This window comes from Paenibacillus sp. GYB003, assembly GCF_036577625.1.
Taxonomy (GTDB): domain Bacteria; phylum Bacillota; class Bacilli; order Paenibacillales; family NBRC-103111; genus Paenibacillus_AB.
In genome coordinates, this window is record NZ_JARBDC010000038.1 from 1 (window position 1) to 57,671 (window position 57,671).

General features: G+C 44.7%; 60 protein-coding genes and 1 pseudogene (1 of these 61 running past the window's edge). 11 read left to right on the forward strand and 50 right to left on the reverse strand.

The window, feature by feature from the left end; translation table 11 throughout:
* Positions 1 to 269 precede the first annotated feature (269 nt).
* The 3 genes from PV407_RS13325 (at position 270) to PV407_RS13335 (ending at position 6,273) form a co-directional block, all read left to right on the forward strand.
* Positions 270 to 2,030: a SulP family inorganic anion transporter gene (locus PV407_RS13325; RefSeq protein ID WP_332090423.1), complete on the forward strand. Its 1,761-nt coding sequence runs from the start codon at positions 270 to 272 to the stop codon at positions 2,028 to 2,030.
* 42 nt (positions 2,031 to 2,072) lie between these two features.
* Entirely contained in the window at positions 2,073 to 2,408 is a 336-nt protein-coding gene (locus tag PV407_RS13330) for an ArsR/SmtB family transcription factor (protein WP_332090424.1), read from the forward strand.
* A gap of 895 nt (positions 2,409 to 3,303) precedes the next feature.
* Complete coding sequence (locus PV407_RS13335; protein ID WP_332090425.1) at positions 3,304 to 6,273, forward strand: Tn3 family transposase; 2,970 nt, start codon at positions 3,304 to 3,306, stop codon at positions 6,271 to 6,273.
* A 243-nt stretch (positions 6,274 to 6,516) separates the two neighbouring features.
* Here PV407_RS13335 and PV407_RS13340 read toward each other — a convergent pair whose 3' ends face one another.
* The 5 genes from PV407_RS13340 to PV407_RS13360 form a co-directional block, all read right to left on the reverse strand.
* Positions 6,517 to 7,281 (reverse strand): hypothetical protein, encoded by a 765-nt coding sequence (locus PV407_RS13340; RefSeq protein ID WP_332090567.1) that lies wholly within the window; start codon positions 7,279 to 7,281, stop codon positions 6,517 to 6,519.
* 30 nt (positions 7,282 to 7,311) lie between these two features.
* Positions 7,312 to 8,247 carry a hypothetical protein gene (locus PV407_RS13345; protein ID WP_332090426.1) on the reverse strand — a complete coding sequence of 312 codons (936 nt, stop codon included), beginning with the start codon at positions 8,245 to 8,247 and terminating at the stop codon, positions 7,312 to 7,314.
* A gap of 21 nt (positions 8,248 to 8,268) precedes the next feature.
* Complete coding sequence (locus PV407_RS13350; RefSeq protein WP_332090427.1) at positions 8,269 to 8,670, reverse strand: hypothetical protein; 402 nt, start codon at positions 8,668 to 8,670, stop codon at positions 8,269 to 8,271.
* 11 nt (positions 8,671 to 8,681) lie between these two features.
* Positions 8,682 to 9,578 carry a hypothetical protein gene (locus PV407_RS13355; RefSeq protein WP_332090428.1) on the reverse strand — a complete coding sequence of 299 codons (897 nt, stop codon included), beginning with the start codon at positions 9,576 to 9,578 and terminating at the stop codon, positions 8,682 to 8,684.
* A 327-nt stretch (positions 9,579 to 9,905) separates the two neighbouring features.
* Entirely contained in the window at positions 9,906 to 10,202 is a 297-nt protein-coding gene (locus PV407_RS13360; RefSeq protein WP_332090429.1) for a type II toxin-antitoxin system RelE family toxin, read from the reverse strand.
* A gap of 201 nt (positions 10,203 to 10,403) precedes the next feature.
* Between PV407_RS13360 and PV407_RS13365 the strand changes: the two genes are divergently transcribed.
* Complete coding sequence (locus PV407_RS13365) at positions 10,404 to 11,453, forward strand: tyrosine-type recombinase/integrase (protein ID WP_332090430.1); 1,050 nt, start codon at positions 10,404 to 10,406, stop codon at positions 11,451 to 11,453.
* 620 nt (positions 11,454 to 12,073) lie between these two features.
* Here the strand turns inward: PV407_RS13365 and PV407_RS13370 are convergent.
* From PV407_RS13370 to PV407_RS13385, 4 genes are all read right to left on the reverse strand, one after another.
* Positions 12,074 to 12,916, reverse strand: a complete 843-nt coding sequence (locus PV407_RS13370; protein WP_332090431.1) for a hypothetical protein — start codon at positions 12,914 to 12,916, stop codon at positions 12,074 to 12,076.
* Between the two features lie 249 nt (positions 12,917 to 13,165).
* Positions 13,166 to 13,660 (reverse strand): hypothetical protein, encoded by a 495-nt coding sequence (locus tag PV407_RS13375; RefSeq protein WP_332090432.1) that lies wholly within the window; start codon positions 13,658 to 13,660, stop codon positions 13,166 to 13,168.
* Positions 13,661 to 13,678: 18 nt separating this feature from the next.
* The gene (locus PV407_RS13380) at positions 13,679 to 14,239 is read right to left on the reverse strand and encodes a hypothetical protein (RefSeq protein ID WP_332090433.1); all 561 of its coding nucleotides are present in this window, start codon (positions 14,237 to 14,239) and stop codon (positions 13,679 to 13,681) included.
* A 350-nt stretch (positions 14,240 to 14,589) separates the two neighbouring features.
* Positions 14,590 to 14,925 carry a hypothetical protein gene (locus PV407_RS13385; protein ID WP_332090434.1) on the reverse strand — a complete coding sequence of 112 codons (336 nt, stop codon included), beginning with the start codon at positions 14,923 to 14,925 and terminating at the stop codon, positions 14,590 to 14,592.
* 195 nt (positions 14,926 to 15,120) lie between these two features.
* Between PV407_RS13385 and PV407_RS13390 the strand changes: the two genes are divergently transcribed.
* The 3 genes from PV407_RS13390 (at position 15,121) to PV407_RS13400 (ending at position 18,220) form a co-directional block, all read left to right on the forward strand.
* A complete protein-coding gene (locus tag PV407_RS13390; protein WP_332090435.1) occupies positions 15,121 to 15,441 on the forward strand; it encodes a helix-turn-helix domain-containing protein in 321 nt (106 codons plus the stop codon).
* A gap of 214 nt (positions 15,442 to 15,655) precedes the next feature.
* A complete protein-coding gene (locus PV407_RS13395; RefSeq protein ID WP_332090436.1) occupies positions 15,656 to 17,446 on the forward strand; it encodes a sensor histidine kinase in 1,791 nt (596 codons plus the stop codon).
* 9 nt (positions 17,447 to 17,455) lie between these two features.
* Positions 17,456 to 18,220, forward strand: a complete 765-nt coding sequence (locus PV407_RS13400) for a LytR/AlgR family response regulator transcription factor (RefSeq protein WP_332090437.1) — start codon at positions 17,456 to 17,458, stop codon at positions 18,218 to 18,220.
* A gap of 4 nt (positions 18,221 to 18,224) precedes the next feature.
* Here PV407_RS13400 and PV407_RS13405 read toward each other — a convergent pair whose 3' ends face one another.
* The 4 genes and pseudogenes from PV407_RS13405 to PV407_RS13415 form a co-directional block, all read right to left on the reverse strand.
* A complete protein-coding gene (locus tag PV407_RS13405; protein WP_332090438.1) occupies positions 18,225 to 18,935 on the reverse strand; it encodes a response regulator transcription factor in 711 nt (236 codons plus the stop codon).
* 319 nt (positions 18,936 to 19,254) lie between these two features.
* The gene (locus PV407_RS13410; protein ID WP_332090439.1) at positions 19,255 to 19,698 is read right to left on the reverse strand and encodes an ATP-binding cassette domain-containing protein; all 444 of its coding nucleotides are present in this window, start codon (positions 19,696 to 19,698) and stop codon (positions 19,255 to 19,257) included.
* Positions 19,695 to 19,907: pseudogene (locus tag PV407_RS29540) on the reverse strand (ATP-binding cassette domain-containing protein); the annotation flags it as partial. The pseudogene PV407_RS29540 and the gene PV407_RS13410, both read right to left, overlap by 4 nt.
* Positions 19,908 to 20,227: 320 nt before the next feature.
* Positions 20,228 to 20,506, reverse strand: coding sequence for a hypothetical protein (locus PV407_RS13415; RefSeq protein WP_332090440.1), 279 nt, complete (start codon positions 20,504 to 20,506; stop codon positions 20,228 to 20,230).
* A 690-nt stretch (positions 20,507 to 21,196) separates the two neighbouring features.
* On the opposite strand from PV407_RS13415, the gene PV407_RS13420 reads away from it, so the two are divergent.
* Positions 21,197 to 23,590 carry an HAD family hydrolase gene (locus PV407_RS13420; protein WP_332090441.1) on the forward strand — a complete coding sequence of 798 codons (2,394 nt, stop codon included), beginning with the start codon at positions 21,197 to 21,199 and terminating at the stop codon, positions 23,588 to 23,590.
* A 36-nt stretch (positions 23,591 to 23,626) separates the two neighbouring features.
* On the opposite strand, the gene PV407_RS13425 is transcribed toward PV407_RS13420, so the two are convergent.
* The 31 genes from PV407_RS13425 to PV407_RS13575 form a co-directional block, all read right to left on the reverse strand.
* Positions 23,627 to 24,667, reverse strand: a complete 1,041-nt coding sequence (locus PV407_RS13425) for a hypothetical protein (protein WP_332090442.1) — start codon at positions 24,665 to 24,667, stop codon at positions 23,627 to 23,629.
* 215 nt (positions 24,668 to 24,882) lie between these two features.
* Positions 24,883 to 26,025, reverse strand: a complete 1,143-nt coding sequence (locus PV407_RS13430; RefSeq protein ID WP_332090443.1) for a hypothetical protein — start codon at positions 26,023 to 26,025, stop codon at positions 24,883 to 24,885.
* An 18-nt stretch (positions 26,026 to 26,043) separates the two neighbouring features.
* Complete coding sequence (locus PV407_RS13435; protein WP_332090444.1) at positions 26,044 to 26,823, reverse strand: hypothetical protein; 780 nt, start codon at positions 26,821 to 26,823, stop codon at positions 26,044 to 26,046.
* Positions 26,824 to 26,879: 56 nt separating this feature from the next.
* Positions 26,880 to 27,125 carry a hypothetical protein gene (locus tag PV407_RS13440; RefSeq protein WP_332090445.1) on the reverse strand — a complete coding sequence of 82 codons (246 nt, stop codon included), beginning with the start codon at positions 27,123 to 27,125 and terminating at the stop codon, positions 26,880 to 26,882.
* Positions 27,126 to 27,145: 20 nt separating this feature from the next.
* A complete protein-coding gene (locus tag PV407_RS13445; protein WP_332090446.1) occupies positions 27,146 to 27,484 on the reverse strand; it encodes a hypothetical protein in 339 nt (112 codons plus the stop codon).
* 28 nt (positions 27,485 to 27,512) lie between these two features.
* Complete coding sequence (locus tag PV407_RS13450) at positions 27,513 to 27,842, reverse strand: hypothetical protein (protein ID WP_332090447.1); 330 nt, start codon at positions 27,840 to 27,842, stop codon at positions 27,513 to 27,515.
* 30 nt (positions 27,843 to 27,872) lie between these two features.
* A complete protein-coding gene (locus PV407_RS13455; protein ID WP_332090448.1) occupies positions 27,873 to 28,403 on the reverse strand; it encodes a hypothetical protein in 531 nt (176 codons plus the stop codon).
* Positions 28,404 to 28,426: 23 nt separating this feature from the next.
* Positions 28,427 to 29,257 carry a DNA adenine methylase gene (locus PV407_RS13460; RefSeq protein WP_332090449.1) on the reverse strand — a complete coding sequence of 277 codons (831 nt, stop codon included), beginning with the start codon at positions 29,255 to 29,257 and terminating at the stop codon, positions 28,427 to 28,429.
* Between the two features lie 249 nt (positions 29,258 to 29,506).
* Positions 29,507 to 30,394, reverse strand: coding sequence for a hypothetical protein (locus PV407_RS13465; protein WP_332090450.1), 888 nt, complete (start codon positions 30,392 to 30,394; stop codon positions 29,507 to 29,509).
* A gap of 15 nt (positions 30,395 to 30,409) precedes the next feature.
* Positions 30,410 to 31,345 carry a ThiF family adenylyltransferase gene (locus PV407_RS13470; protein ID WP_332090451.1) on the reverse strand — a complete coding sequence of 312 codons (936 nt, stop codon included), beginning with the start codon at positions 31,343 to 31,345 and terminating at the stop codon, positions 30,410 to 30,412.
* A gap of 67 nt (positions 31,346 to 31,412) precedes the next feature.
* Positions 31,413 to 32,072 (reverse strand): hypothetical protein, encoded by a 660-nt coding sequence (locus tag PV407_RS13475; protein ID WP_332090452.1) that lies wholly within the window; start codon positions 32,070 to 32,072, stop codon positions 31,413 to 31,415.
* 5 nt (positions 32,073 to 32,077) lie between these two features.
* Positions 32,078 to 32,452 (reverse strand): hypothetical protein, encoded by a 375-nt coding sequence (locus PV407_RS13480; RefSeq protein WP_332090453.1) that lies wholly within the window; start codon positions 32,450 to 32,452, stop codon positions 32,078 to 32,080.
* A 17-nt stretch (positions 32,453 to 32,469) separates the two neighbouring features.
* Positions 32,470 to 33,723, reverse strand: a complete 1,254-nt coding sequence (locus tag PV407_RS13485; protein WP_332090454.1) for a hypothetical protein — start codon at positions 33,721 to 33,723, stop codon at positions 32,470 to 32,472.
* Positions 33,668 to 34,192: a hypothetical protein gene (locus PV407_RS13490; protein ID WP_332090455.1), complete on the reverse strand. Its 525-nt coding sequence runs from the start codon at positions 34,190 to 34,192 to the stop codon at positions 33,668 to 33,670. Before PV407_RS13490 ends, PV407_RS13485 begins: the two co-directional genes overlap by 56 nt.
* On the reverse strand, positions 34,192 to 34,545 hold the full coding sequence (locus tag PV407_RS13495; RefSeq protein WP_332090456.1) for a hypothetical protein: 354 nt from the start codon (positions 34,543 to 34,545) through the stop codon (positions 34,192 to 34,194). Before PV407_RS13495 ends, PV407_RS13490 begins: the two co-directional genes overlap by 1 nt.
* Positions 34,546 to 34,783: 238 nt before the next feature.
* On the reverse strand, positions 34,784 to 35,596 hold the full coding sequence (locus PV407_RS13500) for a hypothetical protein (protein WP_332090457.1): 813 nt from the start codon (positions 35,594 to 35,596) through the stop codon (positions 34,784 to 34,786).
* Positions 35,597 to 35,641: 45 nt separating this feature from the next.
* A complete protein-coding gene (locus PV407_RS13505; RefSeq protein WP_332090458.1) occupies positions 35,642 to 35,890 on the reverse strand; it encodes a hypothetical protein in 249 nt (82 codons plus the stop codon).
* A gap of 231 nt (positions 35,891 to 36,121) precedes the next feature.
* Positions 36,122 to 36,829, reverse strand: coding sequence for an N-6 DNA methylase (locus PV407_RS13510; RefSeq protein WP_332090568.1), 708 nt, complete (start codon positions 36,827 to 36,829; stop codon positions 36,122 to 36,124).
* Positions 36,830 to 36,847: 18 nt separating this feature from the next.
* A complete protein-coding gene (locus tag PV407_RS13515) occupies positions 36,848 to 37,000 on the reverse strand; it encodes a hypothetical protein (protein ID WP_332090459.1) in 153 nt (50 codons plus the stop codon).
* Positions 37,001 to 37,368: 368 nt separating this feature from the next.
* Positions 37,369 to 38,094 (reverse strand): hypothetical protein, encoded by a 726-nt coding sequence (locus PV407_RS13520; RefSeq protein WP_332090460.1) that lies wholly within the window; start codon positions 38,092 to 38,094, stop codon positions 37,369 to 37,371.
* A gap of 120 nt (positions 38,095 to 38,214) precedes the next feature.
* Positions 38,215 to 39,042, reverse strand: a complete 828-nt coding sequence (locus PV407_RS13525; protein ID WP_332090461.1) for a PAPS reductase/FAD synthetase — start codon at positions 39,040 to 39,042, stop codon at positions 38,215 to 38,217.
* Positions 39,027 to 39,398, reverse strand: coding sequence for a hypothetical protein (locus tag PV407_RS13530; RefSeq protein WP_332090462.1), 372 nt, complete (start codon positions 39,396 to 39,398; stop codon positions 39,027 to 39,029). Before PV407_RS13530 ends, PV407_RS13525 begins: the two co-directional genes overlap by 16 nt.
* A 72-nt stretch (positions 39,399 to 39,470) precedes the next feature.
* Entirely contained in the window at positions 39,471 to 42,569 is a 3,099-nt protein-coding gene (locus tag PV407_RS13535) for a helicase-related protein (RefSeq protein WP_332090569.1), read from the reverse strand.
* 100 nt (positions 42,570 to 42,669) lie between these two features.
* Positions 42,670 to 43,698 carry a DUF6094 domain-containing protein gene (locus PV407_RS13540; protein WP_332090463.1) on the reverse strand — a complete coding sequence of 343 codons (1,029 nt, stop codon included), beginning with the start codon at positions 43,696 to 43,698 and terminating at the stop codon, positions 42,670 to 42,672.
* Between the two features lie 106 nt (positions 43,699 to 43,804).
* Positions 43,805 to 44,035 (reverse strand): hypothetical protein, encoded by a 231-nt coding sequence (locus PV407_RS13545; RefSeq protein WP_332090464.1) that lies wholly within the window; start codon positions 44,033 to 44,035, stop codon positions 43,805 to 43,807.
* Between the two features lie 245 nt (positions 44,036 to 44,280).
* Positions 44,281 to 44,526 carry a hypothetical protein gene (locus PV407_RS13550; RefSeq protein WP_332090465.1) on the reverse strand — a complete coding sequence of 82 codons (246 nt, stop codon included), beginning with the start codon at positions 44,524 to 44,526 and terminating at the stop codon, positions 44,281 to 44,283.
* Positions 44,527 to 44,529: 3 nt separating this feature from the next.
* Positions 44,530 to 44,850, reverse strand: a complete 321-nt coding sequence (locus tag PV407_RS13555; RefSeq protein WP_332090466.1) for a hypothetical protein — start codon at positions 44,848 to 44,850, stop codon at positions 44,530 to 44,532.
* 94 nt (positions 44,851 to 44,944) lie between these two features.
* Positions 44,945 to 45,283: an AbrB/MazE/SpoVT family DNA-binding domain-containing protein gene (locus PV407_RS13560; protein WP_332090467.1), complete on the reverse strand. Its 339-nt coding sequence runs from the start codon at positions 45,281 to 45,283 to the stop codon at positions 44,945 to 44,947.
* Between the two features lie 88 nt (positions 45,284 to 45,371).
* A complete protein-coding gene (locus PV407_RS13565) occupies positions 45,372 to 45,542 on the reverse strand; it encodes a hypothetical protein (protein WP_332090468.1) in 171 nt (56 codons plus the stop codon).
* 71 nt (positions 45,543 to 45,613) lie between these two features.
* Positions 45,614 to 45,949, reverse strand: a complete 336-nt coding sequence (locus PV407_RS13570) for a YolD-like family protein (protein ID WP_332090469.1) — start codon at positions 45,947 to 45,949, stop codon at positions 45,614 to 45,616.
* A gap of 88 nt (positions 45,950 to 46,037) precedes the next feature.
* Positions 46,038 to 46,400, reverse strand: coding sequence for a hypothetical protein (locus PV407_RS13575; protein ID WP_332090470.1), 363 nt, complete (start codon positions 46,398 to 46,400; stop codon positions 46,038 to 46,040).
* A gap of 464 nt (positions 46,401 to 46,864) precedes the next feature.
* Between PV407_RS13575 and PV407_RS13580 the strand changes: the two genes are divergently transcribed.
* On the forward strand, positions 46,865 to 47,797 hold the full coding sequence (locus PV407_RS13580) for a hypothetical protein (RefSeq protein WP_332090471.1): 933 nt from the start codon (positions 46,865 to 46,867) through the stop codon (positions 47,795 to 47,797).
* Positions 47,798 to 48,290: 493 nt separating this feature from the next.
* Here the strand turns inward: PV407_RS13580 and PV407_RS13585 are convergent, their stop codons facing one another.
* From PV407_RS13585 to PV407_RS13600, 4 genes are all read right to left on the reverse strand, one after another.
* A complete protein-coding gene (locus tag PV407_RS13585) occupies positions 48,291 to 49,484 on the reverse strand; it encodes a GAF domain-containing protein (RefSeq protein WP_332090472.1) in 1,194 nt (397 codons plus the stop codon).
* Between the two features lie 373 nt (positions 49,485 to 49,857).
* Positions 49,858 to 51,471 (reverse strand): DNA cytosine methyltransferase, encoded by a 1,614-nt coding sequence (locus tag PV407_RS13590; protein WP_332090473.1) that lies wholly within the window; start codon positions 51,469 to 51,471, stop codon positions 49,858 to 49,860.
* Between the two features lie 379 nt (positions 51,472 to 51,850).
* A complete protein-coding gene (locus PV407_RS13595; protein ID WP_332090474.1) occupies positions 51,851 to 52,249 on the reverse strand; it encodes a hypothetical protein in 399 nt (132 codons plus the stop codon).
* A gap of 88 nt (positions 52,250 to 52,337) precedes the next feature.
* Positions 52,338 to 53,765: a hypothetical protein gene (locus tag PV407_RS13600; protein WP_332090475.1), complete on the reverse strand. Its 1,428-nt coding sequence runs from the start codon at positions 53,763 to 53,765 to the stop codon at positions 52,338 to 52,340.
* 569 nt (positions 53,766 to 54,334) lie between these two features.
* Between PV407_RS13600 and PV407_RS13605 the strand changes: the two genes are divergently transcribed.
* Complete coding sequence (locus tag PV407_RS13605) at positions 54,335 to 55,378, forward strand: IS1595 family transposase (RefSeq protein WP_332090476.1); 1,044 nt, start codon at positions 54,335 to 54,337, stop codon at positions 55,376 to 55,378.
* Positions 55,379 to 55,441: 63 nt separating this feature from the next.
* Positions 55,442 to 55,990 carry an AAA family ATPase gene (locus PV407_RS13610; RefSeq protein ID WP_332090477.1) on the forward strand — a complete coding sequence of 183 codons (549 nt, stop codon included), beginning with the start codon at positions 55,442 to 55,444 and terminating at the stop codon, positions 55,988 to 55,990.
* Between the two features lie 201 nt (positions 55,991 to 56,191).
* On the opposite strand, the gene PV407_RS13615 is transcribed toward PV407_RS13610, so the two are convergent.
* Both PV407_RS13615 and PV407_RS13620 read right to left on the reverse strand, forming a co-directional pair.
* The gene (locus PV407_RS13615) at positions 56,192 to 57,313 is read right to left on the reverse strand and encodes a hypothetical protein (RefSeq protein ID WP_332090478.1); all 1,122 of its coding nucleotides are present in this window, start codon (positions 57,311 to 57,313) and stop codon (positions 56,192 to 56,194) included.
* A gap of 130 nt (positions 57,314 to 57,443) precedes the next feature.
* A protein-coding gene (locus PV407_RS13620) for a hypothetical protein (protein ID WP_332090479.1) crosses the window boundary here: on the reverse strand, positions 57,444 to 57,671 show its 3' portion. It continues 114 nt past the right edge of the window; 228 of the gene's 342 nt are visible here — the last part of the coding sequence; the start codon falls outside the window, past its right edge; its stop codon occupies positions 57,444 to 57,446.

A 57,671-nucleotide genomic window follows, 5' to 3' on the forward strand; every position in this document is an offset into this window, starting at 1 on the left:
CTTCATCATAACGATTAAACTTTTGCCCCTTCTTGGGTGGCATAAAAAAATCCCCTCCGGTCAACAGTGCTGAATCCATGATATCATGAACTCTTTTTTCACTGTCTACCGTAAGGGGATAATATCAAGGGATCACCTTGTTTTTTTGTTTTGCAATCGGGAACATGCTGAGTGATGCGGGATTAGTAATTGACATTATTCGATGACAGGAGTAACATTTTGCATATATTCAAATAATCAAATATATGAAGAAGAGAAGGGTAAATCAGATGAAATGGATGGGAAGATTTGAAGGATACCATGCAGCCGCATTTCGTAAGGACCTCATTTCAGGCCTCATTGTAGGCATTATCGCCATTCCATTAGGGATGGCGTTTGCTATTGCTGCTGGTGTAAAACCGGAATATGGCATTTATACAACCATCGTTGCCGGGATTTGTATTTCCTTGTTCGGAGGCTCTAAATTTCAAATTGGCGGTCCGACCGGCGCCTTTATTCCGATCCTCTTCGCAATCGTTATTCAATATGGGTATGAAAATTTATTGATTGCGGGATTTATGGCGGGAATTATCCTTGTTCTCATGGGGTTATTTAAACTCGGTGCGTTGATTAAGTTTATCCCTCGCCCAGTAACCATCGGATTTACCGCTGGAATTGCCGTGATTATCTTCAGCGGACAGATTGCCAACTTTTTAGGTTTGAGCGGTATCGAGAACCATGAGAATTTTTTGCCCAACATGAAGGAAATTGTGATGCATCTAACCACTACGAATCTCTACAGCGTGATTACAGCGATGGTCTGTTTGGTTGTCATCCTTTTAACACCGAAATTTCTACCGAAGGTCCCAGGTTCCTTAATAGGGCTTGTTGTATCCACTGTAGTGGCAACCGTATTCTTCAAGGGAGAGGTAGCAACGATTGGATCGTCATTTGGAGCTATTCCAAGCACAATACCCCATTTTCATTTTCCTGATCTTACCTGGGATCGAATTGAAAACCTAATCCGCCCCGCCTTTGTCATTGCCATGTTAGGCGGCATCGAATCCTTATTATCGGCGGTTGTTGCCGATGGCATGACCGGCAGCCGTCATAACAGCAATCGTGAACTGATTGGGCAAGGCGTCGCCAATATAATAACTCCTCTTTTTGGGGGTATTCCAGCGACAGGAGCCATTGCACGGACAGCAACCAATATCAAAAACGGTGCGACCTCCCCCCTGTCAGGTGTCATACATGGCATTGTTGTATTATTAATTCTCATTTTGTTTGCACCTTACGCATCAGAGATTCCACTAGCTAGTATGGCACCTATTCTGATGCTGGTTGCTTGGAATATGAGCGAACGAAAAGAATTCGCTCATGTCCTGAAAACCAAAACGAGCGATTCCGTTGTCCTCCTCATCACCTTTTTGCTAACGGTTTTTACGAATTTAACAACCGCTGTTGAAGTGGGATTAATTTTGGCTGTTCTTCTGTTTGTGAAACGAATGAGTGACGGCTTGTTGGTTTCCAAAGTATTGCCTGACCCCACCGCCAAACATGAAAAAGTGAAAGCCCATATGGTAACCGAAGGCCACGATTGTCCGCAAATCGGGATCTATACCATCGAAGGCCCTCTCTTTTTCGGCGCGGCGAATATGTTTGAAAAGTCTATTATGGATACGATCCATCTGCGGCCAAAAGTGTTACTTCTTCGCATGGGAAAAGTCCCCTTTATGGACACGACAGGTGAATCGAATCTGGCCAGTGTGGTGAAACATTTCGAGAAATTTGGCGGGATAATCCTTGTGAGCGGAATTCAACCTCAGCCTTTGGAAGTATTGAAGAGAACAGGGTTGTATACGCTGATTGGGGCTGAACATTTTTTTGGGCATACGGGAGAGGCGCTTAATTACGCGCTATTGCAGCTCGATTTGAATAAATGTCTAGGTTGTAAACATTTCGCTTTCCGTGAATGCGCGGCGTTATCAAACAAGGAGTCTCAAAAAGAAGTGATCACCAGTTTAAAGCCAGATCCAGCAAGGACATAGCCTATTCTCACTCGGAATCGCTCCAAAGACGAAATGAGGTAAATGGGTATGCAACTGGCACTTCAGCAATACAGAATAAATGTTTTTAAGGTCATGGCTCATCCGTTGCGATTGCAGATTATGGAGTTACTTTGTGAAGGACCGAAAGGTGTCAATGAGCTTCAATCGCGTCTACAAAGTCAAGGTTCGATGGTTTCCCAACATTTGGGTGTTTTAAAGGCGAAGCATCTCGTAATAGGAATGAAGGTTGGAACTCGCGTCGTCTATTCGGTGCAAGATCCTCTTTTATGTGATCTGCTTTTCATGACCAAAAACATGTTTAACAACCAATTAATGAACGTGATTGACATACTGGATACCAGAACCCATGAACAGTAATAGTCAGTTCGGAAGTGTAAGAAATGAATCAAAGTTATAATAAAAAAAGGTTTAGCGAGAATAAGCAAAACTACAGCATTGAAAGAGCATAAGTCTACTCCCTTGTTCATCATTTTTATGCAAATGTAGATAAAACGCAGATGTTCCTTTCCCATGGAAGCCGATTTTGTTACGCAATTTAGGCTCAGACTCTGTATGTACATGAGAGGAGAAAAGATGAACGATCTAAAATATAAAGTTTTTTGTTTATCATGTCAGAAAATCACATGTATTTCAAACGCTATTCATATTCTCCAGGCAAGAACGGTTTCAGGACAGTACTTAAAGTCAAAAGGTTGCACTGACTGTCGAACCGGTAATAAAAGTTCGAGCCAACAACCATATCCTTCATTAAAGCGAACAAGGTTGTGATATCCTTTTGAGTTTCAAGATTATCTTTACCATTATCGCACTAGGAGTAACGGTGTATGTATTTATCAAGTCGCAGTCAAACCGGCTGTAATAATCATCTTCCATGGGGGTGTCCTTATGTTTTTCATTTATGTCGCGATTTTTGGAGTAGCCGCATTTATTATATGGATCACGATTTGGGTAACAAATAAAGCGTATTCTAAAAAGTGGGATCGCTCTGATGAATAATTAGCCAAGATGGGGAAGTTGAAATCGTAACACGGCTTAAGTAATAAGGCGCTGCCGGCTTGCTGGCAGCGCCTTACGCGTAGCTTCGCCTCGCGGTGTTATACCCCATTTTATTTCGTATTCCGATTAAAGGAAATGATGCGAAGCGTTGGTTGACCTAAGCGGCGAGAGCAGCGCACTTGAAGGGTTGAGTGCCCACGATCTACGGCACCGGATCAGCTATTGAAGGTGCCTTGTCAATAAGGGGAGGAGAAGAATGTACGCGAGAGTAAGGGAACTGCTAACTACGGAAGAACGGCTCCAGCATTTGCAAATACCGCCTGATCTCGGCGAATGGGAATTGGGCACCTATTTCACATTTACCCAGCATGACCTTGAAATCATCCAGCAGCGGCGAAGAGATTATAATCGACTCGGCTTTGCCGTGCAGCTGTGCGTACTTCGCTATCTCGGCTGGACGCTTTCTGACGTAAAAGAAGTGCCGGTTCAAGTTCTTCGGTATATTGCAAAGCAAATCAATGCCGACGAGGAGTCTTTTGCATCTTACGGCGAACGAGAGGCCACGAAATACGAGCATCTGGAGGAAATCCGGAAGGAGTATGGATACCAGACATTTACTATGAGCGAGTATCGTTTTTTGTGCAAGCATCTTTTTGGCCATGCAATGGCGAACGGCAATCCCTTGCACCTGATTCAGCGCGCACTTGAAGATTTACGTAAGCGTAAAATCATTCTTCCCTCAATGGCCACGATTGAAAGAGCAGTTTGGGAAACTCGCAAACGAACAGAGGAAAAAATATTCAAGCTGCTCAGCAGTTCACTGACAGAATTACAAATTGCTAAGCTGGATCGCGTCTTGACCACCATGCCGGATAGCAGCAAAACCTACTTGGCATGGTTAAGGGAAGTTACCGGTACCAGTTCTCCGGATTCTTTTTTGAAGGTTATTGAAAAGCTCGAATACATACGGGATTTGCAGCTGCAAGTCGATACGAAAGGCATCCATCCGAACCGGCTACGGCAGCTTTCTAAAATCGGTTCGCGTTACGAACCTCATTCCTTCCGCCGCTTTAATGATCCGAAAAAGTACGCGATTTTGGTAGCGTACCTATTGGAGCTGATTCAGGATTTGACAGACCTGGCTTTCGAGATTCACGACCGGCAGATCATGATCCTGCTTTCCAAAGGGAGAAAAGCCCAAGAGGAACTTCAAAAACAAAACGGTAAATCGATCAACGAAAAGGTTGTTCACTTTGCCGATCTTGGAGCCGCTCTTATTAAGGCCCGAAGCGAAGGCACTGATCCGTTTGTTGCGCTTGATGCCGTCATGCCGTGGGATCAGATCGTCGCATCCGTGGAGGAAGCTAAACGGCTGGCACGGCCCGTCGATTACGACTATTTAGACTTGCTGGAAAAGAAATTCTATGCGCTCCGGAAATACACGCCAACGCTGTTAAAATCGTTAGAATTTCGGTCAACCAAGTCGGCAGCGCCACTTATGAAGGCGGTCGATATCATCCGGGATATGAATGAATCCGGAAAGCGAAAAGTTCCGGAAGGCGCACCCCTGAACTTCGTTTCAAACCGCTGGCAAAAGCACGTTTATGATGATGACGGAACGATCAACCGGCATTACTACGAAATGGCTGTGCTGACCGAGCTGCGGAATTACGTTCGTTCCGGGGACGTATCCATTGTCGGAAGCCGTCAACATAAGGATTTCGAGGAGTACCTTGTACCGAAAGCTGATTGGAATGGCATCAATCCTAAGGCTGCAAAACTTGCCGTCAGCTTGTCCGCAAAGGAATATCTTGAAGAACGGACTGAATCACTTCTTCAAAGATTAAAGTGGGTTTCGGATCATATCGACGAGCTGGACGGTGTTAATTTGGAGAACGGGAAATTGCACATTGAGCGATTGGAGAAGGATGTTCCCGATGAATCCCGGAATTTCAGCCTTTCCCTCTACGAGCTGCTACCACGAATCAAGCTAACTGATCTGCTCATGGAAGTAGCGAACTGGACGAAATTTCATGAACAGTTTATTCACGCTTCCAGTAACCGCGCTCCGAACGAGGAAGAAACGACAATCCTTATGGCAACCCTTATGGCAATGGGGACGAATATTGGACTTACAAAAATGGCCGAAGCCACGCCAAGCATTTCATACCGGCAGATGGCCAATGCAGCGCAATGGCGACTGTACGAAGACGCTATGAATAAAGCGCAGGCTATTCTTGTTAATTTTCATCATAAGCTGGTGCTTCCCTCGTATTGGGGAAAGGGAACTACCTCATCGTCGGATGGAATGCGCGTCCAGATCGGTGTTTCGGCGCTTCATGCAGACGCTAACCCCCATTACGGGACCGGAAAAGGAGCTACGATTTACCGGTTCGTGAGCGACCAATTTTCTACGTTCTATACGAAAGTCATCAATACGAACGCTCGGGATGCCGTACACGTCATCGACGGTTTGCTCCATCATGAAACGGATTTGGCCATCGAAGAGCATTACACGGATACAGCCGGTTACACCGATCAAGTCTTTGGTTTAACGCATTTGCTTGGATTTCGCTTTGCGCCGCGCTTACGCGACTTAGCTGATTCCAAGCTGTACGTTATCGGGAAGTCTTCCGATTTCCCTAAATTGGAGAAGGTGCTGCGCGGACAAATTAATACAAAGATCATCAAGGAGAACTACGACGATGTTCTCCGGTTGGCTCACTCCATCCGGGAAGGAACCGTTTCAGCATCACTCATTATGAGTAAAATCGGTTCCTATGCAAGACAAAACAGTTTGGCTACCGCGCTCCGGGAAATGGGGCGTATCGAGAAGACGATCTTCATTCTGGATTACCTTTCGAGCGAAGCGTTACGGCGAAAAATCCATCGGGGGTTGAACAAAGGGGAAGCCATGAACGCATTGGCCAGAGCGATTTTCTTTGGCAAACATGGCGAGCTGCGAGAACGTGCGCTACAAGACCAGCTCCAACGGGCAAGTGCATTGAACATTATCATCAACGCGATTAGCGTTTGGAACACTGTGTATCTCCAGCAAGCAACTGAACACCGTAAAAAGCAAGGTAAGCTTCAAGAAGAACTATTAAACCATATATCACCCCTTGGATGGGAGCATATCAATTTCTTAGGCGAATACAAATTCAATTTCAGGCAGAATACGTCTCTCGATTCATTACGACCGCTGAAAGAACAGGAAGTTGAATGACCGGTGGTCCGGGTGGTATAACCCGGACTATAGGGCTTAGAGTAAGAAAAAACGCTAAGCCGGTCACAGCCGAAGGCTTAGCGTATATTTTAGTTAAAATGTTGGCGGGACCCCATACAGGAAACATTCAGTGGAGACCGGCGGCGCCTACTTAGAACAACTGCAGCTCTTCCTTATATAAAGACTGCCCAGCTCGAACATGCCCAGCACCTCAGCTGGCATACGGTTGTAAAGCAGATGGCATTAGTTCATTTTTTTCAACCTGTTGATATTTTCCGTCATCTCACGAATCTGATCTTCAATTTCGATAATTTGCAAAGTGATCTCTATATGCTGGCGCTTCTTTCCAAGCAAGCTCGTTGTACTTTTCTTATGAGCACTACCGCCTATTATGACTCCGTTTGCAAGAACAGATTCTCCATCTAAGGAGAACACTCCAAAACGATATTGACTTTTGGCTGCAATATGAGTTGCGTCCTCCAGTGTTCGAACTATGATTATATCTCCCATCAGACTCGAGATAACGTTTCGGTATTTGGGGTCGAAATTTATAAGATCGATGCCCCTTCCGATTACTCCTGGCATTTCTCCAACGGGATCCGCTTCGTGTATCTTTGGAGTTTCTCCATTCAATGTAGCAAGAGGTACTAATGCAGCTCGCCCGAGTTGCCGAGTTTTTAAATATTGTACAGCTTTAATTCCGTGTTCTTCAGTCTCCACGACGACATATTGTAATCTATCGCCCAACGCCGTTTCGATTGCATTTTCCAATTGTTCAGGTACATCAATGAGTTCCGAGATTGAGCCGCAAATGCCGTTCAATTCCTTTCGCCTGCTGGCCAAAAGAATATGCCTTACTCCTGGGAGGAACCCTTCGAAATCTTCATTCATTTCTTGAATCGTGTCCCGGCGTGAAATAAGGGCTTCGTGTTTTTGCTTCAATTTATGTAGATCGGCTTGCATACCCTGAAGCATCTCCACTTTATTTGAATCACCCATAAATACCACATCCAATCGATTTGATCCTCGATGATTTCCTTACGTAAGATCGTCACTGATCTTTCTCGAGATAATAATCATATTGAGCGCCTCATCAAAACCCATATTAGAATCATCTGCCGCTCTTTTAACTATTTCGAATGCCGCTTTAGTGAAACTTACATATCGTACAACTGCATCTGGTCTAAGTAGGATGGTATCCCGAGATTTCTCAAGTATACCGTTCACTACATTTTTCTGAAGCAGATCAAATGTTACATCAGAAAACCGAAGAGAACCGCTCCGGCAGCGAACAAAATAATCGCCCTGCTTGGTCTCAAATATTTGGATATTTTTTGATCCCAAGTTTTCTAGTAGAGCTCGCAGTAAGTCGTAAACAGGATGGACGATTGCTCTTGGTATGGGAAAACGAAAATCGACAAATCCTTTTTGAACCTGATACTTTCTTTCTGGCCACGGTGACATCTCGCCTGCGCAGGTAATCTTATAAGAACGCCCGTCTTCGCCGGTGATAATTAACGGCCTTGTGTTGGATATTAAACCTTTCTTCCCCTCGTGTTCGATATATTCGAATATACGCCATCCATTCGAGAAAGGGGTCAATTTCGCCCCGAATTTGGACGTCTTTTTATTTATATCGGTATGGAGTTGATCTCGTAACACAAAACAATCTTCTTTTTTATAAAATCGCCGTTCCCGCTTTCCGACTTTCCGAAGTTCGCTTGGAATATGACCGGATAAGGCAAGTTCGTTCAAGTATTGAGGCGTGACGCCAACAATTTCAGCAGCCTCCTTTGCTCCAAGTCCTCCAAATAATTTTGATAGTCGCTCTGCTTCATCAGCTGAAAAAGTATACCCGCCATCGCGTCGATAAGTATCGAGGTTTATAGGCCGAGCGACGCCTGAAGCAACCCAATGTTGGATTGTTCTTACGCTTTTACCTAGACTTTCAGCCAGTTGTGAAATGGAAACCAATGCCCCGCTCCTTTCGTCCGCTTATTTAAATACATGCGAGTTAGGTTCAGACTGTAGTGTCGCATAGATACGCTTCAATTGTTCCAATGCTTGGTTAACGGTAAAAGGTACTTCGATCAGCTGCCTATCAAGTCTGCGGATCCGCAGTTCTTCAATAAATCCTAACGGAGTAAACTCGTCTGGGGAGTCTTCGTAGTCCGTCGATAATTCCATTATTGACCACAACAAAGGAAAGACAACGCGGCCATTGACAGCTTCAACAGAAACTACATTTTCACCTTTTACAGTAATTTTAATAATTGCGTACTTTTTTTTATTATCCATTATAAAATTCCATATTGCCTTTTCATCCGATAATTCAACACCAGGATGATAGTAATATTCAAATTCAGTTTGAACGATACGATATCCGACATAACACATGCCCTTATCTCCTAACCCAGTTTTCGAACAACCCATCCCTTAACGAGGTAATGTCTTTCCCCGCTGAAATTCCAAAGCCATTCGGCTTCATAATCAACTTGTAACTCGTCTATTTCATCAAGCATAAAGCGGGATATTCTACCTCTAATAAATCCTCCTATTTGTTCCAGTGAATCCTGCACATGCACGTCCAGTAATTGCTCGGGAGAAGTAATAAAGCTTTGAGTTGGATTACCAACATTCCCCCATTCATATTGTTCAGAAACGATGACAGCGCGGCCGCCGGCAAGCAATGATTTGGCGATCTGCTTTAAATGGTTTCTAGCCATTATATCAGCCAAAATTGAAAGTTCATTTGTAAATAGAAATGGGTTTGCTTCATACGCCATTAATTGGAATGGAATAATTAACTGCGTTGAGATATTGGCCGAAATGAGAAAACTGTGGCTCCCAGGGATGACGCGCTCCGGACAAATCCGATATTTATGCTGCACCCAGTTCCGTAATATTTCGTTTGCAGCCAATAATTCTTGCTTCATTAAATGATTAAAGTAATCGAGTAATTTTCTATCATAAAACAGTCCTGTCAAATCTTTAACTACGGGACGGACCAACTTCTGCACTTGGGGATCTAACCGTTGGATTGATCTTTTTACCGATTTTTCATCGATGTCCAATAAACTCGTTTTAGATGTGAAGTGAAATACGATTTGTGATAGGTTTATATCGTTACAGTTTCCTGCACCGAGAATAATCGCGCTTTTTTTAATGGGATCCCCATTGATCCCAATCGAAACCAGGTCCGAAATATAGTTCCGATGATGGTCCCATTGAACCTCTACGACTTGTTTATTAAGCTGGTAAAAAGCGGTACCTGCCATTTCTAATGTAGATGTAGGCTTTTTCAACAAGAACTCCCCCGTCGTTTTAAAGTGATTGAAATCCCATATAAAAGAATAATGCCGCCAGGATCCAGCCGAACGTTTGGACCGAAATGAAAACCAATCTACGCATTGTCATTCCAATTACTCCTTTCATTTTCAATGCTATCAAAACCACGTCATGCTCGCTACTCTTATCGCAGTGCCGTCCGATCCAGGTCAAAATAAGAAAAAACATAATACCGGAACATAACGTTGGCTTCCCTTGATTTCTCCTGTTGCTCTCTTTCATCAATTACTTCGTTAATAAGTCTCTTTAATTCCTCTCGATCCAAGATCGAACAACCTCCCATTTCAAGCTGAAAACCATTCTGCCGGGTCCGTCGAGTACAGGGTGGAATCTCGATTAATCACTTTCCCAATGATAATCCTTCGCTGATCCTCGTCGATTTTATAAAAAATGCGAAGCCGTTTGCTCTTAATCCGTTTGATCTCAGTGTTTCGATTGACATGACCATAATCATATTCAATAGGTTTTGGATTAACCCGCAGAACATTCAACACCGCATCGATTTTTTGTTGTTCCTCTGGAGTGAATTTCCGGATTTCCTTCGTAACGCGTTTTGATGAAAACTGAATCAGAAATGACATGCCCTCACCTCCCGATTTTTTCCTAATTCTAGCATGGATCAAATTGATGCGCAATATCGTAATATTATGTTATTAAATTTTAAATTATAATATTGCGTTAAACAATTGCTAATTGTTAATTTTTCTTGATATAATACAGTTATGTAAGATAATATTGTTGATGAACATTCTTTCTTTGCACCACTTAAGGTAAGGTGATATATGGAGATTCAATCTTATAACTCTTCCCTGCCAACCTTGCAAAATAGTAGCTCGATGCTTGACAACGAGTTATTTTTAACCCTTTCAGTGGAAGGTTTTAAAAATACGAATTGGCAGGCCGTTCCAGGACCCATGTTGGTTTATCTGTTTCTTCACGACGAACCAACCATAGGCAAGCGGCGCTCCATGAAAACCAAGACAGAATACCTTCGCGACATCGAACAATTCCTTCATTATATTAATGAAGAAATCCGAACCATAGTTCCCGAAGATGCACTTGCCTATCAAACTTGGTTAGAACGCCAAAAATACGAAGCACCAACATTAAGAAGAAAAAGTACTGTAACAAAACAATTTCTACAGTACCTATATAAAAACGGTGTATTAAGTTTTGACGCCTCTATTAAAATGAAGCGAGTCGCGCAGCCCCTTGATAAACAAGTGAATCGTGACTTATACGAACATGAAGTAGAGCAGCTGCTGGAATATTTTAAAGAAAATGATTGGTTCGCATATACTCTTCTCCTCCTTCTAACGAGTACAGGGCTTCGAATTGAGGAATTAGCTTCTGCTAATTGGGCTAACCTTTTTATTTTCAGAACCAACAAGAATCAGCATCATTTTTTAAAGGTTGTTGGGAAGGGAGGCAAACCAAGGGATGTAAGAATCTATGAAGATGTGCTGCTTGCAATTTTCGAATTCCGGAAGCGTCGCCGCCTTCCTACAGAACTTAATCCTGGAGACTCAACTGCATTCTTCGCTAAACCAAGCGGTGGCCATTACTCTTCAACCTATTTGAGTACCGAGTTTTCAAAACTAATCGAACGAAGCGGGTTCCCGTTCGTAATCCATAGAACTGATCGAATCACCCCCCATACCTGCCGTCATTATACTGCTTCATTTTTAAGCAGCAGGGGAGCAGATATAAGAGCCATCCAGGATGCTCTCGGCCACGCATCGATCGTGACTACCGAGCGATATTTATGGCGTCATCGAAGACTTGAAAACCACGCCAGCACACGTATTGGCCAGAACTTTTTTAATCGTTAGAATCTGCCCCCAGATTCTAACTTTTTTTTGTCGAATATTTATAGTAGTATAGAAGCTAATTGGTCATATATGGAAACACCTTTTTATAAAGTACAATGTGCTCATTTATGCAACATTTTTTTGCCCTTTTGTAATGTAGTTTTTGTGAAACCTTAAGATATGTTAGAATTAAATATCATGTGCGAAATGGGTGGATTTTATGGCTCAAATTTTCGATATAACCGAACAGGCGACGTACAAAATGGCTTTGCGGCAGTATAGGGAAGGAGGACCGGTTTTCCTATTTAAGATATCGAAAATGACAGGTGATATCCTCTCTACCGAACGGCTTGAAGAAATCCCGAGCAATTGGCCAAATGAATACGTTAACTCGCTTATGGAAAATGGGAAGATTCTAAAGTCTGTCGTATTTAATGAATCACATTAGAATTCCTCCACGATCTTTTCCAGGCTCTCTGCTAACCTAAAGGTTTCGTTAGCTATTTGCCGAATCAAATCTTCGTTTTCATACGCCCGACAACACGCAATCTCACTTTTGAAGTTATAGAGTACTGTTTGCAGTGCGATCAAAAGTACTGATTGCTTCCATCTCGTCTTATCATCTTGTCCATCCATCATGATCAAAGCTTGCGAATCTTTTCAATATATTTATTGGACTTAATGAGGAATTCCGTGCTGTTCTTTCCTTTGTGTTCATTTTTTTTCAGCATGCCATATACAAGAACATCAAATCCGACTAAGTCCTTGTCCTTTAACGTGAAATACTTGAAATACTTCTCAAAAACGACCAACGTAAATCCAATGTCGTCTATTTTTTCAAAATCGATATATATGACCTTTTCTAATCTGGTAACTTTCGAAATAGTCCCATAAACAAAATATCCCGTATTTATCGCGCTTTCTGACCACAGCATTTTATGAGCGGTTACATGATCGACGATTAGAGAAGATAAGGGAACTTTCCTCCCCCCGCCTATGCTTAGTAATATGGAAGCCAACAGGTCAGGCTCGTAGGAGGTAAGTAATTTCGCAACCGTTTTTACTGAGGTTATGGTTCCAGGCTGCTTATTCTCGTTTTTCGGCTTTATTTCCACTCTATCTTCTTCAGTATCTTCCTTCGGATTTCGTTCAATCCCCTTCGGTTCATAGTCAGGGTCAAGTTTATTCAGGTTTACCCGGATAACTGTTTCCTTGACTCCTTTCTTCAGTAAATCCTCTTGGTACTCCGCGACTTTCTTTATTGCCTGCAGCACACCGAGCGGTTCATAAAATCCGCAACCCGATACATGCTTAGAGTCCGCTTTACCTGTGGTCTTAAAGTGTGCCTCCCGCTCCCCTCTTGCAACGAAAATTAACGGAACCTTACAATTTTTATCGATGCAGAATAGTCTGTGCCCGTGCTTTTCAGGCTTATACTCTTCTGCACTCACAATTTGGCCATTAAACAATAATGCCGTATTCATATACACCCTCCCAATGAACATTTGTATAAATTGAGCGAAGCCATTCAAATTTAATATCTGCAGCCTAGAGCCGTGCGATCGGCGACTACCAGCAGACAACAGAGCGGCAATAAAACGCCCAGTAAATCCTATCGATTATGTACCACGGCCGGCTTTAAACAACTTCCCCCTCATTGCTAGATAGGAATTCAGTTTGCAAAAAAGGACGCAGAGACCTATTAAGTCTCTGCGTCCTTCGCCGACAGACTTTCAAATGTATCCGTGCATCTTATTATGGTCAAGCCAATCCGATGGTCGGGGAATCGGAATCCATAATTCTTGATTATTTTTAACAACAGCATACTGTCCATATCCTTCGCGATCAACATACCAAACGATCCTTTCACGAAGTTCCGCGGATGTTATATGAATTGGTTCGTGCGGCGGAGCGGAAGAAAACCTAACGAATGGACTCCATCCGAATAAAATAACTCCAAATTCAGATAGATCATACGGTGATTCGTTAATCACCCAGACTCCAAAATTCTTACGTTCATTCATATACCAAATCATATCGTCCCTGAGAGGTTCGCACGGTGCCTTGAATGGATATCCTTCATAGAGTGTCTTCCCCATCTCTACTTGGCGCCATTTTTCGCCAAGCTCTAAATAGTGCATATAGTGGCGATATTCTTGATCCGAAAACAAATCACGAATAGATCCCGGTCGCCGATTACGAGAGGGAAATTGATAAATTTTTGCCAACGTCATCACCGCCCTAGGTCACGCGTTTCCTAAATAACTGAAAATCAATTGCGGGAGGAAAAATAAAACTCCCCCTAAAATCGCAGCACCATATGCATAAAATGAATATTTGCGTTGTAGCATTAAGTTATTTCGTATTTTTGCTGTACCAGCAAATATGGAAGCGATCATTATGATGTAAAGACATACAATGATTTCCCAGGCCTTGATGTACGATAAAAAAATAGAAATTGTACTGCGCGAGTTCTCATCTGTTGGAGATTTCGGTAAATCTCCAGATTCAACTTGATACAAGACGTAATAGGGTAAGAACGCAAGCGCAACCGCTATTATACCAAATCCATAAGCGAAGAACTTAAAGCTTCTTAGCAAACTGGGGTTTTTGTTAAATTTTGCTATCAGAGCAAGTAGGATCATACAAGAGAATAAAATGAGCGCTACAATAACGCCCCATTTTTGAAGATATGCAAGAAAGTTTATTAAATCATCGTTCGTTGGTAACGGTAATAATCCATCACCACTATTATCGCGGAGACTCGGAATATCCTGCGAAAAATAAAAACTATTCGCAATCTTCATAGATAAGACGTCCAGTAGCAAGAATATTTAAAATGATTCCATCCTCGAACGTGAATTGGAGCTTTCCGGATAATATTTTTCTGTCGGGATGAATGTACTGGAACAACGTATATTCAATTACTTCCAACGCCATTTCGAGGTTATCCGGATCACATTCCCTCGAAAAAAAAGACGACATTTTCATCTGACCCTCATTATATCTAACGGACAACTCTCTCTCCCAGCTCACGCGCGGCGTGCTCTGCGGTCTAAAGTGTACCGCCAATTGGCCCCTGGTTTGCTGCCGAGTCAGAAACGGGCACTCTGTCTTCAAACTTTGACGTACCGTTGTCATTGCTTTTTTTACCATTTCATTGACTGAAGACCTCAATGCGATCCCTCCCAAATGTCAATTGAACCCTCCCACTGACTCGCGGGGTTTCCATCAGTTCAGTTAATGATGTTTCAACATGTGACAAAGCTCTTTCCAGGACCTTCTTATAGTCGGTAAGACTCTCGTCGACAGGATAATCGTCTACTCCTCGGTTTAGAATTTGCCGCCTTTCCCATGTGATTTCCGGCTTACCAGTAGTACTTACGTCAATCGTTATACTATTTTCGACGCGTGATTCGGAAAGAAAATGGACATTCGCAACTATAAAACGGTTAAGAATATCGACAACTTCCTTAACGGGTCGTTGCTTCATCAATGCCCTCCTCCCTACTATGCAATCACGCATTGTTAAAAAACACCACTACTATTTTTCTACAATTCTACCCGAAAACAATAACAAAAACAACGAATTTTATCGGAAAACGGAAGGTTCGTCTTTCCACGATAAAGCTGATATATAATAAATTTCATTGGAATAAAACTATAGAGAGAAAGGTACACAAAATCCATGTTAACGATCGGTAAACGATTAAAGAAGTATCGAGAAGCACTAGGACTTTCGACAACCGAACTGGCCTCTCTTTCAGATGTCGGTCAATCTACTATAAGTTCGATCGAAAACGACAACCAATCACCTCGAGTCGAAACCCTCGAAAGGCTTTGCGTTCCGCTTAATATCAGTATTGTTGATCTTTTAATCGATACCGAATATGGCGATCTCCCTCCCAAAATATTGAGAATGTTGCATTCTATTAAGCAACTCACATCTGAAGAGCAGGAATACCTGTCACATTTTTTGGAGCTTGTCCTTGAACGTACAAAAAAATAGGACGGCTTTTTTTTCATTTCCCTCAAGCCTAATGACCTAGAACCATCGTTCCTATCAGCTATTATAAATGATTCTTTAGAATTATATCGAACTATGTCTCTTCGGTTTATTTCCTTGCTTTATCGGCAAAAAAAATGTCGAATAAAAAATACACAAACCATACATATCGCTTAAAGTATAATATGATTGAATCATTTGGAAAGGAAGTCATGTGATGGTTCAATCAGCGAAGATTTCTCTGATCCTTCTCGGAATTATAATGATTCTTACAGTGAACATCCTGCTTTTCTATAATTTAACTAAGGACACTCTCTACTCCAATAATGAGCGTGAGTTGCAGAATATAGCAACGCATATTCAGTCAGCCATCGAACAATCTAGGCTTGGGTCTAAGCTATATGAAGACATGATTGGAGAAAAACTCCGAGCTGCCGCGGTTGCCGCCGAATATGCTTTGCCTAAAGATGTCGAAAAAGTAACAAATGAGCAGCTGGTAGAACTTCGAGACAAATTAATGCTACAAGACTTAACCCTTTTGAAAAAGACGAAAGATAATATTGTTCTCTATAAATCATCTGATCCCCGACAAATCGGTTTAGAGACTAAGGGTTGGGGGAACTGGTACAAAGGCTTTCAAGAACTATTCGAGACGGGAAACGTAACGATGGATTGGGGGCAGAAGTTACCGAACTATTGGTCCGGTCCGTATGAAGTAGCATCATCCAATACCAAGCAAATTTCTAAATGGGGCTATTATTACAGCGGTAGCACGAACTATATCATCGACCCATACGTTGATGATATAGCCTTTGATAATTATCAGAATATTACTGGTATTAATGCCATTCTTGAAAATACATTGAAAACATATCCGTTCCTTATTGAAATTGCGGGAATAAATCCTGCTACTTTCGGCAATGAGAAAACATTCATTACCCAAAAAGGAGAAGTTCTTGATCCACTTATACATAGACCAGTATTTTTTGGTGAATATACCGTAAAGAATACTGAGAAGGATGCTAAGTTTATTGATTTGGCCATCGAAACAAATCAATCAACCCATTATGTTCAACAATTCGGCGAGAAAAAAATAAGCAAGACATTTATTCCAGTTCTAAGCAAGACTCTCGACGGAGTAACGCCAATTCCCGATCCAGAAGTGTTGTATCAAGAATATAAAGACGGGAGCACGAATGTTTCAAAAAATAAATATTATGTCCTTACTTTGACTTCTGATGTTAGGGAACTAGAGACAACACTAAATAGCCAATTTCGTTGGCTCATAGCGGCAATCGTATTAATTACAGTAGTCAGTATTCTACTGGTCATTTTCATTATCCGGGTTGTCTCGAAAGCACGCGACAAAGCCGTGAAGGAAGCGTCCGTAACCTATATGGACGAACTACGGCAAATGTATTTAGATATCCGCGGTCAACGACATGATTTTCTAAATCATGTAAATGTAATACATTCCTTTGTAGAACTCAGAAGATATGACGACCTTAATAAATACACCCAATCATTAATTGAAGATACCCAAGTTTTGAACGATATTATTAATATAGGCCAACCCGAAATAGCTGCAATCATTCAATCTAAAACAGTAACTGCGATGAACAAAAAAATATCATTCAGTCATGATATAAAAGTACAAGGATATAGCTTAACTGGAGATAAGTCCGTTGATCTCGTGCGAATAATTGGAAATCTCGTTGATAATGCATTCGATGAAGTCCAGACTTTACCAAACGAAAAACGATGGGTAAAATGTAAGGGTTGGGTCCACAATGGACAACTCCACTTCGAAGTAATCAATCCATTGTTAAAAGACGTTACTGTAGAAGCACAATCATCTTACTTCAAAGAAGGATTCACTACAAAGGAAGGCCATTCAGGGCTTGGACTATGGATTACTAAAAGGCTCGTGCAAAAAAATCGTGGCGAGATTCACTTACACCCGTCAAATGAAATATTCAATATAAAGATTTCCATTCCCGTATCATAGGAGGAAGGTATGGCAAGGGCATTAAATGTGATAATCGCCGAAGACCAGGAGCCAGATCGAGAGAAGCTTGTTTTATATTCAAAAAAATTAGGGTTGAACGTCCTTAGTTCCGTCGGATCTGGGCGATGGTTCAAGGAAGACTGCATCAAATACAAACCGGACCTTGTCCTTTTAGATATCGGACTGGCAGAACAAGACGGTGTTTCTGCCTTTAAAGAACTTGTAGATATGGGGATTTCCCCTTACCTCATAATGGTATCCGGAAGCAATGATCCCGCTCACTTACTTGCGGGATACGAGCTTAGTTGCCTCAGCTATGTAACAAAGCCAGTCACTTTTGATAGACTTTCTTCAGCTGTTGAAAAAGCGAGACAAATGTTTGACCGGGATCTAGCGGCCTCCAATCCCATTGAAACAAAAATAATCGAAATCAAGTCGAATCACAAACCGATATTTATCAACGAGAACAGACTCATATATGCCGAGCGCTCGAAAATCGAAAGAAAGGTTCATGTTTTTGTTTGGAATCATGAACCTATAATTTCGAATTCAACGCTATCTGAATTATATGCGCAATGCTCTGATAATATTTTCTTTCCCAACAAATCACAGATTGTTAATTTGAATTACATTGATTCGGTATACGCCAGTCTCGATTTCTTTGGAACCTATAAGATAAAACTAAATTTCCAATCCGTAGAAATCGACTTATCTCGAAGAAAAAGAAAAGAATTTGAATCCGTATACGAGAAAATAAAACTCTCGAAGCCGTGAATCATCACCCAACGGTACTTTCATTTAATCGGTTGTTAAACATATAGCCCGCTCCACGAACCGTAATTATATATTTGGGTCCTCCCAGTTGCGTTTCGATTTTTTTTCTCAGGTTACTGACATGCACCAGCAACGTCCGAGGATCCCCATTATTTTCTTTGCCCCATACTACCTTACAAAGCTCTTCCAATGATACAACCTTCCCCCCAAACAAGTATAAATGATATAGGATTTCAAACTCTTTCAGGGATAGAGGAATTGCAGCACCATCAACCCAAGCTACTCTAGTAATCATATCTACTTCTAGTCCTTCGGATAACGTAATCTTTGTTCCGCCCTTCCCCCATCTATTCATCTCGCTCCGTCTTAAATGGGCGTTGATACGAGAAACTAGATATTCTAAACTCGATGTGTCCGAAATATAATCGTCTGCGCCTGAATCTAGCGCATTTATCATAAAGGAATCGTCTTTATACCCGCCTATCAAAACGATCGGGATAATTAACTTTAGTTTCGTCCTCAGCCGCTTTGTTAATAAAATTGCGTCTATTCCTGAAATCGATGACGAGATCAGAATCAAATCAAAATACTGCTCGGCCAAAACTCGATATACAATAGTTTCTGATTCAGCTATTGTAATCGAGTATTGTGTCTTGACTATAAATTCAATAAGATTATTCTTGTCATCAACGAGTAATACTTTCTTGATAGACATATCTGTCTCCTTATTCGTGACGAAACAATTGAACTGAAAGAACCCAAGTACCCACATTTGATTATAATGAAAAAAAGTTTTATTTAGTGCTGACTCTACCAAGTGGTCAAAATCCATGTCTTATCGGCAAAAAAAATGTCGAAAAATAGTCAGTATGTAGCATCAAGTCGAACTATTCTCTCGTAATTTCTTGCGATCGGCTGCACGCTTTTCAGCGTTGTGTCTATCCCCGCTTCCGTGCCGTCACGTAATAGGTACCGACTGGCGGGTGCCTGGTACACCCTGAAACTCCCTCACCCTCACCGATATAAAGCTAGCTTCAGTTCCCGCTTTGCCGGCGCCTCCTCCATCGATTCGGTTTTCTGCTTGCCTCGCGTACAGCTTCTTGTAATAGCCATCCAGATGGATCAGCTCGCAGAGGCTGCCGCTTTCGACGATATTGGATCAAGATCCGATCGGCGTTCGTCACACTGGAAAGCCGGTGTGCGATCAGGACGACCACGAGACGTAGGATCGACTCTTGCACGAGCTTCTCGCTTTCGTTGTCGAGAGCTCTGGTCGCCTCGTCGAGCAGCAGGTTTGATGGGTTTTTCAGAAAGAATCGGGCCAGCGAGATCCGCTGCCGTTGGCCGCCCGATAGCTTGACGCCTCTCTCCCCGATCTCAATATCGTAGCCGTACGGTAACGAGCGGATGAACTCGTGGGCGAACGCTTTCTTCGCCGCGGTCTTGATCTCCTCGTCGATCGCCTTCGGCTTCGTCATCTGGATGGTGTCTTATACCGACGATCTGTACAAAGACCAGTCCTGCGTAACGATCCCATAAGCCGGCGCAGGCCGACCATCAAGTAGTCCTTGATGTTCGCGGCGTCGATCCGGATGTTCCCGAGGTCGGTATCGTACATCCGGGATAACAGCTGCAGGATGATGCTCTTGCCGCAGCCGCTTTCCCCGACGAACGCGTACGTCTTGCCTCTTCTCGAGCGTAAACAAAACGTTTTTTAGCACGTCGCGGCCGCCGGCGTAGACGAAGGAGGTGCGCTCAAATCGGACGGCGTCAACGAACTTGCGCCATGCCCGCGGCCCGATCGCTCTCAGACCGTAACAGGCGTGTCGAAAAATTCAAACACGCTCGAATCACCACGCCGCCTTCGGCAGTCGCCGGGAGCGCCTGGACGAGCGCCGAGACGGGACTCCGCATCCGGTCCGTGAAAGTGAAAAACGCAACAAAGCTGCCGAGTGTCAATGACGTACAAGCTTCCGGCCGCCACGACGAGAATAGGTGTCAAATTGCTCAGCACGTTGACGATGGATAGCCGCCGGCGGCTTGCTTGTCCGTCAGCTTCTCATAATGCTCTAGGTTGCGCTCGAACGCTTCCCGGTTCCTCCGATCGGACGCGAACAGCCGGCGCAGCAGCGCGCCCTGGTTATGCTCGGTCACGAAGCCGCTCAGCGTGGACCGCTCCTGCATCATGAGCCGCGTCGTGCGCTTCAGTTTTTTCGAGAGCAAATGCACGGGCGCAAATTGGAAGCCGACGAGCAGCATGGCGAGCAACGTCAGCTTAGCGTTCATGGTCAGCATGGCGCCGACGACGAAAGGAGGACGATCAGCACGACTCGATTTCGTCGATAACTAACCAGCGTTCCGATCACCCCGCTCGTAAGGCGTGCGAAGTAGCTTGCTCGAGGTCGTGCACTTTTTAGGAAGGCGTCCTTGCGCATCGCCGCGATGATTCGATTGTTGCCCTAATGCATGAACAGCTGTCCCATATTCTCCATGGGGCCGCGGACGGCGAAGAGCACGACGCTCATCAGTACGGCAATAACGAGCACTTACTCCGTTTTGTCGGGGGCCAGAACGTTCGCATCGCACGCGAGGTGAACGACGAAAAATCCTGTCCTTCGGAACCGCCAGCAGACCGTTTGGTACGGTTTGCCGATGGAGTCCGGCGGAGAGGATTGTACGCGGGTGGAACTAGTACGATTATGGCACGTTGACAACGTTCGACGCCGTAAACATTTCGCCGTGCCGCTAGGACTGCGCCCATATTTTGTAGACACCGCTCTTCGGGAACATCGTCTCGAACAGCGCCTGGATGTTCCATAAGTAATTGTATTTCTTCTGACGAAGGCCAATGATAAATTTGCAGGGGATTACCTTCCAGCTGGCGAATTGTTTTTTTCTAGGCTTCAAAAAAGGTAGCTGATAACGATTTCTTTTTTGAATAGTTATTGATAAATGATTACCCGGAGGCGACGAATAATGCTTGACATGAGAAACGAATTATTATGGAGAAATGACTCATTTCTTTCATGCCTTACTTCAGAAATTGGGACAATCAACTTACTGAGCTTAGACGTTTTTGATACGCTTTTGTTTAGGATGTGCTCAAGACCTTCTGACGTTTTTTTAACCGTCGGTAATCGAGCTGTAAAATCAGGATTAATCCGGAGCTCGATTAGTCCTGCCCAATTTGCTGCTTTGCGGATGAGGGCAGAAGAAAAATCAAGAGAGACGCAAATTCTGAATACCGGAAACGGCGATGTATTTCTCGATCAGATTTATGCTGAGCTTTCCGATATTTGTTTGAAGGATGACTCGGAGATAGTGTCTTTAGAAATTGAGGTTGAAAAGGAACATTGCTTCTTAAACCCGCATGCCGTTTCGTTATTGCATTATTGCAAAAGCATGGGGATTAAGATTGCTCTGTTATCTGATACGTACTTCACATCTGAACAATTGCGAGCCATCTTACAAAATAGCGGATTAGATTTATCCGTTATTGACACGCTATTGGTATCCAGCGAAGAAAAAGCCGGTAAGCCTACTGGCGGTCTCTTTGATAAATTATTGGAATTATACCCTAACGTATCCGAACAATCCATCATACATATTGGAGATAATGAAAATGCTGATATAAAGGGGTCTGCAAAACGCGGTATCCGCTCCATTTTGTATAATGTAATTCCAGAATCGTTCAGTAGATTATACCATTGGGAATCCGTTCGTCACGGTGATGTGCTGCCACAATTAAAGTCTATTCGAAAACTTGCTGGCGCTTCCGCTGGAAAAGATATAGACGAAGTAGATTATACTTTTCAAAAAATTGGCGCCGAAATTTTAGGGCCATTCTTTAATAGCTTTTGTGAATGGGTAGTAGAATCATGTTTGAAAGAAAATCGCCGCGAGATACATCCTTTAATGAGAGAAGCAACGCTCCTAGCCCCCGTTCTGGAGGAAGTCATCTGTCGGAAAGGATATCCCATAAGCGTAAAACCTTTATACGTTTCCAGAAAAGCTACCTACCTCGCGTCGTTAACTGAATGGGACGAGTCGGAAGCATCTCGGTTTCTTAGAATCGACAGCGCCAAAATATCCGATTTATTTGATTCGCTTGGGATTCCTGACGAATTGCAGATATTTAAGAAATTCCGCGATCTAACTATCAAGCAATTTCGTACGAAATATGAAGATAAATTCTATCAACTTCGTGAATTCCTTTTGACGGACGAAATAAAGTCGAAAATCAACAAAGCGGCCGAGAAAAGTCGCGACCTGTTTATTGAATATCTGAAGCAGGAATGTGGCTCCCTGGATACACTCATGACTGTCGATATTGGGTTTAATGGCACTATTCAATACGCAATTGACAAAGCTGTCGTACTATCTGGTGAAGCAATTCCAAATAGCATTCACATGCTTGCAACAGGCGGCGAAGGAATTCATGAGCTCCTTCTAAGGGGAACCGACATAAGATGCTATCTGGGGAGTTCTGGTGAGAACTACGACTTAACCCGCGTCTTAATGCGGGATGCCGCGGTTTTAGAGGAACTAATTATTGGGGAATTTGGTTCAACGACAGGCTACTACAAAGACATCAATAAACGGGTACAGCCCAAGCTTGATGAAATCCCGAACCCCGAAGAGGCTCGACATAAAAGAGCTTGTCGGGAGGGCGTATATATTTTCCAGACTTATTACAATTATCTGATGGAGATCAAGTCATCGTATAATACTTTAGGAGAAACGAGACCGCGAGAATTTTTCAAACCGTTACATCGCCTACTTGATATGCCAACACCGCATGAGGTAGAAATAATAGGGGGACTTAAACATCAGGATAACCATTTGGGACAATATTCAAGGTTAATTCCAGATATAGAGGACAAATGGTTTTCCAAAGGACCGATGTCTTTCTTAAATGCGTGTAATTTCGATCCGTACGAGCTTAACATTTATTGGCCCCAGGGAGCCCTAACTGCCAAGTATCCTTACGATCTTTATCAGCTATATCTAGGGCTGGAAGATTCTTTCGGACACAAAAGCCTGACTTTCAAGCTATTCCAAAACATAAAAGCTCGAGGGATTTCTTCAATAGTTTTAATCGGTGATGTCCCCTTCGTTCGGTTTCTATCGAAAATCTCAAATAATCACGGAGTACAAGTAGATAACACATTCGATATGTCGAATCAACAACTTCAGCTTCTATTCTTGCAATTAAAGGAGACTTGTCCGGGTGAGAGACTATGTATCGTAATAGCATCTTTAATAAAAGAGCAGACTGAAACAATACGAAATACGATTGATTCTGTGGTTCTTTATAATAAATATCGAGCGCCTATCGTGCTTGATGTTTTTGAAGCCTTCTTCTCTTAGAAAGTAGAAAAGCGGCGGGCTGCCCCGCCGCCTATCTTAACTTGCGTTTTGTAATTCCTCTTTGAACTTTCCCCATACATGCAAACAATCCCAACCACTACTTGTGACTTGCACCTGGCAAATCACATGGTCGAATAATTCAAAATGACGGAGTCGATGATGGCTTATTATTTTTGTACCGGTGCCATCATCCAATCTGCAGAGCTCATCGTCAAATTTATCGACGATTTGGCCGGCAATGAACTGCACCCCACTTCTCGGTTTTCCTCCGATATACATCGTAACCTCGGGAACTTCTCTAGGCCGCAATTCTTCATCTGGATTTTCAATGGGCAATTGGACTTGTACCAGATTCAATTCTTGTGGAGTGCTTTCTTGAACTTCCATTGAAATTATTTTTTCCGTCTCGAATCTGCGAAGATCAGTGTGTTCGTTCTCATACTGTTTGCTTTCGCAGCTAGCCTCAAGGCTCTCGGTTTCGACTCCAATTATTTTCAGGTACTGAAGCGCATCATGGTCTAGTTCAACGGCCTTTAAAGCTGCAGCTCTTTCGGCCGGATCCGCTTCGCGTCTAAGTTCGGAACCATTTTTCGAGGTATCGACTGATGCAAGGTGCAAAAAGTCCTCGTAGTCTTGGCCGGACTCCAGTTCATGATAGTCAATGATCATGGCGGCATCACGCTCGTCAAATTGCTGCGAAATAGATTTCTGCCTTCGCTGAATAAATGGCGGTAATGAATGCTCTTCGACGGTTGCATCCTGCGATACGTTTTCAGCTGAAGATTCGACTTCATGCTGGCCAACTTGTTGAGTTATTCCCTTTCGCCTCCGTTGAATGAACGTTGGCGAAGAATCCTCCTCAATTAGCACATCTTGCTTCCAAACTTCCTCGACCTCGTCTTTCACCGTTCGCAGATTGCTTTTGGATACCGGTTCTTGTTCAGACCTTGTTGTCGCCTCGTTTCTGAGCTGGATTTCCCGAGCTTTTGCGCGGTAATAGGCAGCTCGCGACGATTCATGATGGGCGTAAACTAAAAGCGCTACAACTATGGCCCCGCCGATGAAAAACCATATCATCCTACAATGCATCCTCCCTCAATGGAATAGAATGAATCTATATGTAATGGCCCCTAAAGGCTCGACAATTAGAAATAGAAAAGCCCTATCGGGCAGACTCATTCATAGGAATGATCCGCCCAATAGGGCTTAAAACTCTCCAAAATGCTCAAAGTGAGCCGCAGAACAACTAGTAATACCTAAATAATAACAGACCAACACAGATGTCGCAACGATTAGAGGAGGGTTAATTGGACCGGTCTTTTTAATTCCGGAGGCAAAAATAACTTATAAAAGATTTGTCCGGAGTAATTCGTTTCGAGCTCAGAAAATAACTCCAGACAGTATGCTACCCCCTCTTCCCAGCTCCAGTTATCCGGCAACGGAACATGTCCGCGAACGGTCGGAATTGTTCTCCATTTCCTCGGATTCCAGCAACCAGTCCCATCGGCCGAGAACCAGGGATACTCGAACAGGTAACGATCAGAAACGCCTAGTGCATGGAAATTATAGGTCGGCCACCGCTTAAAGAGCTCATCAAAAAGCTGCAGGCGCTCTTTCTCCGTAAGAAAGCATGTGCCGCCAATACCGATAAAATCGTGATCGTCTTCATTGATGATGGAATCCAATGCCTCGAAGCCTGCATTACATTGCCAAACCGGGATTGGATTTAATCCGACAGATTTGAGATATCTATAATTGGAATCGGTCTGAACCGGATCTTGAACAACATCCAGGTTAAAATAATTCTCGATCCATTCCGAATGCTCTTTTATAAATTGTGCATACTCTACTACATCCAAGGGACGGAGGCCTGGCTTACTGTTGCTCGCCTTAAATGCCGAGAAAGCGCCGCTATCCAAAAGTATTTTCGGGAGCTGATGCTTCTTCAGATGCCGTATCCAATTCTTACTCGTATCATCTCTAAGCATCCAATACGACATGAGCAAGAACCCGTTTCCGTATAATTTCGCAAGTTGCATATCCGCCGGCGCCCGATCGGCACCTGCACAGAACCATCTTGTTCCACGTATCGACAGCCGGAGAAGTCCGCGGACCGTTTTCGTAAAACGAGAAATATCCATGAAAATCATCCGAAGTAGACCCATTAGTGCGCTACTAAAGTGATGAAAATGCTCCAACTGCTTGCGTGTCGTGGTACGCTTATACATGACGAACCCGCATGCTTTTCGCAGATTGGTGCGCGATATTGCGATTGGTTGCTTGCTCCGACGCGTTCGGATATAAATCGTTTTATCCGTCACTTGCTCGATGAAATTTTTACATCCTTTACCCGTTTCGAATGATCGACCTGAGTCTCCCCACTTTCGAAAAAACGCCTTCTCTCTCTTCCTACCTTGGATGTCGTAGAAATTCATTGATATCCGTCCCTTCGCTTAAAGTTCATTGTGATCGTCAAACAGCTCCAACATCTCTTCTGGAATCCAACCGTCAGGGCATAATTCGTACAGCAAATCAAGCGGATCAGCGGTAGGTTCAAAACAATCCCTTTTGAGAAATTTCAGCCGTTGCCTGGCACTCTTTAACGCGCGAAGATAATCTTCAGTCCTCTTAGCTTCGCGGTAGAACTCGATAGCGTTGTAATGGTCGCCATCATCCATGGCAATTTGAATAAATTCCCGACATTTCTCTAAATACTTCACGGCAGAGACCTCTTGGAGAGACACGTACGTTTTATCAACCGGCAACTGCAATAGCTGCAGCCTCCTCGACTTGCTTGATCCTCTTCTCCGAAATCCGGAGTTGAGGTAGCAGCAGCCCGGATTTGTACTCTTTACGGCTGAAGCCTGCACATACGTAATAATGCCGTCTCGAGGTAGACGGTCTCCCCATTCGCAAATGGTGGCGAAAATAGCCCACTTGATTAAATCGGAGCTCAGATAACTACTTTCGTTACGAAACAGCGTGTTTTCCCAAGCTTCCAAACCATCTTTTCGATATTCACTATGCCATGTCACCCAAACTGCATTTCCTTCAACAGTACGAAGAACAAGGTTCTTACCAGGTCTGCAGAACTGCGCGGCTCCGATCGTCTGCCTTGAGTAATGAGCGTTGGCAAGCGCAGATCCCGCTCGATCAGCCTTTTGGGTCACGATCCAAGGCCCGTATTGATCCGTATCGAAAGGTAACACCATTTGTACACCATCGTCTTTCATGGCAAGCCTCCAAAAAAAAAGGTGCTGCAGGCAAAGAGCCTGAAGCACCCGGGTTGTTAATCGAACGCTTTTTGCGATCGAGGATAGTTGGATTTGAGTACATAGCAAGCAAACCGATCTACATCGTCAATATAGTCAATATAATCGTCTGTCCGCGATTTCTTTTCGAACTCTTCTGCCCACAGACGTATCCTTTGAACCAAGAGCCGGGAATCATCGACTTCAATTTCACCTGTTTCAATAAGGTAGCCCGCGTTAAGTGCAATATCGATTGCCGTTTCAAAAATTATATCCCTGCTCATAGAACCTCCAAATATGAAAGTTATCCAACCTCGAATTGAAAGGGGATCTGAATTACCTTTTGTTCCGATACTTCATCGATAAACTTGGAAAGCTGTCCGATTGGGGCTTCTCTCCTCGCAAGCTCTTTAAATAGTTCAAAGTAACGTTTGTTTTTGCCTATGTTCCGACTCTCGCGAATGATTCGTGCCAGTTCCCTTAATTGACGCTCGTCCTCGTCGAACATTAATTGATTACGCGGCACGACGGAGGTACGCCCATCAAAGTGTCTTACGGTAACCATCGTAACCCCATACCGATCACGACTGGCGCGGCCGGCTTGAACTACTTCGTTTGGAACGATGTAGATAGCTTCCATCATGTTTCCTCACACTCCTTTCGGAGTCTTATCAGGCGCTCACCGAGTACTCGTTCGTTTTTTGATCGAGCACTGCATTATACATCAAGCAATGCCCAACCCAATAATTAATGACGTGGACGCATGCCGTTCGAATGTACTCGATCGAAATGTCACCGAGACCCGCCGATTGAAGTTCGGGCGAAACCAGGAACCGATAGGTTTCGTTCTTCTCCCCGTCTTCGTTAAAGGAAAAATGGAGCTCCAAATATTTGTGCTTGAGTAATTTGTTCAATTCAAATCGAACGGCATCTTCGCCATGCTTCAACGCTTCGACAACGAAGCCCGCATGAATATTGATCAGTGAAATGTTATGGATCATGGATTACGCTCCTCGATAAGTTGATTGATATTATCCCGGGAAATGTCTTATGGGCAACAAAGACAAATCGTCCACTCCGTTGTTTTGTTCACTTGATTGCTCGATGGCACGAAACTCGATGCCGGTAAACGTGTACCGCCGCTTCATCTTCTTCGTCTTGGGATCACAATGATAGAGACGCTGAGTGCTTCCGACATGAATCCCGTCCGTGTAATTAAGCCGTACAGCATGAAACCATTGCTCGGCCTTCCACATCACTTCGGGCTCGCCTTCAAGTGGGAAAAAGTCGGTCCCGTGATTGCGCACGAACCAGCAAAACGGTACGTTTAGGAACTGCTCCATATAACCAAGATCCAGTTCGTAAAAGTCTGCAAAGTACGCTTCAACGACGTCCCGCACAACGCAATGCATTTGTTGCACGAGTGGGTCGCTACCAAAGATTTCCCACATACGGGTAACGTTTTGTAACCTGGTTGTCGCAGCATCAAGTTGTTCCAGACAGCCGGTACGCCGCTCGATCTCCACGTCACCCTGAAGCTGTTCGAGGAAACTGTTAATCATCGTCTACCCCTCCGCAAGGTTACTTAAAATAACCAAATCGTTTCTGACGATTCGGATTTGTAATTCATGAACAAGTACTCCGTTTCGACCCTTCGTTTCTGACCAAGGGATGCCTTACGAACGGAGCCAACCTTTGTCTCGAGAGTTACATAGTCCCAATCCCTATAGAGCTCAAGGATAATGGGATCGCCGAAATAAGTCACCAGACATTTCCCTTCGATATGCCGGAGCATATAGGCCAGTTCCGCATGATCTTCGTGCTTGAAATCACCTTTATAGAATGATTCGCGACCTACGTACGGCGGATCGATAAAGAAAAAAACGTCCGGTCCGTCGTATCGTTCGATGATCTCTCGGAAGTCCAAGCATTCGATCATCACCGAGCGGAACCGCTTTTCAAAAGCATCCAGCTTGGCGACCGCATTCTGGTAGTCTACAGCAGAATTTTTAACCTTTCCGGCACGCCAACCACTCAATTGATTAGGTGTCGGAATAATGCTATGGCGAAGTAAATAAAACCAACGGACGGCTCGTTCAAACGAATCCCCCGGCAATTCCTCACTGAGCCATTTTTCATAAAGAAAGCGACTCGTGGGAAGGGATTCCAGCGCTTCGATCAGCTGCTCCTTATGGTCTCGTAGCACCAAGTAGAAATTGATGAGGTCGCAGTCTTTATCATTAAACACTTCGACCTTACTTGGCTGCCGGGCAACCGTCATATGAGCGCCTCCGCCGAAAACGTCTACCCAACAATGATGCGAGGGGATATAAGGAAGAATCGATTTGGCAAGCCATTTCTTTCCGCCGAACCAGCGAATGCAAGATAAACCCGATCGTACTAGCGCATCTTTCATCTAGCCATCTCTCCTATTTCCCGAAATCGAATTGGATCGATTCGGAAAAATAGGCAGGACTCTTTTTGTCCTCTTGCGCTTCCTCGACCTTGTAGAATGCACAAGTGCTACTTATCCCGATGGGGAGCTCGCAGAAGGGGGCTGCAATGAACCGCTTAGCGGGAAACCCGCTCCTTCAATCGCACCTGAGATTAGAGAGAGTGGCTGTGTCTCCATTTGTACTTCATTCCTTCACCTTCCATTGAACGTTTACTTAAGAAGAGCGATTTGCATCCGCTGCAGAGCAGCAAAAACATTATTTTCTGCCATAAGTGCGTAATTATGCTTGATTAAGTAGAGCCGCAACTTGGCGATACTCGCTCCGAACTTGCACTTTAATCGTTCGAAATCGCTATGCATATGAAGATCAACTAGTGATTGAACCGACTGTAGACTACTGGAGAGCTCACCAAACTTATCTTCCTCACTCATTGTGTTTTCAAATTCGGCGTACGCCTTCTTTGTGTCCTTACACTTTTGGCGATAGCAGCCTAGAAGCTTCTTCAGCTCCTCCATGTTCGCTTCGATTCCGTACAAATGAGCCCGTTTCTCGAACTGCTCAACGACTCTGCTCGCCTCCTGCGGTGTCTGAAATCGAATCAACGACGATATAAGCAGTTTTTTCCGTTCAATATCCTTCAATCTCCGTTGGTTGAGTTCTTCCTCGATCATCCCTTCATACCATCCCGGCTTTATTCCCAAGGGAACTCCGTCGCCGTAAATCCGGAATTCGATTCCATGTTGTTGGAAAAGTCGCTTCAACGGGTCGGAAATGGTACGACCAGCGTGGATCTCTACAAAGGGGGCAGGTTTCGTCTGTAAAACGAAGGCAAGTATTTTCTCTGCAAACGTTTCGCACTCGGTTCGCCGCGGGTGCCACTTTTGAACCGGGTACGGCTCCACGATTTCGTTATAGCCCAGTATTCGCTGGCTATGGAAACTGAGAAAGAAAATACTTTCAGATGGGAAATTCCGAACCTCCATGTACTGTATTACGTTGTTAACCCAACGACTGCGAGGCCCACGATAAAACTTGTTGGCAGGCATCGGTATATCGTGACGGGTAGACGACTCCGTAATGAATGCAATCCGATTCAAGGCTCAATCTCCTCCTCAAACACCTGTATCATTCGATCGAGGGCCCGCTTCTTTTATGTTCTGAAAGCTTCTTAATGTCGCATCATTAATAAACGTATCCATTCCGCCGCTGCATCCCGTTTGCGCATTAAAATTAATGACGTGCGTGTAAATGCTATCGGAATGGAATAAATTGTTCATGATGGTATTCGCAAGTTGTGCAGCAAGTTTATTGGTCGCACAGCGCTGCGGTGCCTCTGTAATCAAATCGCCGCAGCTTTCACCCGGAAAGTGGGACAAAGCATCCTCCCATATATTCGAGAATATTTGGGCAACCGGCGCGAGGACGACCTCGCCATTGAATTTAAGGCCGCAAACGATCTGCCCGCCAAATCCGCTTTGGTCCATCGACTTCTTCTCTTCATCGGTGAGATCACGACGATCCGAGTTCGAGTACAGGACTCCTTCTACTCCCGCGTCGATATAAATAAGTGTGTCGAGGGTATCCGAATAAAAGAAGTCATCCAGCAGCTGTCGCGTTCGGTTATTATCGACCATACCAACAAGAACCGGTATGACTTGCGTCTGTTCAGATACGGGAAGTTCGGGAAATAACTGCTTGAGCACTTCGACATCCTTTACGTACGAAGTGAACCGCTTCACAGTGATGCCGTAATGTTCTCCATATCGTTCGGCGAGGGCAACGGCCTTGTACTCTTCCGCTTCCACGTCTTCTTCGCAAAAGAGCTGGTTGTCAAGGTTTTTGGGTTCTACCCGATCGCCGTCAACTATAGTTAAATCGTAACGAAAATGCTCGTAGTTGTATTTTTTTTCGGCCGCTCGTAGGTGAGTCGAGATGTCCTGACATAACCCTCGAATAAAATGCGAGCCATTTGCTCCACATCCGATCACAACGATCTGGTAAAGGACACGAGTTTTGCCTCTTTTCTTCAGATGTAACCCATTAGGCATGGAAAATCCTCCTTGAAATAAAGAAAAGAAGAACCTCAACCATCCGGCAGAGTTCTTCTCCTCCAAATTACTGTACAATGTGAACCCGTTTATTCCATTCCGTTGGGTATGGAAGAAAGATAGGTGAGTCCAGGTGCAGGGAATCAAAAATCCGCTCTGGCGGCAATAGAAAAAACTTCCCGTTATAACCTACTCGCAGCTGCATCTCCGGAATTTTACGATGAAGCCGCCCGATGACACCATAAAGCATAAATGCCTTCTCGTTCTCATTGTCGGTTTCTGAAAATTCGGCGGACATAGAGTTATGCGAATGGATATGACAGACCTCGATAAATCGATTCTCGTCGTCCAAGTGCCTGTTGAACGTCGCGTCGATCCGGTCTCGCTTGACCCATTGATGAGGGCACTCCACTATATACCTTTGGTCGACAGTATCCCAAAAAATCTGTACCATGACCTCATTCATATCCCATTCGTTGCAGTAATCTCGAAAGAAACAAAGAATTTGTAGCATGATTTTGCCCGGAATTTTGGGTAAATTAAACTGAAATCCAGTTGGTACATCCTCCAGCTCCGCAATCCGTTCCACACGAGATACCATGATCCCGATCGGTTCCTTCCGGATTTCGTATAACCGGCCATCTTTGCCGGCCACAATATTAAACAGCTTGGGAGACCTCGATTTCAAAAACTCCGAGATACTCCAATAAAACCCCCGAATGCCCATACTAATCATCCCTTCGTCGTTCCGGACGCGTAAGGCATAAGCCTCCTGGTTTCCAAATCGTAATCCCATACCGTTCGTTGTTCGGTAAGCTCGAAAAATTGCAATTCCATTTTTTCACGGAGTTGCTTCAACGAGATTTTTCCCGAATCCGGAACATCGGTAACGAAATCGGCGACCTGAAAAGTATGAGTGGCGTAATGAATTGAGAAATCCAAATCGACCTCGATGTTCTGGTCTTTTGCCGAACGTGCCGGCGAGTTCGCGGGTTTCTCTGCCCTAGCCGGTTTTTGCGAATTCGATTTCTTCTTCTCGATTATGCTCGGTGCATACTCGTCTCCAAAAAGAGATAATTGTTCAGGTGAATTGGCTGTTGTATCCATAGTTCCCTCCAATAATGTTATTCGAATTCATTGATTTCTTCGGATTCGTCGAAATCCGCATCCTCTTCGAGTTCATCTTCTTCCGGTTGGGCGGTCTCAGCCCGAGGGAGATTCAGATAGTCTGCCAGGGTTGCCCCCGTACTTTCAAGAATCCCGTCATCAAAATCTTTACCGGAAAATTTGATGAACCGATCCCGAAGATTTTCGTATTTGTAAAGGTCATTATTACTCGGACTGTTCAGAAAGAGAAACGGAAGGGTGGAAAGTAAATTCAAGTTGTTATAAATATCCTGTTCCGTACCTAGTTTGTTCAGTTCCGGCCAGCAGGCTTGCATGCTCCTTCCAGCATGCTGGACATTGGAATACGGGTAATAAAACACTTCCGTATTTGCCCCTATAACTTTGTCCGTAACGGTCAGGACGTTCGCCGACATTTGGCTGCCGGGAAAGACCTTGAATACAAATACTAGCTTCGGATACCCGACGTTTTTATACAAGTCATTACCAAACTGAACATTAAATCGTTGCTTCTCGACTTCTATGGCCACGGTTCGGCAACCCGCGCCGTTCTCCTGATAGAGAATGCAGTTACGAGGCAAAAGCGGACTGGAAAGCCGATGACTCGCCATAAAAGGTCGCAGATACTCAAAAATCCAATTTTGATCCAATTTGTTAATAAGAATCGAGAACATGGATCGCAGTAATTTCTCGTTTCCCTTCCGATTCATGCCTTCCAAAAGTGAACGGTAAACCTTGGTGATAATATCGTCCGAAGAATTGGAGATGTCGATCTTTCCCAACAAAGTTGTGAGGAAATGATCAAAATACTTGGAGTCCTCCAGTCCCTCGACCCGCTTCATAACCTGCGATAGTAACTGGTTCAACCCTTGCTCACTGAGCGATGAAACATCGATATTATCGGTAAAGGTATAGAATAGTCGCAATATTATATCTCGATCGCTTTCATCACCAAACCGCTGCAAGAAAAGCTTGAACACTTGATTAACTTCGTTGGTATTCGAAGAAGATTCGATCAGCGGACCGAAGATTTCGAGTAGGGAAAACTGTTTTTGACCGTCCCTTACTAAAAACCTTCGAATGTCTGCATCATCAAGCATGGTCATTAATGAAAAAATGAGCTCATCCGTCCGGATGCGCTCACTCTTAACCAAAAGTCCGTTCACATGGTCTTCAACGGTTGCCAGCAAGCCACCTCTAGGCAACCGAATCAACGTTTCTTCTTGCCTGCTCGTCCGCAGAGCATGTTGCATCCCTTTCCCTCCAAATCATCAATTTGTAAAAGAAACGTTCCTTGAATTCGATGAAGTCCTTTACGACATGAAAGAAATCCGTGCCGTATCCTTCACTTTCAATGACAAACCCATCTTCAGTAAAAGACGTTTCAGCTATACAAAAACTGTATGGCGATTCAAGCGTTCGGACAGGCTCGATAATCCAGTCCTCTTCACCTTCCATCTCGGGATACTTATCTCGAAGCGATAACCATTCGATCCGCTCTGGAAAGCGTATCTCACAGGCACAATCCCTCGATTCACCAAAATCAGATGAGCCGAATAAATACGCGACCGCTTGATAGAAGAGGATGTAATTGTCGCAGAACTTCCAATTGCCTGGCAGTGGATAACCGCGATCGTGCATCACTTTCGCGACTAAAAAGTTATCCATTGCTTCCTGCCATTCCACTTGGACATTCGACGGTAGGAACAACGAAGCCGTCATCAGAAAAACCTCCTCGGTGTCTTTCTCGACTTCAAGGAAGAGGCAATTTCTGCTGCATGGCCGACCCTATTGATCTCTACCAGTAGATTATGTTTATTTACTTCATCTTCATCCTCATCATCGCTTACATCATCCGGGTGATACTCGTGAATCGCCTGATACGCGCGTTCCCCATCGTTCATTGAGAAGAGATTGAAATCGACATCTCCAATACGATCAAGCGGGGAATAAATGACGAGATAGAGCAGATCCATCACTCGTTGCATACTCGCAGCTGCATCGTCCAAAATCGCTCTTTTGGTTACTTCGTTCCGAAAGGCTAGAAAATCGATACTTGCATTCGCCGTTTCCATAGATTCCTCCTCAAAATGGTATGATCTATAAAATAAAAAGCCGACTGTAGCCATACTACCAAGTTGGCAGTATGCTCAGCCGGCTTGTAAGCGCCCAAAAACAGAAAAACCCTACAGGCACACTTCTTCCGTAAGAAGAAACCACCCGTAGGGTTTAATACTCGCCATAAGGCTCAAGAGAGCAACGAAATAAGAAATTACTCCTCTATATTACCATATTATTTATTCGTTTGTATAGCTATCTCTGTTCCGAATATAGTCGTTCCATGGCCGAGTCCGTCAACACATACGTTGCGAACAGGATTTCAAGCGCCCGGTATTCGGCATTCGGAATCGACTTGTATTTACGAATGAGGTCGTTGTAGGTGACCTGAAGGAATGCGTCGTGATGCAGCAGCTTTTTCATTCTGTCCGGAGTAAAAATATGATGATCTGGAATTTCACCGATTTTAAAATATTTATACTCCGTGAGACATGCGTCCTCCCTTCGGAATATCTCCCCGTAATTATTTACTTTCAAAAAATACGTATATTTTCCTTCCGTGCAGCGATATATAATTCCGGTATGATCGTGATTGTCGTACCGGATGGAGAAGTCCCCCAGAATCGATTTTACCGTTTCGGCTGTCTGCTCTATCAAAGGAATTGTGATTTGCATTAGTCTGCGAAGCCGGCAGCGAATGGCATCTTTGGCATCTGCCCAATCGTTGACTTCCTGGAACGAGCCATTCATCGTAAAATACAGCTGATCATCTCGCGCAGCAATCCTGTGAATGAACGGATGCTTGCCTTCGACATTGTGGGTCAGCTGATACTGAAAGGCAAAATATCCGTTCACAAAGAAGGAGCAATGCCAGTTCTCATTAATTTCTCGAGCGAAATCCTTTGGATCGAGATATTGATGCGGGTCCGGCAAGGCGGTAGATTCAAACTTGCAATTCATGCATTCGAGTTCTTCAAGCACATCCACAACGAAGGGTAGCAATTGTTCTTGGACGTGTTCATTGTGCAATTCTAGCAGTTCCAGAGAAGTACGAATATGATTGTACATGCTTTAACCTCCTCGATGGTAGGGAGCGGGCAAGCCGCTCCATCATTAACACAGTTCCAACACTTGTTCCATTGCTGCTTGCCTATGCTTCGGTACTAGTGGCAAGAGGGGTTGATCGATCGGATCTACACCATCCGGCTGCTCATCCACTTCGTCCAACCAAACCTGGAATCTGCTGTAGCGCTCGGAGACCCACCTTCGAAACTCAAATGCCCGGCTTTTAATGGTCGGTTTCGTATCGATAGGGGGGCACACCGCAATGGATTCTCCGATGAAAGTCGTCGTTCGGTACATTTGATTTTCCTCCTTATGATTGGTAGACCCATGTTTATAAAAAACAAACAAACGTTCCAATAGGAACGTTTGTTTGGGGTAAATGTATAAAACGCAAAAAAGCCCTATGGGGGGCATACCTTTAAAAGGTAATACCGCCCATAGGGCTTTAAACTCGGAAAAAGGCTCATCAGAGCAAGTTAATCAAATTGAACAATTTCATCATATCAAAGGGGCTTTCCTTTGTCCATACTAAACGTTCAAAACGAATTCCAGTTGTCCCGGCGCCACTCGCTTCCCTGGCTTTGCAAGCACTAACTCTATGGGTTTTGTCGTTTCGTCGAAGCCTTGTACTTGGCCAGGCCTTGCATACCAAGGAGCATAAAAATACATTTGAATTGTACATAACTTGACTGCTATACCCGAAATATCCGAAGCAGAGGCGCGAAGAAAGTAGTTGGAAGCTGGCAGTAGCATGGCGCCGCAGCCCACACACGGATCGCTTACGGTCTGTCTTTTCAGTTCCTCCCGCTCCCCTGATCCATGTAACATTTCAACCATAAGGCGGCAAATATTGAACGGAGTAGGATAGTAACCTAAAGCTTGATGATAACCCTTTCCGGTTTGATCGACTAGAACGTTGGACAAATAATCGGTTGGATTATCCAAAACAAGAAACAGGTCGAAAATCCGATAAAAGTGCTCATTCAGTCCTTCCGAAATGTTCGGGCAAACGGTTGAACCGCCGAGCCCCCAGAGAAGCCAATCCGCAAAATTATCGATTGTTGCCTCGTTATGCTGGAGGCAACTATCCAGCATCTTTTTTGCCGTCTGGGCTTGCGGGCTCCAGATATCCGTCCATTGAATTTGGGGAATAGGTCCGCTGCCAGCGATCGTTCCCTTCTCAAGTATGTCGAGCCAATAAATCCAGCGTCCACTGTTGAGCAATTCGTCATACACAAACAAAAAAGGGAGCAGCTATCCGCGCTTCTCGAATACCTCTAAATGATTTCGTGGCATCCCGCCTATGGCCATCGCGTATCCGGAAAGATCACTCGGCATTTTGGCGAGAATATCGGGGTCAAATCGCTCAAGTCTGTATAAAGATGCTTTATCTTGTATAGTAGCCATAGGTATCCCTCCTAAAAAAGAAAAGAAGGAGGTCGTTAGACACCCCTTCCCACTTCGTTGGTTTACTTCCTCCGCATCGATAATGCCTACTTCGTATGACCCTCGTAGAGCATAACCTCTCTGACTTCCTCTGGAAATACCAGCGCCAGACGTCTTCGGTTGGCCATATCTGCCTTCTCGATCAATTGATACATGAAAAAACGAAACGATCGGCTCGTGTTACTAGGGTAGTTTTTGTGCGACAAATACTCGGCATAGGAACTTGGCATTTTATATATGTCCATAACATAAGCAGATTCCCTTTAGGAAACCTGGTTATGGACTCCTCCTCTCTTTTTCAGTAGTTTACTAATCCGTTCGAGACGGGCTTATGCATACTGCAGCTTGCGATCCTCGATAATGCATCCTTCCCTAAGATCGGACAAAAGCGATCGAGCTTCCTCGGGGAGACACTCACTTATCCCGTTTGTATGGTGGTTGTTCCCTATAAACCCCCAACAGGAATCCATTTTTTTTAAGAAAGGACTCCATTCGTCAAAAGACAAATCGTACACATCCGTACCAGCTTCCGAGAGATATTCCCGCAGCTCTGCTTCAACAGAATAAAGCGTAAAGCCGAATACATTCCCCTGAAGATAGTCGTCATATTCCTGTACTTCAGCCTTCAATAGATTTTCAATATACGAAACCCTGCTTTGCGTAAGCTTACCGAACTCCTCCCGGGCCTTTTTCTTGCTGATATAAATCCAGCCGACTTGGCCGGAATCCCAAGGACAGCTAAACGGGGCAGTTCGGATCGTGATGGCTCCATGCTCGTATGCGTATATTGGCAAAATGATTGCATGCCGCGCAACTTGTTCAAATAAATCCTTATCGGAGCGTTCTTCGATTCGTTTGATTTCAAATCCATCCGCCAGAGACTCCATAAATTCTCGTGGCTCGGCAAACCGGTGTTCATCTCCTAAATGATATCTGCGATGCCAACATATCATGGTCCCCAGGTTGTCGTTTTCGCGTCGCGGGTGCAAGGCATCGAAGTCCTGTTCTATTTTTAAGCAGAATTGATCGTTGATAGCTTTCCAGAATACCGTCATATTATGTAGCCCACTGCCTACCGAGAAGCCCGGTATGGCAAGGGCCCCCTCCTTTATGAGCTATATTTTGATATCTTCCGTATGTAGGGAAGGAGATCCTACAATCTCCTTCCCTGTCGACTATCCGCAGCAGTTCATCGTAAAGAGGTCAATTGTTTGAACGGACCTATTTTCACCTACGAACTCGCTGAGTGGTACTCGCTGACCATTGATAAATCGCATCGTATGCCCCATCCGCTTCTCCATCGATTTAAGCTCGCTGAACTGGTCTGGGAACAGCTGCGCTACGGTTCGCAATTCAGACTTTTTCAAAAAAATGCAGAATCTGCAGCTGCACCTGCTTACATATTGGTAGCAGGCATGTTCTTTAACTCCATGCTCTTGCATAATGGCCCGAACCGATTGTTTCTGAAAGTGAAGAACTGGACGAAAAGTGTGTACAAGACGGTTCATCTTTTTTGTCGCCGATGCCGGATGAACCTGAAAGGCAGGGTATGTGCTGCGCTTATTCGATTCGCTTGCCAGCTCCCCGCTACAGCACAATGTTTTCGTACCATTACCCCTTCTCCGGCGAACATATTTCGTATAGCAATCCCGCTTTCCGTAGCTAGTGCAGAAACGATTCATCGAATCCGGAAACATGCCTCGTTCTTCAATTCTCGTTTTCAGTCCCTTTTCGTCCCATATTGTGACAAGCGGGATATCGAAAAAGTCACTTAAGTACTGCAGATGGGAATCCGTCTCCTCCCAATCAAAAAAGACCGGGTTTTCATTCGGACCATCGATACGAAAGTGAATCAATCGCATCGTTTCTTTCGGAGCCTTATACTCATGCAGCAGGGACAGCACCATCGCCGTACTATCGTTCCCTCCGCTTACGCAAAGGTCGATATGCGTGTATTCCCTAAATGGCAACATTGCGTCCGGGATCGTTACGAGTGGATACATAGGTCCCCTGCCTCCCATTCGCGTTCGAAAGCCGGTTCAAATAACAAATTTCCGATTGTACTGTCAATTTCTATGAACCTGCTGGAATCGGGAACGTTGTTGAAAAACAATTCGAATTCTTCGTTCGTTATCCGTTTTAAAGCTTCCACTTGGAACCGATACGGTTCTTCGATCCAGGAGACAAGCATTTTACCAACCTGGTCTCGTTCGTCCCAAAACAGTGCGGAACAATCGGAAAAGGAATCAATGACCAACCAAACACGATTATTCTGGATACCTGTCCGAATAAAGTAGTGGAACGCTCCATCGTATGCATCGTAGCCGTACCATTGTTTATCCTTGATGGTATAAAACATCGTACCCTCCAAATTTAGTCGATGAATGAGACATCTTCTTCGAAGTGTTCTCAAAAAATGTAATCGTTCGAGTCAAAAATTAAACGCGAGCTGGCCTTCGGCAGGTGTGGAACGAGGACGCTTTTTCTTGTACTGGCTCATTTCGACGACTTTCAGCAAGCCCATTTCAAAAAGGTCCTTCTGCTCAGAAGGTTCGTCGTTTGGCATTTGCTCGACTGTAGAGACGAACGTGAACAAATCCACTACTCCGTTCGCTTCTACCACGTTCGGTTCAGGCTCCTCGCTTGCGCCGGTAGAAGCATCCAATGGTGGCAAACCGCATAGGCGCCTCGTCTCATTGACGAGCAGCCTCATCCTCGCCTCCAGAACGGTCTTAAATTCGGTCTCGTTCACCATCTCGACGTCTTCCAAGTCTTTGGCCGCCAGCTCCGTCCAGGCTTTCGCCACGTCGGACCCGGCAAAGCAGTTAGCCAAATCTGCAGCCAGAGAGGATTGACCGTCCCTAGAGTACTTTGCCAATTCCGAACGATCTAGTCTTCCTTCAACCATGAGTGCATGGCCGCGTGCAGCCATAATTTTCATGAACTGAGCCATCTGCTGCGTTCCATTGTAGACGAGATAATAAACACGGCACTCCCGATCTTGACCTAGCCGCCACGCCCGTCGTGAAGACTGACGTACGGTAGAAACCTCGTAGTTGAGTTGGTAGTAGATAATCGTTGGCCAGTACATGAGATCGAGCCCAACCTCGACCAATTTCATGTTGGTAATGATGACGGGGATTTCGTTCTCCTCGAGTTGAGCCAAAACTTCTGCACGATTATCGGCGTCCGGTTCATCGAGTATATGGCAGCGAATGCCGTTCCGCGTCAAAATCTCATAAATCCGTTCATTTAACTGGTAGTCGCCGGTGTAGTTGTTATAAATGACACAACGTCTGCCTTCAGCCAGTTCCTTTTGAACAAGTTCAATGAGCTGGCGTTCTTTGGCATGACAGGATTCCGGTTCGAAGGTCGGAGCAGAGATGCATTTTTCCCCGCGGCCGAAAACAACGGCTCCGCCCAAATCTGGCCGATCCGCGTAGTTGATGGTAGCGGGAATGAACTTGCTCCAAGCACCCTTATTGCCGTTTCTCGAGCGTCTCATGCATTCATCTCGTAGGGTATTATGGAAAATGGAGTACTGAAGAGCATGTTCGGGGTCCATATCGAGGAAAATAGGAGTTTCCTTAAGCTCGACGAGGGGCAGGCCCATATCGGACAATTCCAAAAAGCCGGCTTTGTGAAGTAAAAACTGAGCCGTCAATTGCGGCGCAATACCTGGCTCTTCCGTTGGCTGCCGAGGTTTTTGTTTTTGCTTCGTCACCCATCCGGTGTCGTCGCTTTCAACATCTACTATTTGCTTCAGCTTTCCGTACCGGGATGCCCACTGGATCGTTCCGGACTTGTAATCGAAACCATCATCCAGAAGCGCTTTCGGATCGGTGCGCCATAATATCTCTTTGATGCTGGAGGACTTGCCGTTGGTCAGAGTTCCGGTAAGCAACAGGTTTTGCTTTGCAGCTTTGACCATCTGAGCAAACGCATCGCCGCGGCCAGAGGATTCTGCCTTACATTGATGGGCCTCGTCACAAATATATAAATCAAAATACTTCCCCATCCGCTTAAATATCCTGCTTATGTTTTCACGTGGGCGGTTTCGCGTTTCACCACGTCGCCAAGAAGCGGGGCGCCATAGTTTACTTCGGCAGGGTATTTGTCCTTTGGGCAACAGTCCTTCCTCATGGTAAGTGCAGGATAGAATCCGTCCGGTGCGCCTCCATTTCACTTTGAAACCATCGGGTAACCCATTAGGAAGCAACCGTTGCTTTGCTCTTGCTTGATAGAATGCGTCCGAATCCGGTTTCGCACTTTCAACAAAATCGCTCCAGCGAGCGGGTACATATCCTTCCTCTGCGTCCTTATCTTTGACCATGAGGGGACGGCCGCAATCCGGGCAGTGCCAGGCATATTCGGTCGAGCCGGCGAGACGTCGCCATACCCCGCTAAAATACGGTTCTGGACCTAATTTCGCTCGGTCTATTCCGACAAGTGTAAATTCCAAACCCTTCGGGCGATATCCGTTTTTCACTTTCCGCAACAACCGAAGAGCATCTTGGCTGTTTTCAATTATTTCAACCTTTACACCGCGAAGCGTCCCCAAGATCTCTTTGTTTTTCCATTTACTAATCGTTATACTCGGAGCCGATAACAGCACTGCAGTTCCACTCGATATGCCGCGTTCCTCTTTCATCTGATGCAGAACGTTTGCAACGCCGCAGGCCACAATCGATTTCCCTGTCCCCATGTCCCCAGAGCAGAATTCCGAGTCCTCATATTCCAGCGTATTTACCAATGCTTGGATCATATGAGCTTGTGCCGGAAACGGGATTCGCTTCATTTCGCCGATGGAACGATGTAAGGGCAGCTGCTCCAATGAATGCCGCGGCTTCTGTTCCTGCAGCTTCCGAGCCATTACCTCGGCATTGGCGACCATATATTCTTTCATGGTCATCCCCGGGTCGAAAATGCCTTGAATATCACTTTCCGGGATCCGCAACAATCCGTTTTTCAAGGCCATTTCGATTGCCTTTAGGACTGTCTCTTCCGTACCGGTAAAAACAGCTGCTTCAAGATTCGGCCATAGCTCATCGAAATCCGGATTCCGAATGACGCGCAACGGTGATAAAAAGTGGTCGAAGAGACCTGCATATTCGCTCTCCCATTCATAAGGCAGACCAAACCGATGAATAACATGTTTGGCCAGCACATCAGACATGTTTCCATTTGGAGCGACCAGGTACGCTCGATTGAATTTTGACGAGTTCGGAATCGATTGTATGCCATCCATTGTCAATAAGGAATTGAACACGACGCCATGAGCAATGTCACCGATACCGATTAGCCTTTCCAGCCGCCGGTACGTGTCAACATTTCGTTCAAATTCCTCATTCCCAACTTGGACCGCGCGAGCCTCCAAAAATCCAGCCGAAATTGCAGACACGGCCTCCGGAATGCCGAGATATGAGGCCAGAATGATATGTTCATCCGAACCCTGTGCCGATTTTTCTACAACCATTAGATGCAAATTTGCTTCAAACCTTCGATCGATGCCGTTCATCGAGATTTTCATGCCCACGTCTTGACTCGAAGTCCGGCCGGGAATTCCTCCATTTGGCCGGACATTGCAGCCAGAGGACGATTCCCCCCTATCTGATGCGGTATTGTCTGACCTATTCCAAATCGTGAATGCCGGCAGGCCAAAATACCCTGACTACCGAACGGAAGTCCTTCGTTATCGTTTCGCCGTTTTTTTTGCCCGCTTCATCATAGCGCGCCTCGGTAGTCACGATTTGTTTTGTTATGCCGGAAATGATATGAGTCCCCATATTCCCCCCTACGGCGCCGCTGGCTATCGCGACAGCCGTGTGAGTCGCTTTTAAAGGAAGCATGGGATTTTTCATTTTCGCACGATTGGAAATAGGCGAGAGTTTTTCCTCCACATCTTTGAGTAATGGGGAAGACATGAGGTCTTGTTTCAGCTCATTCACGCTCAGACGATTGGCGCGAAATATATCGATACCGCTTGGAGACGGATATAAATCGATATCTCGCTCAATTTCCTCAAGTGTCGGAATGGCCTCTGGACCTTGATCGCCTAAATCCCGTAACATCTTGTAGATCTCTTTGCTTTTTCCGTTTGGATCCTTTCCGAACGTCCCAATCAAGACTACCTGTTTAAAAATCGGGTAGAATTCATCGGTGAAACGGTAGACCCGTACGTCATGGAAACGTCCGGAAATGATACCGGCAGCAGGCTTCAAAACATATTGGGGGATGCAGAAAAACAGTAACCCGTCCTTCCCCAATACGTTATTTTTACCAGTAAGCGATCGAAGGAATGTGACTTCTAATCGCTCGCCAAACCCTTCGTCATACGGAGGATTGAGCCAGAGCAACGAGAATTTCGATTCTGTCCGCAGATTCTCGTAGCCATCGTGGATTACATGATCCAATATCGCCCTCGCTGATTGACAGCGTCCTTCCTCCAATTCAACTCCATATGTTACTGGATTCGATTCATGTAGCCGATTGGCAAAAAACTTCAGCGCTTCTCCTTCTCCACAGCACGGATCGATGATATTCAGGAAGTTGTCCGCGTCTTCTTGAGGATGGAACTTTATAGCTTTGCACAATAGATTCAATTGCTCAATCGGGGTAGGATAGTAACCGCCTTTACTTTGACTCGCAATCCTTGCCATTTTTCACCTCTTCTTGGTAATAGGTGCGGGAAGCGGGGCAAACCTATCGTTCGTCCCGCTTTATATGCCTATGAAGGTTAAGTTTTCTAAGTGTGGTAGGTATAATTTATTTGACTTCGTTTGCGGTACATCCATACAAATCCGTCCCAGCGTAGTCTTCACCTAAAATATTTTCCGAGGACTCCCCGGCGTCTTTTCGGATTAAATAATCCATGTAATCGACATTCGTCCACTTTTTGAATTGGTCGTGTGCCTTCTCTCTTGCATCGTCCCCAATAAAAGCCTGGACATCCTGAACAACATTCTTGAACATCAAAAATGCGACGATAACTTTCATGTAGTTCGATCCCCTTCCAAGAGTTTTTATATATAATAAAAAGTCGATATTTATCAGGAGCCTTCTCTCCTGAAAAATATCGACTTGTAAGCGCCCTGAGAAACAAAAAAGCCCCACGGACGCACGTCTTCCGAAAAAGACATACCGCCCGTAGGGCTTTATACTCGTAATAAGGTGTAAGTCAAAACAAGGTACAGCACTATTGTATCATTTACGATATTAAAAGTGTATATCCGAATTCCGCTCTAATATGGCAGAATTTCACCGATTTTTAAATATAACGCAGAGTTCATCAGCACAGTGATTACTAAACTTTGCAATCGAATGTCTCGTCTCCTAGAAAGCAACAGGTCTTGGATTGTTTTTAAACTGCATAAACGAGCGAAAACGACGTCCTCAGCTATCTGGCAACCGCCATCGAGAAATGCATCTCTGCCGCCATCGTCGGCAGCAGCCTGCCGAAGCGGCGCATGCGAGTATGACTGCTTCAAGTCTTACAATTCTCCCTTGCGATTTCTCAGCCAGCCGGAAAGTTCGAAAATTCCAGATACCAATAGAAAGGCTATGCATATATGGGCCATGATTCCAAACAGTAGTCCGGTAACGAAAATACCAACAGTATATGTTCCATTCATCCCGAGATAACTTGTGTTCATGGTGAAAATAAAACCCACTAGCCCTAAACATAAAACTCCAGCTGCACTCTTATAGAACCGCCGGTAAGTCTTTATTATCCTCGGAGTTACTTCTTTTATTTTCACAACAGCCCAGAGTAAAGCCAGCATGTATACCGTTATGATGGTAAATTGCCACATTTAATGCCCCTCCACTCTTCAAACATCCAGCCAACTTGAATACAAGGCTCGAGAAAACCTGAGATCGAAAACCCAAAAAAAGAGTATGGATTGTTTACCCGATATTATCCTTTATGAGAATTTCGATTGTTTCTACATCTATTAAATCATCCAAAATCGAGCTCGAGAGCTGTCCAGATTGAATCATGGCCCCGATGTACATTGAAGCTCGAAGTTCTCCTTCGGGATAATTTTGAATAAAATTTTGAATAATTGGATGATCCATTGCTTTCCGAAATACTTGATCCGCTACACTTTTTTGAACAATTACGGTGCCATCGTGATTTATTACAAAATTTAGAATGGAATCGCGGCTAACCCCTAAATGCTTGCGAATTTCCTTGGGCAGTGTTACTTGACCTTTACTAGACATCTTTGCTGGGTAACCGATCAAGACCATCGACTCCTTACAAATCCTTACTATAATCTTATTCTAAACCATAACCCCTGTAAATAAAAAAGCAGCCCTTTTCGAACAAAGGCTACAAGTTTCGACTTTTCTTTATTTTCCGTATTTCTTGTGCATTTTTTTCTAAAGCCTGCTCAACAATACTTGCAATTTTCCTATGTTTTACCCGCTCCCCGACTTGATACTTCCGAATAGGTGACTTGTGTGCTTCACCTTTTTTGAATAATCGATCGAACAAACTCATAAGGATCCCCCTTTGCCCTTGGATTATTACCATCCTCGGCAAGTAGGGGCCCTTTTATACTTGGAAAGCTCCTATATCCTTGTTACGTTAACGATATCCGAAAGGCGGATGGCTACCGTCTCCGTTTCGTTTAAAACTTTAACCCGCCCCAATGTCATATCGATGCTGATGATTCGCCCTTGCACACTCTCATCACGCCACGGATCAAATTTTTCAACAGATACTTCACATTGCTCTTCCATTGACTCTAGTAATAGCAAAGCGAACTGATCGAGCAATTGTTCATCCAGTTCCGGACGCTTCCGCAAATGAATGTCCTTTTGCCGAAGCACAAACTGTTCTCGGTGTTCGGGCAGTAGGATCCGGGACGATTCAAAAAGACCGTTCCCTTCCAGTTTCTTCCCCATTTTGTCCCTCCATCTTTCATTGTTATGATTTCATTCTAGTCACCTTCAATTGCAAAAGGTAAAAACGTAAGCAGCAATTCCTTATCGCCTAATTCAGTTTTAGATACGACAAAAGTTTTTGTTCCACTTCCGATTTTATAAGCCCCCAAAACATAGACCATTGACGATGGTACCCGCGGCATAAGAAGTCGGCTTCTAACCGCTCCTTTGTTCGTCTCTGGTCATAAATCCGAATACCGCGATTTCTCATTTTACTGCGCAATTCCGCCATATCCGAACTTACGTTGTCCTGGAACTGGTTCAACATCTGGATATAAATCCCCGACATTTTTAGGTGAATGTCACCCATAACCTTGATGTCCCGCTCCAATACATCAAGTAGGACAGTCAGCAACATATAATCCTTGATCCATCTTAATTCTTCTTCCGTTTCCATTGACATTTTCTTCATCGGTTCGCCTTCCCATCGGGAGTGATTCCGTGGAGATTTAGAAATATCTACAACTCCGCACAAAATACAGAACATATGTTCTTTTATTATTATCTAAGATAATCGAACTCGAACACCTTTTTCAAGAGGAAATATCTCACATGGTTTGAAATCACCGAAAAACAACTCCACAACCCGCCCGACTTATGCCCTTGATTGTGCCCGATGAGCTACCGTTACTGCAAATTGCGCCTACAATAATCTTAGTCATCGCACAAAGTAGAGTACGGACTCAGTTCGACCGTGCAAATTACCCTTAGACCCTATCATGTGTACTTTTATGCATTAATCCATTAATTTGTGTACCGTGTACACATTGTACACAAAAATTAATAATCTGCGTTTCATTATTTGTGTACATTGTACACATCGTGTACATGCTTATGCTATAATTAAATAAAGTACACAAGGGAGCGTGTTGAAGGATGGCAGAAGAGAAAGAGAACACACCGAAAGGGGCGACGGTACCGAAAACGTATCGGGGGCGCCCGGAAACAATTGCGAAACTCGAAGAGTTGATGGCCAACAGCGGTTTGCCTACACAAGCAGAATTTTTGGATCATATCGCCGGAATTGTAGAAATGACGCAGCTCAAGGATGGAATAGCATCAGGTTATCGCAAACTGCTGGACGAGCGTGAATATCACATTCGTCGGGACCAGGAGATTCTACTTACGATCATTCAATCGGAGGCGGCGTCAAAGCTGGAGCTGACGCAAAAGCATGAAGAAACGTTGGCAGAGAGAAATGCTGCATTCATGGCGCAGGAACAAACCATTTCGGAAATGACTGCCGAAATGAAGCAGCTCAAAGAGGAGCGGGGACGTTTAGAGAAAGAACTCCAGGAGAAAGCAGAGCGTCTTTCACAGTATGAGAACATAACTCGGAAAAACGATCTGCTGCTTGAAGAATTAGGCGAAAAGAACAAAACTTTGGTCGGCCAGCTCTCCGAGTATCAGGCCGCCGTGGACGAAAACAAAGAACTACGACAGCAAATAAACGAATTGACGAGGCAGACCGAAAAACAGGCCGAGCGAATCACATCGTTGGAACAACAGCAAGAACGGGACCGTCAGCAACAGACGGAGCAACTTGCACAGCTAAAGGAGCGCCACGCAGAAGAATTGGAACGTCTAAAAGATCGGCTCGAGGTGCAACGGGAACGTGAGCTGGTACAAGTGCGAAGCGAGTACCAAGAGAAGCTTGAAAAAGTCAGCGCCGAAGCGAATGCCAAACAGAAAGAGGCAACGGTTCAAATCTCGAAGCTGTATGAACAGCTTAATGCACTTCGTGAACAGCAGGTCCAAGGACGTTCCGCAACTGCAAAGGGACGGGCCGATAAAGACAAACAAGAGTAATAGCGGCTCTACGACTGTGCGGAAATCCGAATCCAAGTCGATGTTACGTACGGATCTTGAGAAGGCTTCGCTTGAAGCGTGGCTAAGTGCCTTCTGCCCCGCCCCCGTTCCACCCTTATAAACCGTGGGGGGCTTTTCCTTGCCGCGAGACGTTTCAGCGGAATTGCGGCACCGTCTGCATACACGATAAGTCGATCGAGCTCTCCGGCGTACCGGATCGCACGGGCCATCATCGTCTTGGTCATGCCGGCCGGTGCATACGACCGGCGACGAATACGGTTCAGCTGCCCGTCGAGTAGCAAGCCGACGTAAAAAAACCGAGAGCTAGCGCTCTCGGTTTTTTCTCATACCTTTCCCAAAAAATTAAACGGGTCGTTTCAATTTTTGCACTGCTTGTTCATTTTTGTACAGAGCTTCCTTAACGATCCGATCAATTTCCTTGTTTGGAGGCACCCGACCTCCAACGGGGTATTTCCGAACAACGGCCTTTTCACTATCCCTGTCGTGTCTCTTCAGGATCCCCAACATGATCAGTGCCTCCTCCAAGTACTTCGTTCTTTGCTTCGATTATACCATACATGCCTTGAAGTGTCATGTTGAACTGATAGAGTTTGATAAAGGAGAGGATCACCTGCGCGTATACCTCGAGAATCTTATTGATCGCTGTTTCTTCTTCCTCCGTAAACTCGATTTTTTCGGAGAAATAAATGACGATAACACCGAACGGTTCATATTGTTCGGAACCCATTTCCTGGATCGGGAACCCCATAACCGAAGTATATTCTCGCTTGGCATTTGGGACGAAGCCGTAGCTTAGTTGGGCAGCTTCAGAATTAACATCTGATATCCATACAATTTCACCATCGCGAGTGACCTTGCCCGCAAACTTTTCGCCGAGTCGTACAATGTGACTTTTCACCGCATGATTGGGCATATTATATTTGCCTGCAATGCGGAGAAACTCCTTCTTATGATCTAGGAGCATGATACTTGCTTGCTTTATCAAGGGATGAATAACCCGGTAGTTGCTGATTTCGACAGAAATCATGTCCATTACTACCTCAAATTGATTTCTTGTATTTGATGGATCAGTCACGTAATCTGACATATAGCCAAAAATGCGACGAATCGATTCAAATACTTCGTCCGGGAATTCGTTAAGAGCTCGTACACGTTCGATCGTTTCTTGCAAACGAATGTTCTGCAACTCCCAACTCTGTATTTGCAGTCGGGCATGTTCTTCAGCTTGCTTTAAAATTAACTGATCCAAGTCTTTACTATACTTACTTGCCAGTTCGACAGAGTAAAACCGGTTTCGTAAAAAACCCTTCGAGTTTACAAACCAGATTGGCAAAACTCTCGGAGAAACCATGTTTTTGAGAGTCTTTTCATAGAGGAAGCAAATTAGCAGCCATCCTCCAAAAATCGAGGCAATGACGGTATAGTTGTACTCAATTTTAAAATTTGGATTGATCCCCTTCTGAATCAACTGTTCTATAAACCACATCAGCCCTATTACGAAGGCTGGAACATTTAAAAGAGTAACAAGCGCGATTATGAAGTTGGCGAGTCCTTTCACAGCGAGTGATAAGGCGCTTTCTTCGGCGCGATCCAAAAAGGGAATGTATCTGGAGTCACCAATTAAATCGCGAACGCGCTCAGCTTGCTCCTGATCTTGGTCATCCATATGTCCCCCTCCTCTCGTTAAAGTAATCCCAAAACTCAGAAAATATCGTTAATAAAGTATAATCTGAAAGAATATTTTTATTCGCATTCCAGACAAGTGCGACAGATTTGTTAATAAGAATACAGATAAAAGCTTATCACAACAACTCCTCCGTCAAAAGTAATTATTTATAAAATAAAAAGCCGAAGAATGTAGTTTCTTAAGAGAAACGACCATTCATTCGGCTTATAAGCACCTCGTCCTAGAAAGGTGCACACTCCTATAATGAGGAAACACCCATAGGGTTCAAAACTCGCAATAATTAAGAGTATAAAAGTGCGTGGTTGCTGTTATCATAATATCCTCTCGCTGTACCATTGTTTTAAGAAGCGGGTCAGTGAATATGAATGGGTTCAGCCTCTTCATCGGGAGAAACCCAGATCGTTTCGTATCCCAATGAAAAACCTTCACGGTATTCTGCTTGTGCAGCTGCCAATAGAATTGAATTTCCCATTGCTTCCGCGGCTGTAACTGGAACGGCATTGCCGATATACTCCCGTGCGGAGGCATCTGTGCATCCTTCCAACTGAAACGGCCTCCTATCAGGAAGATGCGTATCGAAGCCTTGCAATATTGCAAGTTCGTACGTCGTGAGCGGGCGATGGCGTGTTCCATCAGGAGCTATAATAAACCAGACTCCACGATCGTTGTCACCAGGAATCTCTTCACTCGAAATGATGATCGAATCTGTAGTGGCTCCTTCAACATCCCTGATGATTCGATAAATGTTCCGGTTGTCGCAGGACTTCACATTTGGATCAGCTACGCAAATGGCTCCGTTGTTTGGTCCCACAGCACCAGTAACAGTCGGGCCGGTCTCGGTCATTCGAACAACACGGTATATATTCCCATGAGTACTGTTTTTATAATTGAGTCGATAATCGGCAACCGCTGCAGCACCATTACTCCTACCGGGGCCCGGGGTCCCGCTTACTGTTCGGCATGGTTTGTTCCAATCTTCAACGGCTAACGCTCCGCTCCGCGGCTCGTACTGTATCCGATATTTCGACCAGTACAATTTGTTAAGCGAACGCCAATCCTTTCCCGCCTCTATTAATGCAAGACGCATTGCGACCTTCCACGTAAGCCTGGGTTCCCGGTGCATTGGCCCCCCATGTTCCAAGTCTCCGGGAGGCGGTAACTTCTCGAGAACCTCACCAATCGTTTTCAAGCCTTTCTTGAGCGGGTAAGTAACAAAATTAGGGACCTGCGCTTCATCTCGAGCCATAACCAGAAACCGTAATCGATTTTGACCAAGGCCTCCGATTTCACCCAGGTTATGGTCCGCGCGCATATTCACGGCAAACCCTGTATTTTTGAGTCGATCATCAATCCGTTTCAGTAATTGTCTGCCACGAGTTTGGATCCGCGGTACGTTCTCGAGTCCAATGATTGCGGGGACGCCCCCGCCGTACTCCAGGCATGCACGTAGTGCCAAATCAATGCCATGTTCGGTCAATTGATTCAAGGCCTGATATTGTGCTGATTCGGAAGCTTCTTTAGGCAATAGTGCGCTTAACCCTTTGCACGGGGGGCTTGTAAAGAGAAAAAAGGGAATCTGGTAGCCGAAAGCTACCCATAGATCCCAGGGCTCGGCTTCACGCCAGCCAGCTGGCGGTTCGTGTCCGTGCCAAGCTTTGTACATCTCTCTGGTGAAAAGATCCATAACGACCGAAGTATTCTCGCCGGTTATGGAATCATGGTTACGGCAAGCGACTGGATCGCTATCTATCGAGCATAGCAGTTTCAAGCGATAAATTTGGCCGCCGTACTCGATTTGAGATTTTAGAAATCCGGCCGATGCTCCTCCGATACCTCCGAATAGTACCGCGCATGTTTTATAAGCGATGCCCGATTGTTGAGACGGGCCTTGTACTTTTCGTCTAGCTGCAGCTCCGATAATCGCTCCCATAAGTACGCCCATGAAAAAAGGCAATGGAACATCCATTGCCTTCTTCCGAAGGGCTCCCCCCTTCTAGTTATCGTTTTTCTTAAGTGGCGGTATAATATCGCCGGCAAACGTGACTCGCATAAATTTCTCATGCTTAAACCGTTCGATCCGACGGATTCTTGACGAATTCAGTTCCAAGTAGCGCCCTTCCCAATTCACAATGAACATAACTGGGCTCGAATTCATTTCTTTTCTCTCAATGAAATGAGCCGGTACAATTGGATCATCATGATCGAAGATCCAGATGCATAAGGGCTCGCCGTATACATAAGCTTCGTTAAGTCCCCGATCGTTGCCCGAATTGAAACCACTTTCCAAGCTATCCTCTGCAGTGCAACATACTACTTCCTTTGGTTTGTACATTCCGGATCCCCTTTCAAATCGCCGGATTAATTGCTTCCACACGAGTAATGCCGCATCGACAAGGATCGAGCAATATTTGATGATCCGGCCATTTATCGGCTGCCCATTTTACTACATCCTGCCTGCTCCCGATGCGGTAACGAATCATTGTCCGTTGCTTGTTCTGAATCCTGACCCGATAAGCATTCGCTTTCGAGTAATAATCACGAGGCCACGACAGAACCTCTACGACGGGATCGGTTTCGATGCGATATGGTGTATTTCCGATGGTGTATGAAAAGCTGGCGCTCCGGCCTATCGCAAGTTGAATGATCTCAAGGTTATCGAATTTGATAAATAACCCGTTCCGAGAATATCCATGTGCTTCGAGAATGTACTCGACACGCGCTGTTTTGAACTGAACCTTCTTCATGATCAGGTCCCCCATCATATGGTAATCAGAAAAAGAAAAGAGCCGCCAAATAGCGACTCTTCCCAAACGTATTTACTTGATCGAAGCTTCAATTCTTAGATCGTACCTCTTTCGGAATGGTAATGATCTGCGCCTTGTACCCCGCATTTAGAGTGTCGTCCAATCCCTTTCCGACATGATAAGGCCAAATCGCGATCAGCAACTCAATGCCTCTGGCAGACAGGTTTTTTTGCGCTTCCCTGATGCAGTTCAACACATTATCCCGAACCCCTTGCTTCGTATGAGCATCGGCGTCGAAGCCAAGAATAACCCGCTCCGGTGCAATTGTTAGGGTAGGCTCGAGGAGAACGCGCCAAGAATTGACGCCTGCGGCTTGTAAATGAATCTCATCGGTAAAGTCGCTGGCGATGTCACCCTTCAGCGGACCTTCGCCCCACCAAATGGTTCGTGTATCCATTACCTCGTTAATCCGGACGCCCGGCCGCCACTTCGACAAAATACGGCTAGGTACGGCGCAATGATACGGAGACGGGTCCCCCAGTAAGGTCCCCGCAATGATCCCCTTCTTTTTGTAAGTCAATGAAGCAAACCAGCTGTAGATGCCCCCATCTTCCATCCATACCTTCCCTTCCGGAAGCTCTATCGGGAGTTGTTCCCGATTTCCTTCCCACAGTATGGCGCCTGTATCAGGGCAAACGGCTTGGAGAACGTTGTAGCTCGGCTCGTTGATTCGAATTCTTCCCTGACGTTTGATAATCTTAGGCGGCTCATCGGCTCGGATCTGAAAACCGCTAATCCGATTATCAATATCGCGAAATGGGATGAGAATGCCCGCCCGTCCTAACGTTGTCCAATACGGGCCGTATTTGCCTTGGCAAAGGGCAAATCCGGGGACACCGGCGGGCTCATGAGTTACCCTCATCATCTCTTTAACCGCTTTGTATCGATCTGCTTTTGAATCAAGAAAGGAACGGTATTCGCGAATTTTCATTGCCGAGGCGCTAATTTTCCTTGTTTCAGAAAAGTGCTTCACATGTGCCTCAGTTAACGGTAAATGCTTCATCCATTCCCGATACACAAAATCGATTCGCTCGGGCTTCTCCTTGGGCAAGCACTCATCGTCGTCTTTTTTGCCGCGGAACACTTCACGGTTCGGATTTACTTGTGTTGTCGCTTCTTCAATACTTCCATCCTCGTACTCGATGGGGATGCCTGCCATCTGGCAAACTGCTTTAACCGCCTCGATGAACTCAGTCCCACTTGGGGAGCACGAATTATACGTACGGTAGGCAAAATAACTGATTGCATCCCTTCCTCCTTCTGTCCCCCCGAAGTTTTTCCAGATTCCCTTTGATGGGGTAATTGCGACCGATGGAGTGGACTCACTTTGATTTTGATAGGTAAAATAACTACGTCCAGATTTGGTAAGCTCTTCTCCCATTGCTTGAGCGATGAAAAGAATGTCAACCTCTCTGGCCTTTTCAATCGTTTCTTGCTTAATCCGCTTGAATGCCAAGTCAATACCTCCATTCGGGCAATAAAATAAAAAAGCCCTATCTGGTGATATGAACATGGCAAGGCCATACTCATATTACCCGATAGGGCTTACACTCGCGAAAAGGCATAGAGCAACTAAATAGATGTAAACATTTTTATTTTATCATAGACGGAGTTATATAGACAATAATAACTTCACACTCCATTTCACTGTCTATCGGTATTATCGCAGGATGATATCGCCTCATCCATCGAGTCGATGGTCGATTCCCCTGATCCGATCGGGGGCACATGCAAATACCGGACAGTATGTTCACAATTCTGGGTAATGGCTGCAGCTTGCCCTCACATAGCGGCCGATTCGCGAATCGCTGACAGCCACCGTTGGCAACGTCAACGGCCTCCTAGCTGAAGCGCCGCGTAGCGGAATCCCGCCGCGCAATTCTTCGGCAGGATTCCTCCTTTCCCTGCCATAAGTCGTACATAATGTAAAAACAAGGATATGTTAAACCTCATTGTTGATATTTGATGTTTTCGAACACTTGTTCTATAATAAAGGTAATCATGCGGCTCGGAGTTGATTACCCTATGGATTTGAAGGAACTGATAAAATTTGCTAAGTGCTTGGACAATAAGGAAAAGCAACAGCTTATTCTCCATTTGCAGTCCGAAACCAAGGGTACTACAGCACCTATTCGAGTGATTGATGAAATTCAAGAGCAAAAGCATAAAGACGGTTTGGTCTGTCCGCATTGCCGTACCCAAGCCGTCGTGCGCTTCGGCAAGTATGACGTTAAAACACGTGCGGGAGCCGTTAAACGACAGCGTTACCGCTGCAAATCATGCCTCCAAACGTTCAATGACCTTACAAACAGCCCTCTCCAGCGGACACGGCGACCTCATCTATGGGTTCGATTTATTGATCTAATGATAGAAGGCTTTTCGCTGCGCAAATGCGCCGAACTGATGTACGACGGGGTCTCGTTCGTGACCTTGTTCTACTGGCGGCATAAAATTCTCGCTGCGCTGAAGCAAGTTCCAACAGAAGCCTTTCGAGGTATTGTCGAAATGGACGAGACCTACTTCCTGTACTCGGAAAAGGGACGGCGGAATATTACCGAACGCAAGCCACGTAAGCGCGGCGGTAAAGCCAGACACCGTGGTATCAGCAACGACCAGGTCTGTGTGCTGGTCGCCCGAGACCGTCAGAAGATGACTTTTTCAGGCGTTCTTGGGCGTGGGCGCATCCGAACAACAAAGCTGGATGAAGCAATCGGTTCTCACTTGTCGAGCTCCAACGTGCTCTGTACGGATTCCTGGCGTGCGTTCAGTTCCTATGCCAATCAAAAGGGATTGGCGCATTACCGATTCAAGTCTGATGGAAAACAGCGGGTCAAAGGCGTTTACCATATTCAGAACGTCAATAGCTACCATAGCCGTTTGAAAAGATGGATGGACCGCTTCAACGGGGTAGCAACCAAGTATTTGGAGCATTACCTTGCATGGTTCCGCTATCTCGACAGCAAGGACTATGAGAACACAACGTCGAATAAGAAAAATATGTTGGTGTCCTCGTGCCTGGTTTCTGTGAAGGATACGAACGCCAGACTTCGACGGATGACTTACTGTTGAGCTACTTGGCAGGTTAGGTTGAAGGGTGTCGTTTTAACCTACATTTAATTAAGGAGAATTTTTATGAAACTAGGCAGAATTATTATAATTACTGGTTCACCAGGGACTGGTAAAAGTACATCGGCATCAATTGTTGCTAAAGAGTCTAATTTATCAAAGTCGGTACATATGCACACGGATGATTTTTATCACTATATTCATAAGGGGGCAATACCTCCATTTTTACCGGAATCACATGAACAAAACTTAATTGTTATTGAAGCCTTTTTGGAAGCTGCAAAACGTTTTGCACGTGGTGGGTTCGATGTGATTATAGATGGAATTGTTGGTCCTTGGTTCTTAGAGCCGTGGTTAAAAGCCGTACAAGATAATTATGAAGTACATTACATTATCTTAAGAGCGACTAAAGAAGAAACAATGAACCGCGCAATCAATCGTTCCAAGTTGGACGAAGATGCCAACATTGAATTGGTAGAAAAAATGTGGGAGCAATTTAACAATTTGGGTCACTATGAATCCAATATTATTGACACAACAAATCAATCAATCGAACAAAGTGTTTCAACAATAAAAGCTGTGATTGAAAAGAAATCTGCTTTACTCACTATTTGATGTGATACAAAAGTTAAACAAACGGGTGCGTTAGAGTTGGAGGAAACCCTATTTATTAAGGTTTCCTTTATTTTTTACACAATGATCAACATTAAAGTTTAACAGAGCCAAAAACAAAAGGCTCACCATTTGGTGAGCCCCGGTTCCAGGTAAGCGAACTACCTGCTATTGGTCAAGCCGTAGCTCATCATCGAGCCTGTTTCATGATGCAATTATTGCTTCCTGAATATGCCCTAAGAAATGCTCTAAGGCAATTCTGTTCCTCTCTCTAACATTTATCTCGCGTATGTCACCGCCAAACTCATAGTACCCACTATTCTCCAAATCATCACAGAAAAATTTATTTGCCCATTCGGCAAAGGTTTCTACGGGTAGATCATTTGGGGCTTTGGAAGCGACATAAAGCAGAGTAGCCTTATGTTTTTTGTGAAAGATTTTTTTTGCTATTCTGGTCTGCCCCTCAAAAGTGGAATATACTTTTTCTAAGAATGGTGCAATATTGCTGATTAATAGAACGGTTTCAGGAGATATTCTATTTTTTTCTAACATTTCGGTAATAACGTCCTCTTTCAAGCTTGTTTGGTTGTTCGTCTCTATCAAGGCGAAGCCCTGAAGTAATGGTTCCATGTGTAAAGAGCGATTAATTTGCCAATCTTTAAAGCCGATCTTCAAGAAATTCATTTTCATAATATCGTTCACGGTTTTTTGCATGACTGCCGACATATGGGACCGCTTCAGTTCTGATTTGGTATGTGCTTCATAATTATTCCAACGATAATACATCTCGTTCTTCATCTCATCGTCCATGTCATACAGATGGACTTGAAATGAATACCCAGTTATCCGATTTTGGAACATCTTAGGCAAATCTTTAAAGTACGCACCAGAGATATCGATCAGAATCCGTTCGCCTTCCAGATGCCCAAAAATATAAGTTTCAGGATTGAGCGCCCAAAGATTTTTAACGTAATCACGCTGCGAAGTCAAACGGTTTCCACCATCGATAACGTTCCGATACAAGACTTTGTTAATGGACTTCCTTTGGGCTTTTATTGGACCGAGCTCAATATTCATGAGGATCGAGGCAATACCCTCCGATCGTTTCCGTTCTGACCATGCATCAGTATTACGTTGAACCGGGTCATCAAACTTAAAGACAGACGGGCGTTCCAAGAACTTAGAGAGCGTCCATTCTTCATACGAAAATTCGACGCCAAACAAGAACCCTTCCGCATCGGGGTCGAAACCGTCCTTTTCAGTCATTTCGACAATATCCTGCAATTTGTAAACGCGCAGGTTAGGATACTTTTCAAGATTTATCATTTTCGAAAATCCCCTCTTACCATCGAATAATTAATAACATCGATCTGTCATATTGCCTCATAGTTCAAACTAAAAACGATTGCTTTGGTAAATTTATATGTTAGGCTGCCTTTGCACTCTCTAGCATGAGCTACATAATCTTTTGTCGGAAATTGCCTTTTACAATTGGACAAGTTAGGAGATAAATATTTTTCTTTACCATGCTCTCACGACCGGAAACGTTAAGAACTTGAAGCGTCGGACACCGCTCGGCCCGTTCCTTAATAGCCTTCAACTCGTTTATTTGCGCTTGCATCAATCCAATTAGTGCATCAGCCGAGAATGCAATGTTTTCTCGATCCCGGATGGGCATGGAATC

Coding starts and splice junctions, on each gene's coding strand:
- PV407_RS13610 (WP_332090477.1), top strand. CDS start 55,442: ATGAAACTAGGCAGAATTATTATAATTACTGGTTCACCAGGGACTGGT.
- PV407_RS13445 (WP_332090446.1), bottom strand. CDS start 27,484: ATGATGGAAGCTATCTACATCGTTCCAAACGAAGTAGTTCAAGCCGGC.
- PV407_RS13505 (WP_332090458.1), bottom strand. CDS start 35,890: ATGTACCGAACGACGACTTTCATCGGAGAATCCATTGCGGTGTGCCCC.
- PV407_RS13480 (WP_332090453.1), bottom strand. CDS start 32,452: ATGGATACAACAGCCAATTCACCTGAACAATTATCTCTTTTTGGAGAC.
- PV407_RS13590 (WP_332090473.1), bottom strand. CDS start 51,471: ATGGATGTTCCATTGCCTTTTTTCATGGGCGTACTTATGGGAGCGATT.
- PV407_RS13410 (WP_332090439.1), bottom strand. CDS start 19,698: ATGACGAAGCCGAAGGCGATCGACGAGGAGATCAAGACCGCGGCGAAG.
- PV407_RS13485 (WP_332090454.1), bottom strand. CDS start 33,723: ATGCAACATGCTCTGCGGACGAGCAGGCAAGAAGAAACGTTGATTCGG.
- PV407_RS13450 (WP_332090447.1), bottom strand. CDS start 27,842: ATGATCCATAACATTTCACTGATCAATATTCATGCGGGCTTCGTTGTC.
- PV407_RS13580 (WP_332090471.1), top strand. CDS start 46,865: ATGGCAGAAGAGAAAGAGAACACACCGAAAGGGGCGACGGTACCGAAA.
- PV407_RS13495 (WP_332090456.1), bottom strand. CDS start 34,545: ATGGAAACGGCGAATGCAAGTATCGATTTTCTAGCCTTTCGGAACGAA.
- PV407_RS13515 (WP_332090459.1), bottom strand. CDS start 37,000: ATGGCTACTATACAAGATAAAGCATCTTTATACAGACTTGAGCGATTT.
- PV407_RS13490 (WP_332090455.1), bottom strand. CDS start 34,192: ATGACGGCTTCGTTGTTCCTACCGTCGAATGTCCAAGTGGAATGGCAG.
- PV407_RS13425 (WP_332090442.1), bottom strand. CDS start 24,667: ATGATATGGTTTTTCATCGGCGGGGCCATAGTTGTAGCGCTTTTAGTT.
- PV407_RS13335 (WP_332090425.1), top strand. CDS start 3,304: ATGTACGCGAGAGTAAGGGAACTGCTAACTACGGAAGAACGGCTCCAG.
- PV407_RS13570 (WP_332090469.1), bottom strand. CDS start 45,949: ATGGGGAAGAAACTGGAAGGGAACGGTCTTTTTGAATCGTCCCGGATC.
- PV407_RS13500 (WP_332090457.1), bottom strand. CDS start 35,596: ATGTACAATCATATTCGTACTTCTCTGGAACTGCTAGAATTGCACAAT.
- PV407_RS13475 (WP_332090452.1), bottom strand. CDS start 32,072: ATGGGCATTCGGGGGTTTTATTGGAGTATCTCGGAGTTTTTGAAATCG.
- PV407_RS13390 (WP_332090435.1), top strand. CDS start 15,121: ATGTTAACGATCGGTAAACGATTAAAGAAGTATCGAGAAGCACTAGGA.
- PV407_RS13435 (WP_332090444.1), bottom strand. CDS start 26,823: ATGAAAGACGATGGTGTACAAATGGTGTTACCTTTCGATACGGATCAA.
- PV407_RS13540 (WP_332090463.1), bottom strand. CDS start 43,698: ATGGCAAGGATTGCGAGTCAAAGTAAAGGCGGTTACTATCCTACCCCG.
- PV407_RS13530 (WP_332090462.1), bottom strand. CDS start 39,398: ATGTTTTATACCATCAAGGATAAACAATGGTACGGCTACGATGCATAC.
- PV407_RS13605 (WP_332090476.1), top strand. CDS start 54,335: ATGGATTTGAAGGAACTGATAAAATTTGCTAAGTGCTTGGACAATAAG.
- PV407_RS13400 (WP_332090437.1), top strand. CDS start 17,456: ATGGCAAGGGCATTAAATGTGATAATCGCCGAAGACCAGGAGCCAGAT.
- PV407_RS13455 (WP_332090448.1), bottom strand. CDS start 28,403: ATGATTAACAGTTTCCTCGAACAGCTTCAGGGTGACGTGGAGATCGAG.
- PV407_RS13545 (WP_332090464.1), bottom strand. CDS start 44,035: ATGAAAGTTATCGTCGCATTTTTGATGTTCAAGAATGTTGTTCAGGAT.
- PV407_RS13420 (WP_332090441.1), top strand. CDS start 21,197: ATGCTTGACATGAGAAACGAATTATTATGGAGAAATGACTCATTTCTT.
- PV407_RS13395 (WP_332090436.1), top strand. CDS start 15,656: ATGGTTCAATCAGCGAAGATTTCTCTGATCCTTCTCGGAATTATAATG.
- PV407_RS13380 (WP_332090433.1), bottom strand. CDS start 14,239: ATGAAGATTGCGAATAGTTTTTATTTTTCGCAGGATATTCCGAGTCTC.
- PV407_RS13585 (WP_332090472.1), bottom strand. CDS start 49,484: ATGGATGACCAAGATCAGGAGCAAGCTGAGCGCGTTCGCGATTTAATT.
- PV407_RS13520 (WP_332090460.1), bottom strand. CDS start 38,094: ATGACGGTATTCTGGAAAGCTATCAACGATCAATTCTGCTTAAAAATA.
- PV407_RS13350 (WP_332090427.1), bottom strand. CDS start 8,670: ATGTGTTATGTCGGATATCGTATCGTTCAAACTGAATTTGAATATTAC.
- PV407_RS13470 (WP_332090451.1), bottom strand. CDS start 31,345: ATGCCTAATGGGTTACATCTGAAGAAAAGAGGCAAAACTCGTGTCCTT.
- PV407_RS13370 (WP_332090431.1), bottom strand. CDS start 12,916: ATGAATACGGCATTATTGTTTAATGGCCAAATTGTGAGTGCAGAAGAG.
- PV407_RS13555 (WP_332090466.1), bottom strand. CDS start 44,850: ATGTGGCAATTTACCATCATAACGGTATACATGCTGGCTTTACTCTGG.
- PV407_RS13525 (WP_332090461.1), bottom strand. CDS start 39,042: ATGTATCCACTCGTAACGATCCCGGACGCAATGTTGCCATTTAGGGAA.
- PV407_RS13460 (WP_332090449.1), bottom strand. CDS start 29,257: ATGAAAGATGCGCTAGTACGATCGGGTTTATCTTGCATTCGCTGGTTC.
- PV407_RS13405 (WP_332090438.1), bottom strand. CDS start 18,935: ATGTCTATCAAGAAAGTATTACTCGTTGATGACAAGAATAATCTTATT.
- PV407_RS13360 (WP_332090429.1), bottom strand. CDS start 10,202: ATGTCATTTCTGATTCAGTTTTCATCAAAACGCGTTACGAAGGAAATC.
- PV407_RS13365 (WP_332090430.1), top strand. CDS start 10,404: ATGGAGATTCAATCTTATAACTCTTCCCTGCCAACCTTGCAAAATAGT.
- PV407_RS13575 (WP_332090470.1), bottom strand. CDS start 46,400: ATGAAGAAAATGTCAATGGAAACGGAAGAAGAATTAAGATGGATCAAG.
- PV407_RS13535 (WP_332090569.1), bottom strand. CDS start 42,569: ATGAAAATCTCGATGAACGGCATCGATCGAAGGTTTGAAGCAAATTTG.
- PV407_RS13615 (WP_332090478.1), bottom strand. CDS start 57,313: ATGATAAATCTTGAAAAGTATCCTAACCTGCGCGTTTACAAATTGCAG.
- PV407_RS13595 (WP_332090474.1), bottom strand. CDS start 52,249: ATGAAGAAGGTTCAGTTCAAAACAGCGCGTGTCGAGTACATTCTCGAA.
- PV407_RS13415 (WP_332090440.1), bottom strand. CDS start 20,506: ATGAACGCTAAGCTGACGTTGCTCGCCATGCTGCTCGTCGGCTTCCAA.
- PV407_RS13330 (WP_332090424.1), top strand. CDS start 2,073: ATGGGTATGCAACTGGCACTTCAGCAATACAGAATAAATGTTTTTAAG.
- PV407_RS13385 (WP_332090434.1), bottom strand. CDS start 14,925: ATGAAGCAACGACCCGTTAAGGAAGTTGTCGATATTCTTAACCGTTTT.
- PV407_RS13430 (WP_332090443.1), bottom strand. CDS start 26,025: ATGAATTTCTACGACATCCAAGGTAGGAAGAGAGAGAAGGCGTTTTTT.
- PV407_RS13325 (WP_332090423.1), top strand. CDS start 270: ATGAAATGGATGGGAAGATTTGAAGGATACCATGCAGCCGCATTTCGT.
- PV407_RS13565 (WP_332090468.1), bottom strand. CDS start 45,542: ATGAGTTTGTTCGATCGATTATTCAAAAAAGGTGAAGCACACAAGTCA.
- PV407_RS13440 (WP_332090445.1), bottom strand. CDS start 27,125: ATGAGCAGGGATATAATTTTTGAAACGGCAATCGATATTGCACTTAAC.